Annotated in this window: 52 protein-coding genes and 1 tRNA gene (2 of these 53 cut by a window edge); 20 read left to right on the forward strand and 33 right to left on the reverse strand. The window is 67.7% G+C overall.

Going from position 1 to position 56217, the window contains the following annotated elements; all coding sequences use genetic code 11:
- Positions 1–182: the 3' portion of a molybdopterin-dependent oxidoreductase gene (locus VYJ16_RS05340; protein WP_336349268.1), read on the forward strand. 892 nt of this gene lie to the left of the window's left edge; 182 of the gene's 1074 nt are visible here — the last part of the coding sequence; its start codon lies off the left edge, out of view; its stop codon occupies positions 180–182.
- On the opposite strand, the gene VYJ16_RS05345 is transcribed toward VYJ16_RS05340, so the two are convergent.
- On the reverse strand, positions 179–841 hold the full coding sequence (locus tag VYJ16_RS05345) for an HAD family hydrolase (protein WP_336349269.1): 663 nt from the start codon (positions 839–841) through the stop codon (positions 179–181). The two genes, VYJ16_RS05340 and VYJ16_RS05345, sit on opposite strands and share 4 nt — an antisense overlap.
- 94 nt (positions 842–935) lie before the next feature.
- Positions 936–1373 (reverse strand): MaoC family dehydratase, encoded by a 438-nt coding sequence (locus tag VYJ16_RS05350; protein WP_336349270.1) that lies wholly within the window; start codon positions 1371–1373, stop codon positions 936–938.
- Positions 1374–1755: 382 nt separating this feature from the next.
- Here VYJ16_RS05350 and VYJ16_RS05355 point away from each other — a divergent pair, with 382 nt between their 5' ends.
- The gene (locus tag VYJ16_RS05355; RefSeq protein ID WP_336349271.1) at positions 1756–2655 is read left to right on the forward strand and encodes a hypothetical protein; all 900 of its coding nucleotides are present in this window, start codon (positions 1756–1758) and stop codon (positions 2653–2655) included.
- 698 nt (positions 2656–3353) lie between these two features.
- Here VYJ16_RS05355 and VYJ16_RS05360 read toward each other — a convergent pair.
- Together VYJ16_RS05360 and VYJ16_RS05365 are read right to left on the reverse strand one after the other, a co-directional pair.
- Positions 3354–3428: transfer RNA gene (locus tag VYJ16_RS05360), tRNA-Arg, on the reverse strand.
- Positions 3429–3477: 49 nt separating this feature from the next.
- Positions 3478–3855: a YccF domain-containing protein gene (locus VYJ16_RS05365; protein WP_336349272.1), complete on the reverse strand. Its 378-nt coding sequence runs from the start codon at positions 3853–3855 to the stop codon at positions 3478–3480.
- A 129-nt stretch (positions 3856–3984) separates the two neighbouring features.
- Between VYJ16_RS05365 and VYJ16_RS05370 the strand changes: the two genes are divergently transcribed.
- From VYJ16_RS05370 to VYJ16_RS05380, 3 genes are all read left to right on the forward strand, one after another.
- Positions 3985–4557: a nucleoside monophosphate kinase gene (locus VYJ16_RS05370; RefSeq protein ID WP_336349273.1), complete on the forward strand. Its 573-nt coding sequence runs from the start codon at positions 3985–3987 to the stop codon at positions 4555–4557.
- Positions 4554–4988, forward strand: a complete 435-nt coding sequence (locus VYJ16_RS05375) for an RNA-binding domain-containing protein (protein WP_336349274.1) — start codon at positions 4554–4556, stop codon at positions 4986–4988. The genes VYJ16_RS05370 and VYJ16_RS05375 overlap by 4 nt, the downstream gene beginning before the upstream one ends.
- A gap of 170 nt (positions 4989–5158) precedes the next feature.
- Positions 5159–7567 carry an outer membrane protein assembly factor BamB family protein gene (locus VYJ16_RS05380; protein WP_336349275.1) on the forward strand — a complete coding sequence of 803 codons (2409 nt, stop codon included), beginning with the start codon at positions 5159–5161 and terminating at the stop codon, positions 7565–7567.
- Between the two features lie 90 nt (positions 7568–7657).
- Here the strand turns inward: VYJ16_RS05380 and VYJ16_RS05385 are convergent, their stop codons facing one another.
- The 5 genes from VYJ16_RS05385 to VYJ16_RS05405 form a co-directional block, all read right to left on the reverse strand.
- The gene (locus VYJ16_RS05385) at positions 7658–8755 is read right to left on the reverse strand and encodes an aminopeptidase (RefSeq protein WP_336349276.1); all 1098 of its coding nucleotides are present in this window, start codon (positions 8753–8755) and stop codon (positions 7658–7660) included.
- An 86-nt stretch (positions 8756–8841) separates the two neighbouring features.
- Positions 8842–9171: a transcriptional regulator gene (locus VYJ16_RS05390; RefSeq protein WP_336349277.1), complete on the reverse strand. Its 330-nt coding sequence runs from the start codon at positions 9169–9171 to the stop codon at positions 8842–8844.
- Positions 9172–9484: 313 nt separating this feature from the next.
- A complete protein-coding gene (locus tag VYJ16_RS05395) occupies positions 9485–11449 on the reverse strand; it encodes a phenylalanine--tRNA ligase subunit beta (protein ID WP_336349278.1) in 1965 nt (654 codons plus the stop codon).
- Complete coding sequence (gene pheS / locus VYJ16_RS05400; protein WP_336349279.1) at positions 11449–12951, reverse strand: phenylalanine--tRNA ligase subunit alpha; 1503 nt, start codon at positions 12949–12951, stop codon at positions 11449–11451. The genes VYJ16_RS05395 and pheS overlap by 1 nt, the downstream gene beginning before the upstream one ends.
- Before the next feature lie 342 nt (positions 12952–13293).
- On the reverse strand, positions 13294–13725 hold the full coding sequence (locus VYJ16_RS05405) for a hypothetical protein (RefSeq protein WP_336349280.1): 432 nt from the start codon (positions 13723–13725) through the stop codon (positions 13294–13296).
- 200 nt (positions 13726–13925) lie between these two features.
- On the opposite strand from VYJ16_RS05405, the gene VYJ16_RS05410 reads away from it, so the two are divergent.
- Positions 13926–14582, forward strand: coding sequence for a class I SAM-dependent methyltransferase (locus tag VYJ16_RS05410; protein ID WP_336349281.1), 657 nt, complete (start codon positions 13926–13928; stop codon positions 14580–14582).
- Between the two features lie 59 nt (positions 14583–14641).
- Here VYJ16_RS05410 and VYJ16_RS05415 read toward each other — a convergent pair whose 3' ends face one another.
- Together VYJ16_RS05415 and VYJ16_RS05420 are read right to left on the reverse strand one after the other, a co-directional pair.
- Complete coding sequence (locus VYJ16_RS05415; RefSeq protein WP_336349282.1) at positions 14642–16270, reverse strand: hypothetical protein; 1629 nt, start codon at positions 16268–16270, stop codon at positions 14642–14644.
- 137 nt (positions 16271–16407) lie between these two features.
- The gene (locus tag VYJ16_RS05420) at positions 16408–18006 is read right to left on the reverse strand and encodes a tryptophan--tRNA ligase (RefSeq protein ID WP_336349283.1); all 1599 of its coding nucleotides are present in this window, start codon (positions 18004–18006) and stop codon (positions 16408–16410) included.
- A 114-nt stretch (positions 18007–18120) separates the two neighbouring features.
- On the opposite strand from VYJ16_RS05420, the gene VYJ16_RS05425 reads away from it, so the two are divergent.
- Positions 18121–18300 carry a hypothetical protein gene (locus VYJ16_RS05425; protein ID WP_336349284.1) on the forward strand — a complete coding sequence of 60 codons (180 nt, stop codon included), beginning with the start codon at positions 18121–18123 and terminating at the stop codon, positions 18298–18300.
- Positions 18301–18321: 21 nt separating this feature from the next.
- Here the strand turns inward: VYJ16_RS05425 and VYJ16_RS05430 are convergent, their stop codons facing one another.
- The gene (locus VYJ16_RS05430; protein ID WP_379761826.1) at positions 18322–19368 is read right to left on the reverse strand and encodes a tRNA-intron lyase; all 1047 of its coding nucleotides are present in this window, start codon (positions 19366–19368) and stop codon (positions 18322–18324) included.
- A 283-nt stretch (positions 19369–19651) separates the two neighbouring features.
- A complete protein-coding gene (locus tag VYJ16_RS05435; RefSeq protein ID WP_336349285.1) occupies positions 19652–20416 on the reverse strand; it encodes a DUF91 domain-containing protein in 765 nt (254 codons plus the stop codon).
- Positions 20417–20564: 148 nt separating this feature from the next.
- Between VYJ16_RS05435 and VYJ16_RS05440 the strand changes: the two genes are divergently transcribed.
- Positions 20565–21581 carry a threonine aldolase family protein gene (locus VYJ16_RS05440; protein ID WP_336349286.1) on the forward strand — a complete coding sequence of 339 codons (1017 nt, stop codon included), beginning with the start codon at positions 20565–20567 and terminating at the stop codon, positions 21579–21581.
- A gap of 36 nt (positions 21582–21617) precedes the next feature.
- On the opposite strand, the gene VYJ16_RS05445 is transcribed toward VYJ16_RS05440, so the two are convergent.
- Complete coding sequence (locus VYJ16_RS05445) at positions 21618–21761, reverse strand: DUF7859 family protein (RefSeq protein WP_227133913.1); 144 nt, start codon at positions 21759–21761, stop codon at positions 21618–21620.
- Between the two features lie 286 nt (positions 21762–22047).
- On the opposite strand from VYJ16_RS05445, the gene VYJ16_RS05450 reads away from it, so the two are divergent.
- Complete coding sequence (locus VYJ16_RS05450) at positions 22048–22725, forward strand: ArsR/SmtB family transcription factor (protein ID WP_336349287.1); 678 nt, start codon at positions 22048–22050, stop codon at positions 22723–22725.
- A 427-nt stretch (positions 22726–23152) separates the two neighbouring features.
- Here VYJ16_RS05450 and VYJ16_RS05455 read toward each other — a convergent pair whose 3' ends face one another.
- Positions 23153–23683, reverse strand: a complete 531-nt coding sequence (locus tag VYJ16_RS05455; protein ID WP_336349288.1) for a metallophosphoesterase — start codon at positions 23681–23683, stop codon at positions 23153–23155.
- 147 nt (positions 23684–23830) lie between these two features.
- Here VYJ16_RS05455 and VYJ16_RS05460 point away from each other — a divergent pair, with 147 nt between their 5' ends.
- Positions 23831–24427: a hypothetical protein gene (locus tag VYJ16_RS05460; protein ID WP_336349289.1), complete on the forward strand. Its 597-nt coding sequence runs from the start codon at positions 23831–23833 to the stop codon at positions 24425–24427.
- A gap of 99 nt (positions 24428–24526) precedes the next feature.
- Positions 24527–25507 (forward strand): cation diffusion facilitator family transporter, encoded by a 981-nt coding sequence (locus VYJ16_RS05465; protein ID WP_336349290.1) that lies wholly within the window; start codon positions 24527–24529, stop codon positions 25505–25507.
- Between the two features lie 33 nt (positions 25508–25540).
- Here the strand turns inward: VYJ16_RS05465 and VYJ16_RS05470 are convergent, their stop codons facing one another.
- From VYJ16_RS05470 to VYJ16_RS05480, 3 genes are all read right to left on the reverse strand, one after another.
- Positions 25541–25711 (reverse strand): DUF8027 family protein, encoded by a 171-nt coding sequence (locus tag VYJ16_RS05470; RefSeq protein ID WP_336349291.1) that lies wholly within the window; start codon positions 25709–25711, stop codon positions 25541–25543.
- Positions 25712–25814: 103 nt separating this feature from the next.
- The gene (locus tag VYJ16_RS05475) at positions 25815–27026 is read right to left on the reverse strand and encodes an ABC transporter permease (protein WP_379762012.1); all 1212 of its coding nucleotides are present in this window, start codon (positions 27024–27026) and stop codon (positions 25815–25817) included.
- A 20-nt stretch (positions 27027–27046) separates the two neighbouring features.
- Entirely contained in the window at positions 27047–27820 is a 774-nt protein-coding gene (locus tag VYJ16_RS05480; RefSeq protein ID WP_336349667.1) for an ABC transporter ATP-binding protein, read from the reverse strand.
- Positions 27821–28060: 240 nt separating this feature from the next.
- Between VYJ16_RS05480 and rpiA the strand changes: the two genes are divergently transcribed.
- Positions 28061–28795, forward strand: a complete 735-nt coding sequence (rpiA, locus tag VYJ16_RS05485; RefSeq protein ID WP_336349293.1) for a ribose-5-phosphate isomerase RpiA — start codon at positions 28061–28063, stop codon at positions 28793–28795.
- 210 nt (positions 28796–29005) lie between these two features.
- Here the strand turns inward: rpiA and VYJ16_RS05490 are convergent, their stop codons facing one another.
- Positions 29006–29173 carry a DUF1931 family protein gene (locus VYJ16_RS05490; RefSeq protein WP_166039076.1) on the reverse strand — a complete coding sequence of 56 codons (168 nt, stop codon included), beginning with the start codon at positions 29171–29173 and terminating at the stop codon, positions 29006–29008.
- A 344-nt stretch (positions 29174–29517) separates the two neighbouring features.
- Between VYJ16_RS05490 and larB the strand changes: the two genes are divergently transcribed.
- The 5 genes from larB (at position 29518) to VYJ16_RS05510 (ending at position 33299) form a co-directional block, all read left to right on the forward strand.
- Positions 29518–30291, forward strand: coding sequence for a nickel pincer cofactor biosynthesis protein LarB (larB, locus tag VYJ16_RS05495; protein ID WP_336349294.1), 774 nt, complete (start codon positions 29518–29520; stop codon positions 30289–30291).
- Positions 30292–30426: 135 nt separating this feature from the next.
- Positions 30427–30579 carry a DUF7563 family protein gene (locus tag VYJ16_RS22155; RefSeq protein ID WP_418934291.1) on the forward strand — a complete coding sequence of 51 codons (153 nt, stop codon included), beginning with the start codon at positions 30427–30429 and terminating at the stop codon, positions 30577–30579.
- Positions 30580–30635: 56 nt separating this feature from the next.
- Entirely contained in the window at positions 30636–30923 is a 288-nt protein-coding gene (locus VYJ16_RS05500) for a GIY-YIG nuclease family protein (protein ID WP_336349295.1), read from the forward strand.
- Between the two features lie 59 nt (positions 30924–30982).
- The gene (locus VYJ16_RS05505; protein ID WP_336349296.1) at positions 30983–31228 is read left to right on the forward strand and encodes a ferredoxin; all 246 of its coding nucleotides are present in this window, start codon (positions 30983–30985) and stop codon (positions 31226–31228) included.
- A 97-nt stretch (positions 31229–31325) separates the two neighbouring features.
- Positions 31326–33299, forward strand: coding sequence for a bacterio-opsin activator domain-containing protein (locus tag VYJ16_RS05510; protein WP_336349297.1), 1974 nt, complete (start codon positions 31326–31328; stop codon positions 33297–33299).
- A 335-nt stretch (positions 33300–33634) separates the two neighbouring features.
- On the opposite strand, the gene mdh is transcribed toward VYJ16_RS05510, so the two are convergent.
- The 3 genes from mdh to VYJ16_RS05525 all read right to left on the reverse strand — a co-directional run bounded on the left by mdh (position 33635) and on the right by VYJ16_RS05525 (position 38995).
- Positions 33635–34549 carry a malate dehydrogenase gene (gene mdh, locus VYJ16_RS05515; RefSeq protein ID WP_336349298.1) on the reverse strand — a complete coding sequence of 305 codons (915 nt, stop codon included), beginning with the start codon at positions 34547–34549 and terminating at the stop codon, positions 33635–33637.
- Between the two features lie 249 nt (positions 34550–34798).
- Positions 34799–35593: a cohesin domain-containing protein gene (locus VYJ16_RS05520; protein ID WP_336349299.1), complete on the reverse strand. Its 795-nt coding sequence runs from the start codon at positions 35591–35593 to the stop codon at positions 34799–34801.
- Between the two features lie 84 nt (positions 35594–35677).
- Positions 35678–38995, reverse strand: a complete 3318-nt coding sequence (locus VYJ16_RS05525) for a S8 family serine peptidase (protein ID WP_336349300.1) — start codon at positions 38993–38995, stop codon at positions 35678–35680.
- Positions 38996–39301: 306 nt separating this feature from the next.
- Between VYJ16_RS05525 and VYJ16_RS05530 the strand changes: the two genes are divergently transcribed.
- Complete coding sequence (locus VYJ16_RS05530) at positions 39302–39946, forward strand: Sjogren's syndrome/scleroderma autoantigen 1 family protein (protein WP_336349301.1); 645 nt, start codon at positions 39302–39304, stop codon at positions 39944–39946.
- A 30-nt stretch (positions 39947–39976) separates the two neighbouring features.
- Here the strand turns inward: VYJ16_RS05530 and VYJ16_RS05535 are convergent, their stop codons facing one another.
- The 11 genes from VYJ16_RS05535 to VYJ16_RS05585 all read right to left on the reverse strand — a co-directional run bounded on the left by VYJ16_RS05535 (position 39977) and on the right by VYJ16_RS05585 (position 55113).
- On the reverse strand, positions 39977–42529 hold the full coding sequence (locus tag VYJ16_RS05535) for a DEAD/DEAH box helicase (RefSeq protein ID WP_336349302.1): 2553 nt from the start codon (positions 42527–42529) through the stop codon (positions 39977–39979).
- Positions 42530–42638: 109 nt separating this feature from the next.
- Positions 42639–43238: a dolichol kinase gene (locus tag VYJ16_RS05540; protein WP_336349668.1), complete on the reverse strand. Its 600-nt coding sequence runs from the start codon at positions 43236–43238 to the stop codon at positions 42639–42641.
- A 29-nt stretch (positions 43239–43267) separates the two neighbouring features.
- Positions 43268–45001: a glycine--tRNA ligase gene (gene glyS, locus VYJ16_RS05545; RefSeq protein WP_336349303.1), complete on the reverse strand. Its 1734-nt coding sequence runs from the start codon at positions 44999–45001 to the stop codon at positions 43268–43270.
- Positions 44994–45845: a CBS domain-containing protein gene (locus VYJ16_RS05550; RefSeq protein WP_336349304.1), complete on the reverse strand. Its 852-nt coding sequence runs from the start codon at positions 45843–45845 to the stop codon at positions 44994–44996. The genes glyS and VYJ16_RS05550 overlap by 8 nt, the downstream gene beginning before the upstream one ends.
- A gap of 121 nt (positions 45846–45966) precedes the next feature.
- Positions 45967–46599, reverse strand: coding sequence for a DUF7529 family protein (locus tag VYJ16_RS05555; RefSeq protein ID WP_336349305.1), 633 nt, complete (start codon positions 46597–46599; stop codon positions 45967–45969).
- 125 nt (positions 46600–46724) lie between these two features.
- Positions 46725–47183, reverse strand: a complete 459-nt coding sequence (locus VYJ16_RS05560) for a DUF7555 family protein (protein WP_336349306.1) — start codon at positions 47181–47183, stop codon at positions 46725–46727.
- 1 nt (position 47184) lies between these two features.
- Complete coding sequence (locus tag VYJ16_RS05565) at positions 47185–48831, reverse strand: ABC transporter ATP-binding protein (RefSeq protein WP_417448646.1); 1647 nt, start codon at positions 48829–48831, stop codon at positions 47185–47187.
- A gap of 11 nt (positions 48832–48842) precedes the next feature.
- A complete protein-coding gene (locus VYJ16_RS05570; RefSeq protein WP_336349308.1) occupies positions 48843–50234 on the reverse strand; it encodes an ABC transporter ATP-binding protein in 1392 nt (463 codons plus the stop codon).
- A complete protein-coding gene (locus tag VYJ16_RS05575) occupies positions 50234–51973 on the reverse strand; it encodes an ABC transporter permease (protein WP_336349309.1) in 1740 nt (579 codons plus the stop codon). Before VYJ16_RS05575 ends, VYJ16_RS05570 begins: the two co-directional genes overlap by 1 nt.
- A complete protein-coding gene (locus VYJ16_RS05580) occupies positions 51970–53040 on the reverse strand; it encodes an ABC transporter permease (protein WP_336349310.1) in 1071 nt (356 codons plus the stop codon). Before VYJ16_RS05580 ends, VYJ16_RS05575 begins: the two co-directional genes overlap by 4 nt.
- Before the next feature lie 156 nt (positions 53041–53196).
- The gene (locus VYJ16_RS05585) at positions 53197–55113 is read right to left on the reverse strand and encodes an ABC transporter substrate-binding protein (RefSeq protein ID WP_336349311.1); all 1917 of its coding nucleotides are present in this window, start codon (positions 55111–55113) and stop codon (positions 53197–53199) included.
- 402 nt (positions 55114–55515) lie between these two features.
- Here VYJ16_RS05585 and VYJ16_RS05590 point away from each other — a divergent pair, with 402 nt between their 5' ends.
- Both VYJ16_RS05590 and VYJ16_RS05595 read left to right on the forward strand, forming a co-directional pair.
- Positions 55516–55686 carry a DUF7556 family protein gene (locus tag VYJ16_RS05590; RefSeq protein WP_336349312.1) on the forward strand — a complete coding sequence of 57 codons (171 nt, stop codon included), beginning with the start codon at positions 55516–55518 and terminating at the stop codon, positions 55684–55686.
- 171 nt (positions 55687–55857) lie between these two features.
- Positions 55858–56217: the 5' portion of a PPC domain-containing DNA-binding protein gene (locus VYJ16_RS05595; protein ID WP_336349313.1), read on the forward strand. The gene runs 60 nt beyond the window's last position; the window shows 360 of its 420 coding nt (coding positions 1–360); it begins with the start codon at positions 55858–55860; its stop codon lies off the right edge, out of view.

Genomic DNA, 56217 nt, shown 5'->3' on the forward strand with positions numbered 1-56217 from the left:
GCGCGCTGCTCGCGACGCACGTCGACGACGACCGGCTCTCGCACGGCCACGGCTACCCGCTCCGCCTCGTCGCCCCCGGCAGGCGCGGCTTCCAGTGGGTGAAGTGGATAGAATCCGTCGAGGTCCGGGACCGCGCCGACCCCGCACAGTGGGTCGTCACGCTCGTCTCGGGGTTCGACTAGTCGAGTCGGTCGAGGAGGTCCTCGAACGACCGCAGTGGGTCGCTCGCAGGCGAGTCGCCGTCCGGCGCGTAGTGGATGCCGCGCCATCCGGCCTCGCGAGCGCCCTGGACGTCGGCCTCGTAGGAGTCCCCGACCAGCACGTACTCGTCGGCGGGCAGGCGGTCCGCGGCGAGCGCGAACGGCGCCGGGTCGGGCTTGTGCGCGCCCGCCTCGTAGGACACCACGCTCGCGTCGACGTATCCCTCGAGGTCGTGCCCGCGGAGCTTCGCGAGCTGGAACGCGGGGACGCCGTTCGTCAGCACGCCGACGCCGTCCCCGCGGTCGCGGAGCGCGTCGAGCGCGCGCTCGACGCCAGGCGACGGTGCGACGCCAGCGACCTCGCGCTCCCGGAGCGTCTCAACGAGCGCGTCCACCGACACCCCGGCGTCCGCGTAGTCGTGCTCCGCGAGCGCGTACTCGAACGCCCGCCGATACGGCGACTCGGCGTGGTCGCCGAGCAGCTCGAGGAACCGGTCGCTGTAGGTCACCTCGAACACCTCGTCGCCGCCGCCGAGATGGCGCTCGGTCACCTCCCGGAGCACCGTCGCGTACTCGGTCTCGAACGCGAGGAGCGTGTGGTCGAGGTCGAAGAACACCGCCCGCTCGAACGGATCACTCATACCGACCGCGACGCCCGCACCCCTCGAAAAACCACCGCTGCCCCGACAGACAACCACACGCACGCCGCGGCGGGCGTCGACCGACCGCACGCCCTCACTCGCGCTTCTCGTACAGTACCAGCCCGACGAACGAACACACCTCGCGGTCGTCCTGGTTCAACGTCCGCGTCTGCGACCGCACCAACCCCACCCCCGGCTGCCAGTCCTCCTTCGACAACGCCGTCGTCTCCACGCGAAGCGTATCCCCCGGGAACACCGGCTGCTTCCACCGCAACTCGTCCACGCCGATGGCCCCCATCGCCTTCGTGTCCTGTAACTCGTTCTCCACGAGCAACCGCATCGTCATCGCGCACGTATGCCACCCGCTCGCCACAAGGTCCCCGAACATCGACTCCTGGGCCGCCTCCGGGTCCGTGTGGAACGCCTGCGGGTCGTACCGCTCGCCGAACTCGATTATCTCGTCCTCGTCGACCTCGTACGACCCGAACGCGTGCTCCTCACCGACCTCGACGTCCTCGAAGTACCCGTCCATATCACGGCGTACACGAACCAAGAGCAAAACGTCTCGGGTGGCATACCGATCCCGGTCGCCCAAGTCGTGAGGGTGATACCTGTCTGCTCCCGGGCGAGGAGCAGTCGATTTTCAATGAAGTAATCCGGACAGATACGCGACCACAATTGTAGTAATAACAGCATCAACTCCTGTATTTGAGTAAAGGTATCGGCGGTGAAGTCTCTGACATGCGAGCGATAGGCACCACAGACGGACGGTTTCTATACAATCTTTGTCAGACTAGGTTGAGGCGCGTTGAGAACCACCATCTGGCAGATATAATAGAAATCCGACTAAAGATATTAGACAGTCGAACATGGCTAAATAAAAATATAAAATCGTTTTATTTATCAGTGTTCGTTTGGATTTCAAGCTGATGCCAGAAATCAATCGGCGACAGATGCTGAAGCACGCGGGAGCAGCGACCTCTGGGTTCGCCCTCGTCGGGTCTGCTCAGGGCAAAGCAACACAGGATTCCCTGGGTGGCGTTCTTATCAAAGTATGGCCGCAGAAGGAGTCAGATCATGCAAAGGCGGAGATCGTCGAGGACACCCTCGACGACTTCATCTCGCAACTGCAATCCGCTGATGCCATCGGATTCAGTGCTGTCAACAAAAGCACAAAATCGACGTTCAACGACGGTGATGTTACCGGAGTTGAGTTCAACGATTGTGGACCAACTAACGAAAGCTATCTAGATTTCCAAGGGGACTGCTACGATATCTACGAAGGCGACAACTACCAGAATTGGGACATTCACGTTCTGGTGTCCGATGAGACATCCTTCGCGGGTGCAGATACTGGCGGTCCCTTCCTCGATTTCAGCAATGGGATGACTAGCCTTGATCGACAAGGACTCGGCTTTGCTCACGTCGGGACTGCCGGAAACTATCCAGGAGCTAAATCGAACAGCGACCCCGTCGAGCGCATGAAGAACCTGTCCATCCAAGAAGTTGGACACACCCTCGTCGATCAACGGATCGTCGACGACGAAGATCACCATCTCGGACAGATACGAGCGCCTACCTACCCCGGTCACGGACCACTGGAGGGCCCTGTAACGCCGATGGCCACGTTCTACGAAAATAATGAAAGCGTCAGTCCGGGAGGCTGCGGGATGGCTGAAAACGCCGCCGACCAAGGCGAATGTGACTCTCTGGGAGGAGAAGTTGCCTGGGACGGCACTCACACCCAGGAGATAACCAACTGTACGATCGACGCAATCAGAACGACAAGTCAACAAACCGGCTACAACGAGTAGGTCACCGACGGGAAGAGAGCCGAACGCCGGACCGAGAGCGACCGGCTGAAGGTCGCGTCCGTTCTGACCCGCCCACCCATGCGGTTTCAGGAAGACCACGCGTCGCAGCGAACACACCCGCGACCTCGCTTCTCACTGCGACCTGGCGGCGCTCACGAACCTCCGTCACTCGAGGGAGACAGACGAACGCTCCATATCGACACGCTCACCTCTCAACAGCGGGGCTGGCAGGCCCCACGAGCGATACTGTGCGTCGTTTCTACGCCAACCGGCCGGACCCTCGTAGAACGGACTTCGTGTAATCCATTCGGCGAACGAGACCGAACCGCCGCTATCGAAATCCGCAAGCAACCGGAGGGACGGACGAGAATCCCACGAGCGAACCATAACCCACGAAAGACGAGTACGATGGGAGTCCCGCGAGCGAGCGGACCGCGGGGCGAGCGTCCCAAGCCCCGCGAAAGCGAACGACGACGCCGTGAGCAGGGAACGAGCACGAGGGGAGTCCAGCGAGCGACCGCAGGGAGCGAGGGGGACTACATCGTGCTCGTGAATCCGAGCGAAGCGAGGATGAACGAGCACGAGGGGATTCGAACCACGGTCGCACGACACCTCGCCGCGCTCGGTGCTGCGTGCTCCCTGATTCGAATCCGCTCGGTCCGCGATTCGCTCCTCGCCTTCGTTCGTCGCAGAATCGACGAGCACGAGGGGATTCGAACCCCTGACCATCGGATTAGAAGTCCGACGCTCTATCCTGGCTGAGCTACGTGCCCTCGTTGTCGTGTCGTCGGTGCGGGCAAAAAAGCGGTCCGGATTCGGATTTCAGGCGTCGAGCCGGTAGAGGCTCGTGACGTACGGTAGTTTCCCGAACATCCAGATGCCGAACGGGATGCCGATGACGGTGACGCAGAGGAACCAGGCGACGTTCGCCCAGATGAAGCTCGCCCACCACCCGACGAACACGAAGTAGACGGCGCGCACGAGGAGACTCGTCTGCGGGACGCCGTCCGGGTCGAACCCGGTGTCGCGGCGTTTGAGCGTGAGGAGGTACGGCACGCGGTTGATGATCTTGATGCCGAGCGGCAGGAGGATGATGGTGACGTTCAGGACCCACGCGACGTTGATCGCGAGGAGCGTGAGCCACCACCCGACGAGGAGGAACCACGCGATGCGGACGACGAGCGAGTGCTGGTTGGCCATACTCGAACACTCACCGCGAGCGCGTATGGGTCTTCTCACATGCCCCGGATTCGTCGAGGACGACGTCGAGGCGCGACGTGGCGCGCGAGAGCGGTGGGGTTAAGCCGCCGACTCGACTATTCGTCTCCAATGACTGTCATCGGTACCGTTGGCCTGCCCGGGAGCGGGAAAGGCGAGGCTGCAGCGGTCGCCCGCGACGCCGGCATCCCCGTGGTGACGATGGGGGACGTCATCCGCCAGGAGTGCCGGGACCGCGGGCTCGACCCCGCGACGCATCACGGCGAGATCGCGCAAGCGCTCCGCGAGGAGAACGGCCCCGACGCCATCGCGCAACGCTCGCTCCCCATCATCCGCGAGCACCTCGAGACGACCGACACCGTCCTCGTCGACGGCCTCCGCTCCGGCGTGGAAGCCGACCGGTTCGAGGAGGCGTTCGGCGACGACTGGATACTCGTCAGTATCGAAGCGCCGTTCGAGGTACGGAAGGACCGCATCACGGACCGCGGCCGCGACAAGACCGACGGCGACGTCGGCGAGACGCTCCGCGAGCGCGACGACCGCGAACGCGGGTTCGGGATGGACGACGCGATGGCGCGCGCCGACGTCACCATCGACAACACCGACACGCTCGAATCGTTCCGCGCTCGCATCACGGCCCTCCTCGAAGACGGCCCGGAAGCCGTCGCGGAGGTCGACGCATGATCTACTCCGTGGACGTCGAGATAACCGCGCCCGTGAACGACACCGAGGTCACGGACCGCGTCGTCGACGCCATCACGAACCTCTTCCCCGACGCCGACGTCACCGAACACCCCGGCGAGGTCATGGCGACCGCGCACCAACTCGAGCACTTCAGCGAGCGCCTGCACGCCCAGGAGATACTCGACACCGCCCGCGGCCAGTTCCAAGCGGGCCGGGACGGCGACACCTTCGAGTTCGCCCTGAAGAAGCAGGCGGCGTTCCAGGGCGTCGTGAACTTCGCCGTCGGGAACCCCGACGAACTCGGCGACATCCACGTCCGCGTCCGCGTCGAAGACCCCAGCGTCGACGAGTTCGTCGACTACGTCGCCCCACCCACCGAGGACGGGCGACCCGTCACGAGCGACGCGGAAGACCGCGGCCCCGGGAACTGACTCGCGGCAGTCCGCTCGAAACGCGACGTTTCTCCGAACCGCTACCGCGTCCAGTACCGTCGTTTACTCGTTCCTAACCGACTGCTCGGTTCGGGTAGGTTCCGCGTCCCGTTACCGGAAACCCCGAACTATCTCCCGCGCTTAACCCCGCGGTCGTCACCAGAGGAGGCATGGGCCACGCGGACGACGAACGACGGGGAATCGACCGACGGCTTCTGCTCCGGGCGCTCGGCGCTGGCGCGTTCGCGGGCGCGAGCGGCAACGCCGCCGGAAGCGGCGAGCGAGCGGGGCACGGGGCCAGCGAACGCCACCGCGAGCGCGGACGGTCGCGCTGCGTCGTCGACGACTTCCAGGACGGCGACCTCGACGAGTACGTCGCCAGGGACGGCCCGATGGCCAACTGGCGGGTCGCGTCGTTCCGCAACGGCCGCGTCCTCGAGTTCCAGGGCGGCGACGGCCCGGACCTTCAGTCCTACAGCGGGCTCGAGACGTACCCGCGTCGCGGCGACCAGTTCTCGTTCCTGTTCTACCCCTACGGGAACTGGGACGGGTACGCGATGTTCAGCTTCGCCATCGCCGACTCCGAGAACTTCCAGCGGCGGTACGAACTCGAGTTCGAACCCGCCGCCGACGAGGTCCGCCTCCAGTACAGTCGCGCTCCCGGCGACGAGGAGACCATCGCCAGCGCGTCCCGGTCGTTCGACGGCCGCGACCGACAGATCGTCGAGGTGGACTGGGCGGCGTCGAGCGACGACATCGTGGTGACCGTCACCGACCCGGACGACGACGGGACGACCCTCCGCGCGAGCGAACCCGGTGACGCGCCAACCGGCGGCGGCATCGGGTTCTACGCCAGCGGCGACGCCGGCTGGCTGTTCGACTACGTCACCATCCTCGACTGCGACGACCGCAGCGACGGCGACGATGGCGACGACCAGGACGGCCTCGTCGTCGACGATTTCGAGGACGGCGACCTCGACGAGTACGACGGGGGCGACCCACCGACGAACTGGACCGTCGTCTCGGAGCCGACCGCGGACGGCTCCGGAGCCCTCCAGTTCCAGGACGGAGGTGGGGAGGACATCCGTTCGTACCGCGGCCTACCCACGTACCCGCAGCGTGGCGATCGCATCCACCTGGACTTCGGAACCTTCGGCGACTGGAACAGCTACGCGATGTTCGGATTCGGAGTCCAGCCAGACGACTTCCAGCACCGCTACGAACTCGAGTTCGAACCAGCCGAGAGCGAGGTTCGACTCCAGTACAGTCGCGCTCCCCAGGACGAGACCACCATCGCGAGCGCGACCGCGGACTTCCAGCGCGAGCGCTTCTATCGCGTCGAGGTCGACTGGGCATCCTCGGGTACGGAACTCGTCGTCGACGTCGCCGAGCTCGCCACGCTCCGCGCGTCAGAGCCGAGCGGCGCACCCACCAGTGGCGGCATCGGGTTCTACGCCAGCGGCGACGCTGGCTGGGTGTTCGACAACGTCCGACGCGTCGGCCAGCACGACGACGGGCGGGTTCCGAGCGACCGCGACTGGCCGACCGTTCAGCACGACTTCGCGAACACCAGTTGGACGCGAGCGAGTCGCGGCCCCACCGACGGGGTCGAGGAAGCATGGTCGAAGCTCGTGAGTCTCGATCGAGCCAACGAAGCGGTCGTCGACGACGACGTCGTGTACGCCACCGGCACGGGGCGACGCGGCGGTCTCTACGCCCTCAGTGCGGACACTGGAACGGTGCGCTGGCGATACCCCATCCAAGGCGGGACGTATGCTCCGGCGTCGATCGTAGACGGTTCGGCGTACCTCATCGGCAACGACCGGTTCGGTCACGCGGTGGACGTCTCCACCGGCGAGCGCCGCTGGCGGACCGCCTTCGAGGACACCGGCGAGGTCGCCGCGGTCGTCGCCGGCGACACCGTCGTCTTCGGGGACTACTCGAGTCTGGTCACCGGTGTCGACGCTAGCGACGGGACGGTTCGCTTCAGTGCAAATCTCAGCGACGGCGTCCAGGGCGGCATGGCAGTCGTGGACGACGTGGTCTACGCTGCAGGAATCCCGTCAGGTGGATTGAACGCTATCGATCTCGGCACGGGCGAGTTCAGATGGCGGACCCTCGACTACGGAGAAGCCGGAATCACGCCGCCGAGTGTCGTCGACGATACCGTGTACGTCGGCGAGCAGAGTTCGGGATCGGTCTACGCGCTGTCGGTGACAGACGGTCGCGTCCGCTGGCGGTTCGACGTCGTGCCGAGTTCGTCGCTCGCAGTCGCCGATGGGTGCGTGTTCGCTCCGACGGGCGACGGAAGACTGTACGCGCTCGATGCCACTGACGGCTCCGTTCGCTGGCGGCGGACGCTCAACATTCAGACGGGCATCGGCGGCCCGAGCGTTGCGGACGACGTGGTCTACGTCGCCGACACCGAAGGGGGATTCTACGCACTCGACGCCGAAGACGGGTGCGAACGATGGGTCGAAGTCCTCGACTACACGATACGTGGTTCCCCGGCGGTCGTCGACGACACCATCTACGTCGGTGGGAGCGACGGCCGCGTTCACGCCCTTAGAGAACCCTGAGCGTGAACCGAGTCAGGCCTCGTCGTCGAACCCGACCACTCACGGCTCGCTTCGCTCGCCGTTCGTGGGTTCCGCGGCGCGAGCGCCGCGTTACTCCTCGAACCCGTCTTCGAACTTGAAGGTGCCGTCGCGCTGGACGACCTCGCCGTCGACCTCGATGCGCGAGTCCTCGCTCATGTCCACGATCATGTCGACGTGCACCGCGGAGTCGTTCTGTTCGTTGTCGTCGCCGACGGTGGCGTCGTACGCGCGCCCGACGGCCATGTGGACGGTGTCGCCCATCTTCTCGTCGAACAGCATGTTGTACGTGAACTCGGTGATGTCGCGGTTCATCCCGATGCCGAGTTCGCCGAGGTAGCGCGCGCCGTCGTCGGTGTCGAGCACGCCCGTCAGGACGTCCTCGTTCTTCTCCGCGCTGTGCTCGACGACCTTCCCGTCCTCGAAGACGAGGTGGACGCCCGTTATCTCGCGGCCCTGATGGTAGAGCGGTTTGTCGAAGAGGACCTCGCCCTCGACGGAATCCTTCACGGGTGCCGTGAACACCTCGCCGCCGGGGAGGTTCCGTTCCGCGGTGTCGTTCAGCGTCGAGTTCCCAGCGACGCTCATCGTCAGGTCCGTCTCCTCGCCGGAGACGATGCGGACCTCGTCGCCGTCGTTCAGGATGTCCACCATCTGCTGCTGGAACTCGCCCTGGGCCTCCCAGTCCTTGTTCACCGCGTCCCACACGAACCCCTCGTACGCCTCGGTGCTCATCTCCGCGAGCTGCGCGAACGAGTCCGTCGGGTACTGCGTGAGCACCCACGTCTTCCCCAGTCGCTCCTCGAGCAGCGGCCGTCGCGCCTTGTCGTACGCCATCTGCACGTCGCTGTCGACGTCGCTCGTCTGCGTGACGTTCGCGCCCGACCGGATCGCGACGTAGACGTCCATCTCCTCGAACAACGCCATCTCGTGACTCGGCAACTCGAAGTCCTCGGGGTCCGCGTTCCGGAGGTACGCACGCCGGAACCGGTCACCCATCCGCTGGTTGATCGACAGCGGGTTCGCGCCGACGTCCGCGCACTGCTCGAACAGCGCCGTCACCAGGTCGCCAGCCGTCCCGTGCGCGTCGACGACCACGTTGTCGCCCGCCTCGATACCGGCCGAATGAGTCGCGATGATCTGTGCGTGCTTACGTACTCGAGGATCCATACCTTGCAGTCCGACAGCGGCCCGCAGAAACCTTTCCCTTTCGCCGAACCCGGCCACGTGCCCGTCCCGTCGGTCGGTCCGGCGCGCTACAGCCAGTCGTCGGGGAGTTCGTCCTCGTGGTCGACGAGGAGCGCCAACAGCGGCCGTATCTCGTCGAAGTTCGGGCCCTTCGACACCTCGTTCGTCTCGCGGTCCCAGACGATGAACCCGTAATCCGCGAGCTTCGGGAGATGCACGTGCCGCATCTCGAGGAACCGCGTGAACTCCTCCTCGACCGATTCGTCCACGTCGATCACCGCCGGGTCGTCGTCCTGCGGGTTGTGTATCAGCAGCGCACGCAACAGCTTCCGGCGCTGCACGTGCCCGAACGCGTCGAGTATCTCGTCGAACGACCGGTTCCCCAACTTATGCTGCATGACCAATCAACGAGCTACAGACAGAAGGAGACGCCAGTTTTTCACCCCCACCCGCTGTGAGGAGTAATCGAGTTACAACCGACAGCCCCACCAGATTCACTCGCTAACGGACCCGAGTGCGGAACCCTCCTCGAGCGCCGCGAGGTCGAACTCGAACCCCACCGCCGGCACCTCGAGGTCCTGCCCCGACCTTCTTTTGTCGGGTCGCCTCGCTTCGACTCACGGGCTTCGCCCGTTCGTCATTCGAGACGACTCCGTCGTCTCGCTTCGCTCGCGACCCGCAAAACATGGGTGAAAAGGTGTCCGGCGCCCCTTACTCGAGCGCCGCGAGGTCGAACTCGAACCCCACCGCCGGCACCTCGAGGTCGTGCTCGACGAGCACGCTCGGGTGGAGTTCGCCGACGACGCCCGCGGGTTCGCCGTCGATGACGACGGTCGCGGTGCGCCCGTCGATGAACGACGGATGCTCTGTCGGCGGGGTCGCGAGGTCGACGTCGAAGTTCCGCGCGAGCGCCTGCAATCGGCTCTTGGCGTCCTCGTAGGAGGCGTCGGCGCGAGCCAGGACGGCGGCGACGTGGCGTTCCTCGCGGACGCCCGTGGGTTCGTCGGGGTCGACGTGCGCGACGAGCCCGATCTCCGCGAGGTCCTGGGGGTACGCACGGTGCGTGTTGTTCTCGAGGACCATCGCGAGGCTCGGGAGCGCCCACGACCGCAGCATCTCGTAGTCCTCGCTGTACGGCTCCGTGATGGTCACGGGCGGTTCGGCGCCGAGCGCGCTCGCGTCGGTCGCGCTGTCGGCGGGCGCGAGGTGCATGCGGTCGTAGTTGTCCTCGCGAGCGACCATGTGGAAGTTCAGGAGGTCCTGGAAGCCGAGGCCGACGAGCTGGCCGCGGACCGCGCGTTCGAGGCGCGAGCGCTCGTGACGGCCGCCGGTCGTGGAGACGTCCGGCGACTTCGGCTCCAGTTCGTTGAAGCCGTACGCGCGACCGAGGTCGTCGACGACGTCGAGCGCGTGCAGGACGTCGACGCGGTACGGCGGGATGGCGACGTCGTACACGAGGTCGCCCGCGACGGTCGGGCCGGCGTCGACGTCGTCCTGGTCGGCGCTCGCCGTCGTCGGCTGGTTCCCCTCGATGCTCCCGCGCGGGTCGTCCGGCAGGTCACTCCCGGCGCGCTCGCTCGCCTCGGGATGCTCGCCCGTGGCGGTGTCGATGGGTGCCGCGTCCAGCCCGGCGCGCTCCGCGAGGTCGACGACGTCGCTCGCGTCGAGCGTGACGCCGAGCACGCGCTCGATGCGCTCGTGGCTGACGCGCTTCTCGTCGACGTCGAGGTTCGGGCGGACGAGCGTCGCGCCCGGGTCGACGAGGTCGTCGTCGGCGTACACGCCCGAATCGGGGTACTCGACCTGGACCTCCTCGACGGTCGCCCCGCGCGCTTCGAGCGCGTAACAGACGACGTTCAGCATCTTGTCGATCGTCCACTGGTCGGTCCCCGTCATCTCCACGAACAGGTTCCGCGAATCGGTGGAGACCTCGGTCCGGCGACCGTTGATGACCGGCGGGAACGAGAACAACCCGAGGTCGTCGTAGATGGCGGGATACCGCTCGTAGCCGCTCACGAGGTCCGCGTACTCGCGGCCCGTCTGGTGGTCCGTGAGGACCTCGGCGGGCGTCATCTCGCGGTCGCTGTCGAGGGGTACGAACTCGTCCTCGTCCGGCTCGACGCCCACGTACGAGATGGACTTGTTCGTCTCCGAGACGCGGACGTCGTCGCCGACGTCAGCCGCGGTCTCGCCCGCGTCCGCGGCGTCGTCGTCGCGTTCGACCGCCGAGCCCTTCAGCATCGTGAGGTCGTGGATACCGATAGCGCCCTTCGCGCGCTTGCGGCCCATCGTCGCGTGCAGTTTCTCCTGCAGTTGGATGAGCGAATCCAGCGCGTCGTCGTCCAGGTTCACGTCCCGGATCACGGCGCCCGTGACGTACGGGCGCTCGTCCGGCACCGACTCGTCGACCTCGATCGTCCAGTCCGCGTCGTTCGTCTTCGGGACGTAGACGCCGCGGTCGTCGCCGTACTGATAACGGAGGCTGCGCGCGACGCCCTCGACGCTCAGCCGGTCGAGACGGTCGGGCGCGAACTCGAGTTCGAACGCGCCGTCCTCGGTCTCGCCCTCGAACTCGAGGCCGAGCGCGAACAGGTCGCTCTTGAGTTCCTCGTCTCCCTTCTCGTCGTGCCCGGTGAGCTCGCGGAGCTCGTCGGGGTGGACGTCGACGACGGGCATCAGTACACCACCTCCTCGTTCCGCAGGAAGTCGAGGTCGACGAGCGTCCCGTGCACGTCGCGGATGTCCTCGAACCCGTGCGTGAGCATCAGCAGTCGCTCCAGGGCGAGCCCCCACGCCATCACGTCGCACTCGACGCCGAGCGGCTCCAGGACCTCCTCGCGGAACAACCCGGAGTTCCCGATCTCGACCACTTCACCGGTCTCGGGATGCTCGCCGAACAGCTCGAAGCTCGGCTCCGTGTACGGATTGTAGTGGGGCTTGAACTCGATGTCGGTGATACCGAACTGCGCGTAGAACTCCTCGAACGTCCCCATCAGGTCGCGGACGGAGAGGTCCTCGGCCATCACCCAGCCCTCGATCTGGAAGAACTCCAAGAGGTGCGTGGCGTCCAGGGTGTCGTTCCGGTACACCTTCTCGACGCTGAAGTACCGCTCCGGGGGTTCCAGGTCGCCGACCTGCTCGCCCGAGAGATACCGCATGGAGAGCGAGGTCGTGTGCCCGCGGAGGTCGACGCCGCGCGCCATCTCCTCGCCCCACGGCGAGTGATAGCCGTCGCCGTCCTCGCCGACGCCCTCGCGGTGCGCGTGCTCCACGCGGTCCATGAGGTCCTCGGGGAGGTCCTGCATCGGCGGGACGTCGAGCGCGAACTGGTCCCAGTGCGTCCTGGCGGGGTGGTCCTGGGGCATGAACAGGCAGTCGTTGATCCAGAACTCCGCGTCCGCGTGCGGGCCGTCCATCTCCTGGAACCCCATCCCGACGAGGACGTCCTTCACGCGCTCCGCGGTCTGCCGGAGCACGTGCTCCTTGCCGGCGTGCTCGACGTCAGCGTCCGCCTCGACGTCGTAGTCGGCGAACTCCGCGTCGCGCCACTCGCCGGAGGAAAGCATCTCGGGCGTGACCTGGCCGACCGCGTCCGTCGCCTCCACGCCCTCCATGAGCGCGGTGACGCCGTCCTCCGTCAGTTCCACGAACCGGACCGTGCGCTCGTCGACGACGACGAGGTTCCGACGTTCGAGGTCGGAGCGCACGTCCTCGTCGATCGCATCGCCTGCGGCGACCGCGTCGAGCGCCGCCGCCTCGGCGTCCGCGTCCGGGTCCGCGTCCGGGTCCGCGGTGACCTCGCCGCTGTCGACGACCCCGTACCCCTTCCGCGCGTAGTTCGCCAAGGCGATGTCGACCGCGTCACCGAGGTCGCTCGCCCCGATGACCTCGCCCATCGGGACCGCCTCGGCGTCGGTCGCACCGACGTCTCGCGCCGCCCGATACAGGCGGACCTCCGGCAGGCCCGCGTCTCGATACGATTCACCCTCCGCTGTCAGTTCGACGGTCTCCTCGACGCGCTCCGTGACGTCGACGAGCCCGCGCTCCGCGAGGTCGAACGCCGCACCCGCGACCGACTCCGGGGGCTCCCCCGTGTCGTCCGCGAGCGCGTCGACCGACCGCGCCTCGGTCGCATCCGCGGCCTCCAAGACCGCGACGTGTGTCGCTTTCAGTTCCATCAATCTTGTATGCGTATCCGCAACTCGGTCAGTTATCTGTTCCGACAACGCGACGACCGCGGTTTCGCGACCACCACACGCCGGCACGCGACTGCTCGCGTCCCAGACCGCGGCGGCCGTCCACCGCGCTCACGCCGCCGCAAAGAAGAAGCCGACTCCGTGGACGCGAGCGTGCTCGTCGACGCTACCACCGGAGCCGGGTACGGCTACCATGCTACGACGTACGCGTCCCTCGCCGGTTAAACGTTCCGTCGACACCGCGTCCACCAGACGGTCGCCCACGCCACCGCGTCCACCAGACGGTCGCCCACGCCACCACGTCCACCCGTCCCACCGGCGTCGCTACCAGTCGACGTCGAGGTCCCAGTCCGGCGTCGGGTCGTCGACGTCGGCCCACTCGAAGCGCGTGTTCGCCGGCGGGACCGCGTACAGCGTGTTCGCGAGGAACGCCGCCGCGTTCTCGTAGGGAATGGAGTCGACCTCGGTGTTCGCCGCGACCTCCTCGAAGTCCGCGCGGTCGCGAGCGAGCCCACCGGCGTCGCACCCGGAATGGTCGTCGTCGGTGTCGCTCGCCGCGTCGGTCGGCGCGTCGACGACCGCTGCGAGTTCCGCGAGCGCGTCGTCGAGCACCGGGAGCACGGCTTCGTCGTCGTCGGTCTCGTCCGCGACCGTGTAGACGTCGACGTCTTCGAGCTCGGTGAGCACCTCGTCGACGTCGCCGGCCGGGGTGTACGGGACGGACGGCACTTCATCTGGGCTGGACGTGGTTGCCATTAAATCAGGTATCGGGACGATATTATTTAATAGTTGTAATCGTTTCACGTGGTAGGCGCCACCGACCGAGACGTAGCCGGTTCCAACTTGGGCGTAGGCATCGTTTACGGGCGCGTCGAGCGCGAACGCGCTCCACGACCCTGAAGCCGCGACCGGTCGCGCTCCACAACCCTGAAGCCGCGACCGGTCGGACCACCGGTATGGGGTTCTCGTGGGAGTCGTACTACGACGGCGGTGACTGGGACCGCGGCGCGTACGTCGGCGGCGACGACATGGCCGCGCACCTGGACGCGTTCCTCGAGGTCGTCGGCGACGTCGACGCGGTCGCGAGCATCGGGTGCGGGCCCGCCGCGGCCGAGTTCGACGTCGCCGCGGGCCGCCCGGACGTCTCGTTCGCGTGCTACGACGCCGCGCCCGCGGTCGTCGACGCGAACCGCGAGAAAGCCGACCGCGAGGGCGTCGAGAACGTCGCGTTCGACGTCGCGACGCTCCCCGACACCGGCATCGACCGCGCGTTCGACGTCGTCTACTGCATGGCGGTCCTGTACTTCGTCCGCGACGCCGAGGCCGCGCTCCGCGAGCTCTGGCGGCTCACCGCACCCGGTGGCGCGCTCGCGTTCACGTACCCGAACCGGAACATGCAGGCGTGGGCGCAGGGGCTCACCGACGACGACCACGACAAACGCGAGGCGTTCAGTCTCGTCGCCGACGGCGAGAACCTCCTCACGTACGACCGCATCCACGACGTCCTCGGCCACCACCCCAGGAACTACTGGACCGCGGTGGACGCCGACCCCGACGCCGACTACGTCCAGCGAAGCGGCTCGCCGGCGGTCTACGTCCGGAAGCCGGCGTGAGCGCGTTCCGGAAGCCAGCGTGAGCGCGTCGCCAGCCGAGCAGCGTCCCACTGGGCGTATCAGTCGCTCGCGCTCGTCCGGTCCTCGCCGACCCCCGAGGACTCGTTCACCCAGACGAACCCGTCGTCGGTCTCGCGTTCGTCCGCCGGATTGGCGGTCGGGTCGAACTCGTCCTCGAACGTGAGCCTGGTCTCCGCGGGCTCCGCACGTGGGATCTCGGGGAGGAACTCGTCGTCGTCGAGCAGCCCGCGACACGAGATACCGGCGGGTGCGGCGATTGCAGCGCCGACCGCCGCGAACCGGTCGTCCTCGGTCTGCTCGCCGGCGTCCACGCCGAAGGAGTCGCCGCCGACGCGACTCGTCTTCGCGCCCGCGTCGAACGACGACACCGCGTCCGCCGAGAAGAACCCGTCGTCGCCATCGCCGTCGTTCTCGGCGTCGCCGTCGCTCTCGCCGTCCGCTGCGTCGACGCCGTCGTCGGCACGCGCATCGGCGTCCACGACGGTCCCCGCGTCGCCGTCGTTCGCGTCGTCGCCCCACGTGAATCCCGACGTCGACAGGTCGCTCGACGACGACCCGTCGTCGACCGGGTCCGCGGAGCGAGTGGTCGCGTCGACCGACCCACCGATGGACCACCCGTCGAGGTCGTCGTCGTCCGCGTTCGACCCCGTCTCCGCACTCGGGACGCCATCCGTCTCCGCGTCGCGGACGACCGGTGCGTCGGCATCGCGGACGACCGTCGACCCCGCTCGCGTCGACGTGCTCGCGTCGCTCGCACCGTCGTCCGACCCGGCATCCACCGACTCGTCGTCGGAACCGTCGACGAACTCGATAGCGGCCGCGGCGTCGGCCGCGTCCGCCTCCTCGCGGTCGCTCGCGGACGCAGACTCGTCGTTCGCGAGGTGATCGAGACCGCCGACGTGGTCCGCGTCGAACGCGTCCGCCGTCAGTCGACGGCCGCGCCACGAGCGCTCGCGGGACTCGCTCGCCCACGCCGGCACCGGCACGCCGCCAGCGTCTTCGACCACATCCGCGTCGGCGTCCGGGACGTACGCCGCCGGCTGGTCCGCGGCGAGCAACGGCCGGTCGAACGCCGTGATGCGCTCGCCGAACCGCTCGACGAGCCGGTCGAGTTCGTCGGTCTCGACGAGCGCGAACCGCCAGCGATCCGTGCCGTCCGACAACTGCACGAACCGACAGTCCAGGCCGAACAGGAGCTCGCGGTTGACGGCGTCCACGAGCGCCGGATAGTTGTCGTCGCCCAGCGGCGAGTCCGGGAACGAGAACTCGGTCGAGCGCGTCCGCCCGTCGGCGTCCTCGACGCGCAACCGGTACGGTTGGGCGTCGTCCACCGAGAGCGACCGGCCGTTCGCGCTCTTCACGTCGAACGTCCAGTCGATCGCCGCGAACACGTCCCCGAGCTGGGTCTCCGGCGCCGTCGTCCAGAACCGCGCGGGCGAATCCACGCCCCGGGGTGCCGCCGCGACCGTCCGTCGAACGAACGCCGTCGGATGCTCGGGGTCCGCGAGCGCCCGCTGGATGGCGGTCTCCAGGTCCTCGCGCGGGTCGACGGTCGTCGCGTCCGCGACGTGCTCTCTGACGTGCGCACTCGACACGCCGAACCCGCCGAGGACGTCCGCGCACGCGAGCGCGTCCTCTCGCTCGAACCCCGAGGTACCCTGGCGCATGACTCCGCGTGACTTCGTGCTTCGTCGGACGAACGTATATATTTTCGTCAGACGAGCAGGCGAGAAAACCTGTCAGCGGAGGATACGGAGCGGCTGTGCGAGGTCTGCGCCCTCGGCCGTTCTCCGTTCTCGACGGTCTACCGCTTCCGCGAGGACTCCAGTTCGATGTCGAGGTCGTCGAGCAACGCCTCGGCCTCCGCGCGCTTCTCCTGGTGGTCCTCCAGGAACTCGCGCATCAGGGTCGCGGCCTGCTCCTTGCAGTCCCCGCAGAGGCGCTCGCCGCCGACGCACTCCTCGTACACCTCGGTCGCGAAGTCGTCGTCGTCGTTCGCGAGCAGATAGGCATAGAGCTCGTACACCGGGCACTCGTCCGCCTTCCCGCCCTTCTCGCGTTGCTCCTCGGCGGACTGGCGACCGCCCGTGGTCGCGGACTTCACCTTGTCGTAGCCGTCCTCCGGGTCGTCGAGCAGACTGATGTGGCTCGCCGGAACCGACGACGACATCTTCCCGCCCGTCAGCCCCGTCATGAACCGATGGTAGATCGAGGAGGGCGCGACGAACCCGTACCCGCCGTGGTCGAGTTCGACCTGCCGGGCGAGCTCCTCGGCCTCGCCGCGGTCGAGGTCGAACGCGTCCACGTGCCCCTCGTACACGCGCTTCTCGCCGTCGACGGCGTCGATGAGTGCCTCGAACGCGTCGTCGGTCGCCTGCCGGTCGAAGAACCGCGTGCGCGGTCGAACGGGCTCCATCCCGGCCTCGTCGAGCTTCGCCGCGACGGACTCGCGCGCGCCGGTCGGCTCGGGTGCGTGCTCGCGCAGCCAGTCCGCCGCGTCCTCGCACCGCACCATCTCGTCCTCGTCCAGGTCGTCAGCGAGCGCCGCGTACGCCGCCGCGACGAGCTCGCGCTCGGCGTCGTCGCACTCGAAGCTCGCGTACGCCTTCGAGACCTTGAAGAACCGCATCCGCGTCGCGAGGTCCCGCGCCAGCCGGACGTGCGGGTCCTGGTCGGGCCCGACGGGGATGACGGTCGGCTTCGGTTCCTCGAGCTGGGGGTAGAGGATGTCCGCCATCTGCGTGACGACGCTCTGCATGTGACTCACGTCGGTCTCGCCGTCGAACCCGTAGATCGCCTGGAACTCCGAGAAGTTCGCCTCCGCACCCAGCTCGAACGCGAGGTCCTGGAGCTCGCGGTTCTCGCTCTGCCGGTACAGCGTGCCGTCCTCGGGGTCGAATCCGAGCGCGATGAGGGAGAGGAGGTAGTCCCGCGAGTGCTCGTCGATCTCGTCCCAGGTGAGGCCACGCGCAGCGTGGGCTTCGAGGTCCGCGATGAGGCCGTACGCGTCACCGCCCTGCTGTTGGTGCCAGATTATCTCGTCGAACACGAGCTTGTGCCCGATGTGCGGGTCCCCGGTCGGCATGAACCCCGACAGCGCCGCGAACGGCTCGCCCTCTCGCATCGCCTTCGCGACCGGCTCGTAGTCCCGATGCCCGAAGATGACGCCCCGGCGCATCAGGTAGTGCGGGTTCGGCACGCCCTCCAGCAGTTCGTCGAACTCCTCGATGCCGAACTCCTCGAACAGTTTCCGGTAATCGGCCACCGTGGACGAACCCCACGGGTCGAGCGTCACGTCGTCAGCACCCGCCGCGGCGGTCTCCCCGCCGTCGGCGCGAAGCCCGTCCACGCGGTCGCCGGACCCAACCGGCTGGTCTCGCGCGTCCGCGTCGTCGTCTGTCATACTCCGCACTCGCCGCGGAACGCGCAAAAAGCGTTCGCTCTCGACACCACCTCGCGAGTCGGGAGCGGCGGGACACCACAAGGCGTTTTGCGTCCCCGGTCCGGACCTCGACCCGTGCAGCCAGTCGCACGCGTGCTCGACGGACTCGACCACGGGGCTACCGGGTATGCGCTCGCCACGCTCGCGTTCGTGGCCGCGACGAACCCAGGAGGGCACGCGCTCCCGGAGCGGGTCGCGTTCGCCGTTACACTCGCGATACTCGGGTACGCGCTCGTCTGGCTGTTGCAGCGATAGTCGTCGGTCGCGGTCGCGAGTTCAGGGCGTGAGTCGCTGGATGGCGAGCCAGTCGACGCTCGCCGCACCGTCGCCGTTCGCGTCGACGACGGCGTACGTCATCGTCTTCTTGACGCCGTTGGCGAGGCGGACGTCGAGCGCGAGGTCGCGTGGCGCGAACGCGTGCCCGCTGGGGAGGACGCGCACGAGGCGTTCGCTGTGCCCGACGTTCTCAGGGTTCTGGAAGTCGGCGTACGTCCGGAAGTCGGCGCCGAACTTGAACCCGGTCTTGGGGGCGACCCCCGCGGCGCGGAGGTCGCGGTACGCGGCGAGTCGGCGGTCGAACCGCTCGCCTTCGACGTCCCGTCCTCTGGCGACCGCCGCGGCGGGGTCGACGTCGAGCGCGTCCTCCGCGGCGAGATACGCGGCTTCGACGAGCGACAGCACGACCGCGTCCCGGCCGGTGTCGCGCCCCGAGAGCGGCGTGCCGTAGAACCCCGTCTCGTAGAGCGACTCTCCACTCGCGCCCCAGACGGTGACGCGGTCCGCGAGCAGGTCAGCGTCCGCGCCCCCCGGGAGGCCCGCGTCGACGTCGCCGGCGACGTCGGGCCGAGACGTGTCGAGGTACGTGATCTCCGATTCCTCGTCGACGACCGCGAGCACGCAGTCCCCGAGCGCGCGAGCGGGGACCTCGGTGCGTTCGCCGGTGACGCGTACCCTGTAGGCGAGTTCGCCGTCGCCCGGGCCGCTCCCGCGGGGGTAGACGACGAGGTCATCTCCGTCCCGCGCGAACTCGGTCCAGTCCGGGTGCGAGGGCGCGCTGTAGAACCCGCGCTCGCGGAGGTCCGCGTACACGAGATAGCGGACGGGGAGGGTCGGGTCGTCGCTCGCGCGGAGGAACGCGCGGAAGTCCATGCCGTCGACCGCCGCGAGGTCGTCCCTGGCGAGCAGGTGCGCGGCCTCGACGGGCGCGAGCGCGACGTCGTTCCCCTCCAGGGGATAGCCGTACCCGCGCGAGTCGTGGAACCGCTGGCGAGCGTCGTGCCCCACGTGCACGACGTCGCCGTCGACGTGACCCTCGATGTTCATGTTCGCAGGGACTCGGTGGTCGCCGAAAGCGGTGTCGGTACGCACTGGTCGCACCAGCATACGGCGTCCGCCAGGACGCCGTTTCCCGTCTCCCTGCCCGCACCAGCATCCGACGACCGCCACGTCGTCGGTTCCTACGGTGTTGCGTCCGCCACGTCGTCCGTTCCTACGGTGTTGCGTCCGCCACGTCGTCCGTTCCTACGGTGTTGCGTCCGCCACGTCGTCCGTTCCTGCGCGCTGGCGTCCGCCACGTCGTCGGTTCTCGCGGTACTGCGTCGTTCTGTCAGGTCGCCTCGCAGGTGGCGTCGAGGCAGCGACGGCCGTTGGCGACGGCGAACGCGGGGAGCCCGCAGTCGCAGGTGCCGTCGTGGATCCCGCTGGGGACGTAGAACGCGGTGTCGCAGTCGGGGCGGTGTTCGCAGGCGAGGTAGAGGCCGCGTTCGCGTTGGACGACGAGGTCGCCGTCGCAGTCCGTGCAGTCGAAGGCGCGGTCGAGGTGGTCGCGGACGCGGTCGTCGAGGGGCTCGCAGTTGCGGTCGACGCAGCAGTCGATGGCGGCGCCGCGTTCGACGCGCATCCGTGGGAGCCCACAATCGCAGCGGGCGCCGTGGAGGACGGCGTCGTCGGGATAGCCGTGCACCTCGTCGCAGTGGATGCACGCGACGGCGCCGCCGGTGTCGACGAGCGCGCCGTCGCAGTCCGGGCAATCGCCGACGGGGTCACCGGCAACTGACACCGGATAGCGGCCGGAGAGCGCGGGGCGGCCGTCGGCGTCGCCGCCGGCGTCGTGGCCGGTGACGCGCAGCCAGTCGTCGGCACGTTCGTCGTGCGCGGTCACGCGCACCGCGTCCTCGTCGTCGGTGACGGTGACGGCGTCGGCGCGCGTCAGCCACGCGACCGGCTGGTAGCCCGACTCGTCGTGCACGAGGACGGTCCCGTCAGGTTTCGCGAGCACGACGACGCGCCCGCGGTACTCGCGGCGGTCGGTGGCGTCCTCGACGACGGTCGCGTCCCCGGCGTACAGCGTCGCGGTTGCTGTCTGCGGCATGCCGCTCGTGGCCGCGGGTTCGTACTTGAACCCTCGGCCGCGCCGCAGCGGGACGGCCACCGGTCACCGTAGCGTCGCTGGGGGTCGCGGTCGGGGTCGCGGTTCCGCGTGGGGCAGGTTTTTGCTCGCACCGCGGGTACGTCCGGGCATGATAGACCTCAGGAGCGATACGGTGACGACACCGAGCGAGGAGATGCGGGCGGCGATGGCCGACGCCGACGTCGGCGACGACGTCTACGGCGAGGACCCGACGCTCAACGAGTTGGAGGCGCGCGCCGCGGAGCGACTCGGGATGGAGGCGGCGCTGTTCGTTCCCAGTGGAACGATGGGGAACCAGATCGCGGCGCGCGTCCACACCGACCGCGGCCAGGAGGCCGTCGTGGACGTCCAGAGTCACGTCTACAAGTGGGAACTCGCGGGGTTCGCGCAGCACGCCGAGTTACAGGTGCGGACGTTCGACGCGCACCGCGGCGTGCCCGCCCCCGAGCAGGTCGAGGCCGCGCTCCTCGAGGAGGACCTGCATCGGCCCGGCACGGGCTTGCTCTGTCTGGAGAACACGCACAACTCGCGCGGCGGGCTCGCGATACCGCCGAGCGAACTCGGGGACGCCGCGGCGGTCGCTCGCAACGCCGGCGTGCCAGTGCATCTCGACGGTGCGCGACTGTTCAACGCCGCGGTGGCGCTCGACGAACCCGCGAGCGCGTTCGCCGCGCACGTCGACTCCGTGATGTTCTGTCTCTCGAAGGGCCTGGGTGCCCCCGTCGGGTCGATGCTCGTCGGGAGCGAGGACTTCATTTCGGAGGCGCGACGCGTCCGGAAGCTCTTCGGTGGCGGGATGCGGCAAGCGGGCGTCCTCGGCGCCGCCGGCCTGTACGCGCTCGAGAACGTCGACCGGCTCGCGACCGACCACGAGCACGCACAGCTCCTCGCCGCCGGGCTCGACGACGTCTCGGGGGTCACCGTCGAGCAACCGGAGACGAACATCGTCGTCGCCGACGTCACCGGGACGGGGATGACCGAGGACGAGTTCGCGGACGCGTGCAGCGACGCGGGCGTGCAGTGCTCCGGGTTCGGTGATGGTCGCGTCCGCCTCTGCACGCACCTCGACGTCACGCGCGAGGACGTGGACGACGCTGTCGACGTCGTCGCGGACGTCGTCGACTAACTCGCCGTCGACGCTCGAGGGTCGTCGTCGAACCGGCTAGTTCTGGCCTTTCCGCATGCCCTCGCTGAATTCCGTGACGGTCTTGCGGAGCATGAGGTACACGAAGAAGATGAGGCCGAGGACCAGGAGGACGAACACGAGCGCGACTGGGTCCTCCGGGATGAAGCCTAACCACGCCATTGTTGCGTGGACGTTCCGGTAGCGGCGCTATAGGCCTTTCGCAGCGTGCGTCGCTTGCTCGCACCCAGAGCCACGCCTCGTGCTATCGTGCCCCATGAGTAATGCTACCAGAACTACTGGTGATTTCCATACCTCGCACCAGTTTTCTGTGAGACGTGAAGCGGATACGCCGGATTCTTTCACGGACGACCAACCATCAGCGACGTTCGTTCGACGGTTCGGTGCCGCGTTTTTCCCGGGGAGAAATATACAAACATTCATGGGAACCGATGACTAGCCGTAGCACATGGCTGACTTGCTGCCCTCCACCCCCGACACGTCGGCCGTCGAGGACGCGGAACCCCGCGTCATCGGGCTCGACAGCGAGGACGCCGACGACCTCATCGGGGCGCTCTCCTCGGGCACTGCCAGGGAACTGCTGACGGCACTCCACGAGGACCCAGCGACACCGTCGAAGCTCGCCGACCGCGTCGACACCTCCCTCCAGAACACCCAGTACCACCTGGAGAAACTCGAGGACGCGGACGTCATCGAGGTCATCGACACCGCGTACTCCGCGAAGGGCCGCGAGATGAAGGTGTACGCGCCCGCGAACCAGCCGCTGGTCGTGTTCGCTGGCGGCGAGGAGAAGTCCACGGGACTGAAAGCCGCGCTCACGCGCCTCCTCGGCGCGTTCGCGCTCCTCGCCGGGCTGTCCGTGCTCGTGCAGGCGCTCGCCGGCGACCTCGGCGCGCTGTTCGGCGGCGACGCCGGCGTCGGTCGCCCCGCACCGGGCCCGGGCGAGGCACCGGTCGCGGGGAACGCGAACAACTCGACCGTCGAGACGACGACCGCCGCCACGGACGCCGCGACGAGCGCGGCCGACGCCGCGCTGAACGCGGTTCCGCCGGGCGTCGCGTTCTTCCTCGGTGGCGCACTCGTCCTCGCCGCCGGGTTCGCGTACTGGTACACCACGAGCGCCTGAACGACCGCCAGCGCACCTCTCGACCCCCGACGCGGACGAACCGGTGGCCGTCGAGTCGACGATTCAAGGCTAGGTAAAACTCCGCTTTGAGTATTCGGTATGCCTTTTGATACATACGCTGTACGTACAGGTGCGTCCCGGGCGTCACGCTGACGCCCACCCTCCACCCCCCACCCACCCACGTGGCGTGCGACGACGCGTCGCACGCCGTCCCGCTGACGCCATCCCCCACCCATCCCCGTTGACGCAGCGGCCCCCCTGACCGAACGCCCACCTCCACCAACCCCTACCCTTCCTGCGGTCCGTCTCTGTGTTCGGCGACCGATTACGCTCCGCCACGGCCGTGGAGCGACGCGGGTGCGACTCCCATGCGCCCGACCTACTGCACGCCCAACCTCCTGCGCGCCCGACCTTCTGCACGCCCAGCCTACCGCGCGTCCCCACGTTCGTCCGTGGGAACGTGGAAGGTCTCCGCGACGGTTCCGTCCGGCGACACGAGTCGACCCTCGAGCCCGCCATCGGTCGGTTCGAGTTCCGCGTGCCCGGGTCGGTTCCCGCGCGGGTCCGCGTGACTCCCCGGGTTCAGGAGCGTCAGGCCGTCCGCGTCCGCGACCCGGGGTCGGTGCGTGTGCCCGGAGACGACGAGGTCCGCGTCGCGCTCCCGTCCGAACAGCGCCAGACCCATCCCGCCGCCGCGCTGGCGGTGCGTCATCGCGACCGATACGTCCGCGTACGAGAACGACCGCGCGGTCGGCAAGCGCTCTTTCACCGCGGGCCGGTCGGCGTTCCCGTGCACGGCGTGCAGTCGCGAGGCGGCGTCATGGAACGCGTCCAGGGCGTCCTCGGTGACGAAGTCCCCGGCGTGCGCGACCACGTCCGCCTCGCGGACGGCGTCGAGCGTCCGCCCCTCCAGTCCGGTACCGGTCTCGCGGTGCGAGTCCGAGACGACGACGAGCATACGCGTCGTTCGAACCGGCGGGGGTCGTGTCTTTCGGCACGCCCCGACGCAGTGGCACCCGACCGGGCCGACCGACGGTCGGTCTCGAGCCGACGCGGTGGCGTCGAGTGGGAAAGGACCATGTGGGCGCGTCACTAACTCGGGCGCATGTCCCAGGAGCGCGAACGCGACGACGCGACGACACCCGCCGGCGACGACCACCCGGAGCGGCCGGCGGTCGTCGACCGCGACGCGGTGTCGGCCGCGTTCGTCGACGCCGCACCACGCACGCTCCCCGAGGTCGTCGACGAGACCGGCGTCGAGCGAGAGCGCGCGGCGGACGCGCTCGACGCGCTCGTCGCCGACGGCGACCTCGCGACGAAACAACTGCAGTCCGGCGCGGCGACATTACGCGTCTGGTACCTGCCCGCGACCGCGCACGTCGAACGGCTCGCGTCCGGCACGCCGGACGCCGACCGGACCGACGCGGTCGAGGACGCCATCGCCGACCTCGACGTCCCCGGCGTGAGCGAGATGATGCAGGACTGGCGTCGCGACGCTATCCGGAACGCGTGGGAGTACCTCGCCGAGCACGGCGCGGCGACCGACGCCGGCATCATCGACGCCGTCTACGGCCCGCACAGCGCCGGCTACGACGACCGCCAGAAGTGGTGGGAGTGCGTGCGACCACGCCTCCGCACGCTCCCCGGCGTCACCGCGCCGACCGACGGCGACGACGACGTCTGGACGTACGTGCCCGCCTGAACGGGCCGCCGCGGCGTCGGCTGGGAGGCGGGTAGCGGGCCGCCGCGGCGATACGGAAACTACTTTTGCACCCGAGAGTGCGTGAAAGAACGATAACAGATGGCCTCCAGTACCAGCGTCGTCCTCGCGGCCCTCATCGCGAACGGAGCCATCGCGGTCATGAAGTTCGTCGGCTACCTGCTGACGGGCAGTCCCGCGATGCTCTCGGAAGTGTATCACTCGATATCCGACACCGGGAATCAGGTGTTCCTCCTCGTCGGCATCAAGTACGGCGGGAAGGACGCCTCCCGTAGTCACCCCTTCGGGTACGGGAAGGCGCAGTTCTTCTACGCGTTCCTCGTCTCCGTGATGCTGTTCGGTATCGCCGGCTGGGAGTCCGCGAAGCACGGCTGGCACGCCATCAACCACCCCGAGCCCGTGGACGCGTCCTCGGTCCTTCTCCCCGTGGTCGAGGTGTCGATCCCGAGCGTGTGGGTGAACTACACCGTCCTCATCGGTGCGGTCATCTTCGAAGCGTGGGCGTTCGCGAAGGCGTACAAGGCCATCAGGAAGCAGATGGAGCGCAACGGGTGGACGTCCGTCCGCGAGGCGTTCCGGAAGTCCAGCGACATCACGACGCTCACCGCGCTCACGGAGGACACCATCGCGGGCGCCGGCGCCGGTATCGCGCTGCTGGGCGTCTACCTCTCCCGGACGACCGGGAACCCGATCTACGACGCGTCGTCCGCGTTCATCATCGGCCTCCTCCTCATGGGGTTCGCGATACTGCTGGCGTGGGAGAACAAGCGCCTCATCCTCGGGGAGAGTCTGCCGGAGGACGCCGAGAGCCCGCTGCGTGACGTCGTCGCGGAGTGGGAGGGCGTGGAGAACGTCGCGGACTTCCGGACGGTGTTCTTCGGCCCGCAGAAGCTCGTCGTCACCGCGGACGTCGCGTTCCGGAGCGACATGGACACCGAGGCGATCGACGACGCCATCACCGACATCGAGTCGAAGCTGAAGACGATGGAGTCGTCGGTGAAGACGGTGTACATCGAGCCGCGCGTCCTCGGTGGCACCGAGGGCCAGGCGGCGGACGACTGACGGCCCGGTACCGAGTCGGGCGGGCGCTCGCGGTCAGGCTGTGACGCGGTCGAGGTCGTCGTCGTCGAGGACGTCGAGCAGGCTCTCGCCGGCGTCGAGTCGCGCGCGGTCCTCGTCGTCGAGGACGTCGTCGAGCTTCTTCTCGTCGATGCGTTCGCGGAGGTTCTCGTCGAGGTCGTCGAGGTCGTAACCAGGGATGACCATGGTAGAAGGTAGCACGCGAGTCGTCTTATCTCTAGGCCCGGGACCGGCAGCGTCGCGGCGACGAACCAGACCGGGGATGGGCCGCTGCTCGGTCGCCCTGGGCTCACTCGTACCGGAGCGCGTCTATCGGGTCGGTCTTCGAGGCGTTGTACGCCGGGTAGAGGCCGGCGAGGACGCCGACGGCGATGCCGACGACGACCGCGATGGCGCCCCACTCCCAGGGGACGACGAGTTCCTCGAACCCGACGAGTTCCGCGACGCCGAACCCGGCGACGAGCCCGAGCGCGAGCCCGAGGATGGCGCCGACGACGCCGAGCACCATCGCTTCGACGATGAACAACTGGAGGATGTCCCGGCGCTGCGCGCCGACCGCTTTCATGATGCCGATCTCGCGGGTGCGTTCGGTGACGGAGACGAGCATGATGTTCGCGATGCCGATGGAGCCGACGAGCAGCGAGATGGCGGCGACGCCGACGACGAAGTTCTGGAGGACGCTGAACAGCTCCTGGAACTGGTCGAGGAGTTCGAGGCTCGTCTGGAAGTTGTACACGAGGTCCTCGTCGCCGAACCCGGAGGCGTCGCTCTCGGAGCTGTTCAGGTACGCGAGCGCCTGGCTCCGGGCGTCGTCGACGCTCCCGCGGTCCGTCGCCTCGACGACGACGAGCGAGAACCGCGTCCGGTCGGCTTGCGTCACGTCGGTCACGTACGGGTCCGTCGGGAGGTACACGCGCGGTTCCGGATTGAATCCCTCGAACGGACTCCGGGACTCGGCGTCTTCGGTGATGCCGACGACGGTCGCGTTCACGCTCCCGACGACAGGTACCTGTATCTCGATGCGGTCGCCGACCGTGAGGTTCTCCTCGAACAACGCCGCTGCGGCGGGATTGATGACGGCTTCGCGTTCACCCATCCGGAACTGGCGGCCCTCCGCGACGTCCTCGCGGTCGACGTACGCCGGCCCGGTCGCGTACACGCCGCTCCCGCGCGGCACCGTCTCGTTCCCGGACGAGATGGTCTGCGTCGGTATCGGCTGGAAGCCATAGGCTGCCCGGACCGCGGGCTCGCTCTCTATCTGCGCGAGGTCGCGGGGCGTGAACACGGGCTGTGCGCCCGCACCCGGCCCGCCGTTCGTGTCCGGCGGCGACGCCCACCCGTAGACGTTCTCGCGGTCGTCCGGACTCACGTCGCCGATGACGCCCGCCTGCAGGCTCGCGCCGAGGATGACGAACGTCAGGACCGCGGCGACGCCGATGACCACACCCAGGGTCGTCAGCGTCGACCGGAGCTTGTGCGCGCGGATGGCGCGCCACGCCATCGTTACCGTCGTCCCCGCCTTCACGACCCATCACCGCCGACGTCGGCGTCGCGACCGCCCGCACCGCCGTCGCCGCGAGCGCCCTCGCGTTCGCTCGCCGCCGACTCGTCGTCGTGCTGGCGGCCTTCGAGGTCACCGACCGCTTCGATTCGCTCGATCTTGCCGTCGAGCAGGTGGATGATGCGGTCGGCGCGCTCGGCGACGTCGCGCTCGTGAGTCACCATGACGAGCGTGTTCCCCTCCGCTTTGAGTTCGTCGAACAGGTCGAGGATGTTCGCGCCCGTCTCCGAGTCGAGGTTCCCCGTCGGCTCGTCCGCGAGCAACAGCGCCGGGTCGTTCACGAGCGCGCGAGCGATCGCGACGCGCTGGCGTTGCCCGCCCGAGAGCTCGTTCGGTGCGTGCTCGAGACGGTCGCCGAGGCCGACGCGCTCGAGGATGCTCGCCGCGCGCTCGTGGCGTTCGTCCTTCGAGACGCCACGGAAGACGAGCGGGAGGGCGACGTTCTCCACGGCCGTCAGCCGCGGCATGAGGTTGAACGTCTGGAACACGAACCCGACCTTCTCGCCGCGGACGCGCGTTCGCTCCCGGTCGTTCATCGCGCCGACGTCCGCCCCGTCGACGAACACCGACCCGGACGTCGGCGTGTCCAGGCACCCGACGAGGTTCATGAGCGTCGACTTCCCGGACCCCGACGGCCCCATGACGGCCGTGTACGAGCCACGTGGGACGTCGACGGACACGCCGTCGAGTGCGTGCACGGGCTCGCCGAGCTGGTACGTCTTCCGGGCGTCCACGAGTTCGACCGCGGCGTCGTCACCGCGCTCGCCGCCGTCGTCTGCGTCGGTGGTCGAGGACGCAACGGCGTCCTCTCCACCTGGAGGTCCTCCAGTCACGACTCGAACGAGGGCGTCCGGACGTATCAATACCGCACCCGACGAAGCCCTCTCGGCACGCGCTAGGCCCCATCGGCGCGCGCCGGGACGGCCAGCGAGCGACCGAAGCGCCTACCTGCCGGGGCCGCGAGCGTCTCGGGCATGAAGCAGTCCGGCGGAAGCGAGGACCAGAAGCGTCGAGCCGGCGAGCGCGCCGCCGCGCGAGTCGATGACGGCGCGGTCGTCGGGCTCGGAACCGGGTCGACCGCCGCGCACGCCATCCGGGAACTCGGCGAGCGCGTCGACGCCGGCCTGGACGTCGTCGGCGTCCCGACGTCGTTCGCGTCGCGCGAACTCGCCCGCGAGGTCGGCGTCCCGCTCGCGGACCTGGACGCGGTCGACGGCGTCGACGTCGCCATCGACGGCGCCGACCAGGTCGTCGGCGTCCACAGCGACGACGAGACGGGAGCCGCCTCCAGCGTCCTCGTCAAGGGCGGCGGGGCGGCGCACGCCCGCGAGAAGCTCGTGGACGCGGCCGCGGACGCGTTCCACGTCGTCGCCGACCCGTCGAAGCTCGCCGCCTCCGTGTCCGTGCCGGTCCCGGTGGAGGTCCTGCCGGCCGCGCGCACCGTCGTCGCCGACGCCGTCCGCGACCGCGGCGGCGACCCCAGCCTCCGGCGCGCCGACCGCAAGGACGGCCCGGTCGTCACCGACAACGGGAACCTCGTCCTCGACTGCACGTTCGACGCCGTCGACGACCCGCGCGCGCTCGCGACCGCGCTCTCGACGACCCCGGGCGTCGTCGAACACGGCCTGTTCGTCGACCTCGCCGACACCGTCCACGTCGGCACCGACGACGGCGTCGACGTCCACGACCTCGCGAGCGAGCGCTCGTAGCGCACGGCACGCGCTCGCTCGACCGCGTCGACCGACCCGACCGAACCGACCGAGCGCTGCCGCTGGTCACCTCTCGATGCGAATCGACCGAGCGCTGTGGCTGTTCGCTGTTCGAACGCAGCGACCGACCGAGCGCTGTGGCTGGTCGGTCGTGGAAGAAGCGGCGACCACCGCGGTCACCGCCGGTTCAGAAGTCGGTTGGGACCGGGTTTAGAGGTCGCGCGGCTGGACCGTCTTTCGGTCGTTTGCCTCGGCGCGACGGGCGGCGTCCTCGAGGAGCTCCTCGACTTCCTCGTCGAGTGCGTCGTAGAAGTCGGACGCAACGTTCTTACCCTCGAGCTGTTCCTTCACGGCTGCCTTGACGATGAGGTCTGCCATACAAGCGGCCATTCCCATGCCCCCTTTATAATAGTTTCCAGTTAGAGCCGTCAGACGGGCGCGAGAGCGCGTCTACAGGGGTGACAGCACCCACCACGAACCGAAAGGTACTCATTCGTGCGTCGGTTCGGGCCGCGGAACCGTCGTCGACGGTCGCTCGCAGCGGGCGTTCGCAGTGGCGCGCGCGCCGATTCTCGGGCGAACGCGGACCACCCACGTGCGCGTCAGCGATCGAGACACCGACCGCTACGTGATGCATCTGCTACCGATGCGTCGACGGATACGAGTGCGTCACCGACCGATGCGTCGACGGATACGAGTGCGTCCGCGACTGAGGGGCGAGCATGCGCGACGTACTGGAGCGGGTGGCCGACGGCGACCTGTCGCCGGCGGCCGCCGAAGCGGAACTGCGCGGGTACGCGACGACCGACGACGGCCGATTCGACGCGGCCCGCGAGCAGCGCCGTGGCGTCCCCGAGGCCGTGCTCGCCGACGAGAAGACGCCCGAGGAGGTCGCGACGCTCGCGGCCGCGGCCGTGGAGACCACTGGGCGTGCGCTGGTCACACGGGCGAGCGACGCCGCCGCGACGGCTGTCCGCGAGCGTCTCGCCGCCGACCACCCCGAAGCCGACGTCACCGTCCACGACCGCTCGGGGTTCGTCGTCGCGCACGCACCCGGGTTCGACGCCCCGGACGTCCCGGCGACCGTCGCGGTCGTCTCCGGTGGTACCGGTGACGCCGCGGCCGCCGAGGAGGCCGCCGTGGTCGCTCGCGAGATGGGCGCGACCGTCGACACCGTCCACGACGTCGGCGTGGCGAGCATCGCTCGCGTCCTCGACGCTCGCGAGACGCTCGACGACGCGGACGCGCTCGTCGTCGCCGCCGGCCGCGAGGGCGCGCTGCCGACGGTCGTCGCCGGCCTCGTCTCCGCGCCGGTCGTCGGCCTCCCGGTCTCGACCGGCTACGGACACGGCGGCGAGGGCGAGGCGGCGCTTTCGGGAATGCTGCAGTCCTGCACCGTCCTGTCGGTCGTGAACGTCGACGCCGGGTTCGTCGCGGGCGCCCAGGCGGCGCTCGTCGCCAGGCGCGTCGGCGCCGCACGCGACGGGAACACGTGAGACCCCGTACCATATCACGGCTTTAGACAAGAATCTTTTCCCGATTCCCAACGTCGTCTTGCGATTCCAGCTGTATTTATACGTATATCGCCAACGGGGAGGTACCGGCACCCGAATCACGCCGGTCCCCCCACCATGCCAGACTGTGACAACTGCGGCGCCCACGTCTCGGAACGATTCGCACGCGTGTTCGCGGACGAACACGGGCGAATCCTGGCGTGCGTGAACTGTTCGGCGAACGCAGGAATCGCCGAGGAGTCCCGGCGCCGCGCGAGGCCAGATTCCTGACCGCGTGCGAACCACCACGCGAAGCCTCTTTCAGCGACCACCGAGTACCGCCCTCCGTGAGCGACCACTACGTGTACGTCCTCGAGTGCGCGGACGGGACGTACTACACGGGCTACACCACCGACGTCGAGCGACGCGTCGACGAGCACGACGCCGGCGACGGCGCGAAGTACACGCGCGGCCGAACGCCGGTGTCGCTCGTCCACGTGGAGACGTACGACTCGCGGTCGGCCGCGATGTCCCGCGAACACGAGGTGAAGACGTTCTCGCGAGCGCGCAAGGAGCGCCTCGTCGCGAGCGACCGCGGCGACGCGCCCTCGGACGCGACCGCGGACGCGGAGTGACTCCAGCGGTGGACGCGCGGGCGTCAGGGTTTTCCCCGCCGTCCCCGAACCAGCGGCGTATGCGCGTCGAGTACGACTACGACACCTGCATCGGGATGTTCCAGTGCGTCGCCGAGTGGGACGCCTTCGAGCGCGACGAGGACGCCGGGAAGGCCGTACTCGCCGACGCCGAGGAACGCGAGGACGGCGTGTTCGTCCGCGAGGTCCCCGCCGACGCCGAGCTGGACGCGAAGTTCGCGGCACGCGCCTGTCCCGTCGAGGCCATCACCGTCTACGACGACGACGGCGACCAGCTCGTCCCCTGACAACGTCGAGCCACCACCGGCCGTATTTACGCAACGCACCTAACAGGTGAGGGTTCGGAGGCCGTACTTCTATACCACTGGAGTCGTAGCCTATGGTATGACGACACGTTCCCGGGTGCTCGTCGTGGACGCGGACGCGACTCGAGCCACCGAGACCGCGGACGCGCTCGCGACCCCCGAGCGCGAGACCCGGACCCTCGACGCCGCGGACGCCGCACTGACGGCGCTCGGCGACGACCCGATCGACTGCGTGGTCTGCGAACGCGACCTCGACGACAGCAGCGCGCTGGAGCTCCTCACGCACGTCCGCGACGTCCACGGCGACGTCCCGTTCGTGCTCCTGACAGCCGACGGCGACGAGGCGCTCGCCGAACGCGCCGTCGCGCACGACGTCTCCGCGTACGTCCGCCGCGTCGACGACTGGCGCGACCGCCTCCGGACCGCGGTCGCTCGCGCCATCGACGCGGACCGCGACCCGACCGGCCTCCTCAAGGAACGCGCGCTCGACGAGGCGCCCGTCGGCATCACCATCGCCGACGCCCGCGACCCCGAACTCCCGCTCATCTACGCGAACGACGCGTTCGAGGAACTCACCGGCTACGACCGCGAGTACGCGATGGGCCGGAACTGTCGGTTCCTCCAGGGCGACGACTCCGACCCCGAATCCATCGGCGAGATGCGCGCCGCCATCAACGCCGAGACGAGCGTGACGACCGAGCTCGCGAACTACACGAAAGACGGCGAGAAGTTCTGGAACCGCGTCGACATCGCGCCCGTCCGCGACGCGACCGGCGACGTCACGCACTTCGTCGGGTTCCAGACCGACATCACCGAGCGCGTGAACGCCGAACGCGTCGCGGAACGCCGCGCCGCCGAACTCGCCGCCGAACGCGAGAACCTCCAGCACGTCCTCGAACGCATCGACGGCCTCCTCAAGGACGCCGGACAGGCGCTCGTCGAGGCGACCACTCGCGAGAGCGTCGAGACCGCGATGTGCGACCTCGTCGTCGACAACGAGCCCTACACGTGTGCGTGGGTCGGCGAATCCGACCTCGCGGACAAGTCCATCGCGCCGAGCGCCATCGCGGGCGGCATCGCCGACGGCGACCCACTGGACCTCCTCGGCGGCGACGGCCCCGTGAACGAGGCGATCGCGTCCGGGGAGACGCAGGTCGTCGACGTCGCGGACCTCCCGGACCGCGAGTGGCACGAAGCGCTCGTCGACGACGCGTTCGCGACCGTCGCCATCGTCCCGCTCTCGCATCGCGACGCGAAGTACGGCGTGTTCTGCGCGTACGTCGACGACGCCACCGCGCTCGACGAGCGCGAGGTCGCCATCCTGAACGCGCTCGGACGGATGGCCGGCACCGCCATCTCCGCGGTGGAGACGCGACGGACGCTCACCGCCGACGACATCGTCTCGCTGTCGTTCGCGGTCCGGAACCGCGACGCGTTCTTCGTGCGCGTCGCCGAGACCGCCGGCGTCTCCCTGACCTACGCCGGGTCGATGCATCGCGACGACGACCGCCTCGGGTTGTTCTTCACGGCCGAGACGGACGACCCGGACGCGCTCGAAGCGGCGGCCGCGGACGTCGACGGCGTCGTCGACGTCACCGTCATCACCGCGAACGACGGCGCCTGTCTCGTCGAGTTCGAGGTCGAGAACGCCGGCCTGCTGTCGACGCTCGCGGACTACGGGGCGGACATCCGCGAGATAACCGCGTCGCCGACGAACGCGACCGTCGAGGTGGAGCTGCCGCGGGACGCGAACGCGCGGTCGCTCGTCGACCACGTCGAAGCCGAGTACGACGACGTCGAACTGACCGCGTACCGCGAGCGCGAACGCAGCGCCTCCACGAAACAGGAGTTCATCGCGAGCCTCGAATCCCAGCTCACGGACCGCCAGCTCACTGCCCTTCGCCGTGCGTACTTCGGCGAGTTCTTCGAGTGGCCGCGCCCGACGAGCGGCGACGACCTCGCGGAATCGATGGGTATCGCGCGGTCGACGTACCACCAGCACCTCCGCGCCGCCGAACGCAAACTCGTCGGCGAGTTCTTCGACCGACCCTGACGACGACACCAGCACGTCGAGTGGACAACCAGCCGACACGTCTGGAAGCGGCGTAAGAGTTAATCTCTCCGGCGTACACGGTACCTACCGACATGGGAGGAACAGAGCGACGCACTCACATCGAGGAATGGGCACGACTCCTCGACGCGTCCGTCCCCGACGCGCTCGTGGACGACCGCAGCACCGACCACGACCACCGCGAGTGGTGACGAACGAACCCATCACCCGACCGACGCCAGTCCCCGGACTGGCGCGTAGCCGTCGAGGAAGCAGCCACCAGGGACCGTTCGACCGAACCGACCGCGGACCGAAACCGCCCGAACCGAAAGAACTGCTTACGCTATCTCGTCGTACTGCTCGCTGAGCTTGTCGACCGCCTCACCGAGCTGCTCGCGCTCGTACGCCGACAGATCCCACTCCACGACCTCTTCGACGCCGTTCGCACCGAGCTTCACCGGAACGCCGAGCGCGACGTCGTCGTGCCCGAACTCGCCCTGGAGCTTCACGCTCGCGGGCAGGACCTCGCCGGTGTCGTTCAGGATGGCCTCGACCATGTGTGCGACGCCCGTCGCGGGCCCCCACTCGGTCGCGCCCTTCCGCTCGATGACGTTCATCGCGGACTGCTTCAGGTCGTCGAGGATCTCCTCCTTCTCGTCCCCACCGAAACTCGGGTCGCGGCCGTCGACGCGGACCTTCGAGAACACGGGGACCTGCGCGTCGCCGTGCTCGCCGAGGATCGTCGCGTCGACGTTCTGGACCTGCGTGTCGAAGCGCTCGCTCAGGACGTACCGGAAGCGCGCCGAATCGAGACGGCCACCGAACCCGATGACCTGGTTGCGGTCGCGGTCACCGGCCTCGTAGAGGTGCCGGTTCAGGAGGTCGACGGGGTTCGACGTCGTCACCGACACGTAGTCGTCGTTGTGCTCGTCGAGACTCGACTGGATGTCCTCCATGATGGGCGCGTTGTCGCCCGCCAGGTCGATACGCGTCTGCCCGGGCTGACGCGGGATACCGGCCGTGATGACGACGACGTCCGAACCTGCCGTATCCGCGTACGTGCCCTGTCGGACGGTCGTGTTCGAGTCGTACGCGACGCCGTGGTTGGCGTCCGCAGCCTGCCCGATCGTGACGTCCTCCTGGTCCGGGATGTCCACGAACACGAGGTCGTCCACGACGTCTCGAAGTGCGAGATTGTACCCTGCTGCGGCACCGACCGTGCCGGCCGCGCCGACAACGCTGACTTTCGTCATAACACCCGGAACTGCCCGCGGAGGGGAGTTAATCGTGTCGAAGTCCGCAGAAACTGGATACCGGCACTCGCCACCACCAGTGGCGTCCACGCGCCGCTTCCTCGGCGCCACCGCCGCCCACGCGCTCACCCCCCGCCGTCACCGCCGCCCACGCGCTCACCCCCCGCCGTCACCGCCGCCCACGCGCTCACCCCCCGCCGTCACTGCCGCCCACGCGCTCACTCCCCGCCGTCACCGCCGCCCACGCGCTCACTCCCCGCTGTCACCGCCGCCACCGCCGCGCTGTCCGAGGAAGTAGCCGACGCCGAGGACGCCACTCGCACCGAGGAGACCGGCGACGAGGAGCAGCGGCGACGGCCCGCCATCGTCGCCGTCCGCGTCAACACCCTGCGAGGTCGTCGTCCCGTCGTCGCCATCGGTCGTCGCCGCGACGGTCGTCGCCGAGTCACCGGTCGCCGTTCCCCGACTCGTCGTCCCGTCCGTCGTCGTCGCGACCGAATCCTCCGAGACCGTCGCGGACTCGCCGACCGCGACCGCGCCCGACTCGAGCGCCGTCTCCAGCTGCGCGGACTCGTTGTTCACCGACGAGTCCCGAGCGACGAACGAGAGCGCCGCCTCGTCGCCCGCGTCGCCCACGACGGTGAAGGTGACCGTCGCGACCGTCGGCGAATCCACGCCGTCGGACTGGGACTGCGTCATGAACACCCAGCCAGGGCCGCCGTTGGTCACGGGCTTCGAGAAATCCGCGCCAGACACCGACTCGAGACGCAGGACGGACTCGTCCCACGTCAAGTTCGCCTGATAGCCCGCGATGCCAGTACCGTCGACCGCTATCGGGACCGTCACCGTCTCACCGGCCGGCGCACTCGCACTCCCGACCGAGAGCGTCGCTTCGGCGTCGGTCTCCCCGGTCGCGCCCACACCGGCGTCGACTCCGGCTCCGGCAGCGCCGGTCGTCGCGACCGCAACCGGCGCGACCGCACCGGCGAGCGCGAGCCCGACCACGAACAAGACGGCTGCGTGACGTGTCACGTTCGATGACATCCGTACACGTGGTTTCGTCTCAAACGAGATAAACGTATCCGTCTACCGTCTCGAAAAAAGAAACCGGGTTGTCGTTCCGTCGACTCAGGCCGCGACGAACGGCATCGGCGAAGCGACGTCCGAGACAGCGACGACCGAGGGCGTCCCCGAATCGTCGTCCTCACCGACGATCTCCTCGAGGATGAGGGTCACGTCGGCCGACGTCACGTCACCGTCACCGTTCATGTCGGCGCACGACGGGACGAAGTTCGCGGGCTCCTGCCCGACGATGTACTGCTGGACGAGCGTCGCGTCCTGCACCGTCACGGACCCGTCCTGGTTCACGTCACCGGGCGCGCACGGCGGCGTCTCGACGCCACCGTTCGAGAAGTCCACCGACGGCGCGTTCCCACCGGAGTCCGAGACGAGCGACTCCTCGACCGCCCACTCGACGGTCGCGGACTCGTTGTAATCGTCCATCAGCACGTCGAACTCGACCTCGACGAGCGACGGCGAGTTCACGCCACTGGCCTGCGCCTGGGCCATGTAGACGACACCGTCCTCGTTGTCGACACGCACGACCGGGTCAGCGAAGTCGACACCGGAGACGTTCGCAACCTCGAGCTTCTGCGGGTCGAACGTCAACTTCGCCTGGTAGCCAGCGACGTCCTCGACGCCGCTCGCGTTCACCGTCACGGTCGCGTCCGTACCGGGGTCGACGACCTGCTCGTTCACGTCGAGCGTCCCCGCGGACGAATCGACGCCCTCACCGGCCGCCCACTGGACGGCGTTCGCGAGGATCTGGTCCGCAGCCTGCGTGAACTGCGGGTCCTCGACGTACGTCTCGCGACCGAGCGTGGACGCGAGCACGTCGCGACGCGACTCGTCGACCGCCAGGCCGACGCCCTTCACGCCAGCGTCAGCCGTCTCGAGGTCCGCGAGCACCGTCGCATCGGTCCCGTTGAACCACGAGTGGTCGTTGAACCCCGTCGCCGTATGCACCTGGACGTTCTCGCCGGGCGTCGCAACGCCAGCGAGGATCGGGTGCGTCTCCGTCACCGCGTACGAGACGTTCCCGTCACCGTACGCGAAGTCCGTGTTCGCGGGGTCACCGAGCGCGCTCGAACGCGCCGGAATCCCGTTGGCCTCGCCACCCCAGTTGTCGAGGTAGACGACACCGGTCGAATCGTTCGCAGTCGCCGCCGTGAACGCGTCCGCGTTCCCGGAGGCGAGGTTCTGCACGACGAACGCGTCGAACGCGTCCGCGTACTGCGTCGCCGTCTCGCTGTCCAGGACCGTCGTCCGGTACGACGCCGGCAGCATCTCGTCGAGCGTCGACTGCACCGCCTCGCCCTGCGAGCCGGCGTCCTCGACGACACCGACCTCGGTCACTTCCTCGAACACCGCGGTCGGACCAGTCGTGACCTGCACGCTCTCGCCGAGTCCACCGAACGTGTGCACGACGGAGACGTTCCCGCTCGTCCCCGGCGCCGTCTGGATGGTCAGCGTCGCGGTACCGGAGGTGGGCTCACCGAAGTCGAGCTCCTCGCCCCACTGGATCTGCGTGCCCTCGAGGTACAGCGTCGCGTCGTCCGTGCTGTACCCGTCAGCGAGCTCCGCCGTGTACGTCTGGAGGTTCGCAGCGTCGACGGTGACGGTGACGTTCTCGCCACCTTCAGCGATGGTACGCTGCCCGTCGACGAGCGACACGTCGAGCGTCGGCGACAGCGACACGTCCTTCGTGACGTAGTCGCCGTCGACCGTCACCGTGGTCGTCGTCGACTCGTAGCCGAACGCGTTCACGGTGAGGTCGTACGTGCCGTTCTGCGCGACGATACTGTACGCCCCGCTGGCGTTCGTCGTCGCACTCCCGGCACCCGAGAGCGACACCGTCGCACCCTCGATGGGCGTCCCGTTCGGGCCCGTGACGGTCCCCTCGACGCCCTGTTCGAGGACGGCGAAGTCGACCGCTGCCTTCGCGTCGACGATACCCTCGCCGTAGCGGACGTCCTTCTGGTCGGGGGCGTCAGCCGGCTTCCAGGCGCTCTCGCGGAGCGCCGTCCGGATCTCGTCGTTCGACAGTTCGTCTTCGCCCGCAACGGACTCCATGAGCGCGACGATACCCGCGACGTGCGGGGCTGCCATCGACGTGCCGGAGTACTCCGAGTAGGAGTCGCCGGGGACCGAACTCTTCACCGCCACGCCGGGCGCGGAGACGTCCGGCACGACGTACTCGCTCGGCCAGTGCTCGGGTGCGGCCGAGCCCCAGGCCTCGGTCGTGTTCACGACCATCCCGCTGGAGAACGACGCGATGTCGTAGTTCACGTCGGACGCACCGATCGAGACCGCGTCGTAGACGTTCCCGGGCGAGCTACTGAAGCCCTGCCCGTCGTTGCCCGCGGACGCGATGACGATGGTGCCGGCCGCTTCCGCGTTCTGAATCGGTTCGATGGTCGCTTCCGTGTAGCACGCGGTCTCGCCGACGATGCAGCCGAGACTCATGCTCATGACGTCAGCGTCCTCCTCGACGGCCCACTGCATGCCACCGAGGATGGCGGCGAACGTCCCGCCGTTCTCGGTCAGGACGCCGCCGTGGATGAGCGTCGCGCCGGGCGCAACGCCAATGTGCTCGCCGCTGGCGTCACCGCCTGCGACGGTCCCGGACGTGTGCGTGCCGTGTCCGTTGGAGTCGTACGGCTCGCTCCCGGGGATGACGGCACCGCTACCGTTGAACTCGGCCCACCCACCGGGGTACGTCGGGTCCGAGGCGTTCTCGGTGTAGAGGTCGATGTCCTGGTGGCTGGCGTCGACGCCAGTGTCGAGGACTGCGACCTTCACGCCCTCACCTTGCGTGTCGTACGCGTCCCAGACCTCGGTCGCGTTGACGTGGTCGAGACCGTACGTGGTGTTGTAGTCGTTGGTCGTGCTCGCGCTGGCCGTCGACGCGCCGCGACGCGGGTCGGGGCGCTGGACCTCGAAGTTCGCGTGCAGCTCGCTGACGCCGCTCATGCGAGCGATCTCGCCGAGGGCGACGGAGTCGGTGTCGACCTCGAGCAGGACGGCGTTCGTGATCCAGAACGTGTTCTCGACGGTGACGCCCTCGCGCTGGGCGGCGAACTGGACGAGCGAGTCCTGCGTGCTCGCGGCCTGTCGCTTGAGCGTGGAGACCACTTCGGTCCCGCTCTGGCTCGCGGCGACCTCGGCGTCGTCGAGGCGCACGATGACCTGTTTCGTTCCCTCGGCGTCTTGGAGGGAGGGATGTATCTTGTCTACCGGTTCGGCTGTGTCGACGGTTCCGAGCTCGGGGTTCGCGGCATCTGTCGCGACCGTGGCCGAACCCGCCGAGACGACGGGTGCGACCATGGATAGCGACATGATGCAGACGAACAGTACCGAGAGGAACCGCGTACGGTTGCTTGTCATGAGTCGTATCGTTCCCGCACCGAGTTCGTCAGTGCGTACTATTGTTTCTTGTAAGTTCAACTTAAATATTTGGTAAGTAAGTCACTGCTTTAATATTTGGAAAGTATGTATTGAGTTGGTGTAATGGGTCGGAACTGCAGGACAGCGCCGGTACAGACGGAAGAAACACCGTCCCATACCACGCGAACCTGAGAAGTGAAACTTTCCAAAGACGAACCTCGAAGCGAACCCCGGCAACCTCCAGCGAACCGCCCGACCTGTAGCCCGAACGCCACGCTTTTCGCCGCCGACCGCGTCCCAACGCACATGAGCGACTTCGACAAGGAAGCCGAACGTCAGCGCCTCAAGGAGAAGTACGAGGCCGAACGAGAGGACCGCGAGGCGACCCAACACATGAGCGAGTTGCTCCTCAAGGGCGCCACGATGACGAACGCCCACTGCGGCACCTGCGGCGACCCGATCTTCCGGTACGACGGCCAGGAGTTCTGCCCCACGTGCAGCAACCAGGTACAGGACGACGCCGCCACGACAGCGAACGCGAGCACGGGACAACAGGACGACACGGCCACGACAGCGAACGCGAGCACGGGCCAACAGGACGACACGGCCACGACAGCGAACGCGCAACCCCAGGACGCGAACGCGCAACCTCAAGACGGGACCCGAACCAACGTTGACGCCGACCCGACGACCACGGCCGCCCCACAGTCAGCCACCGCTCCCGGCGCAGAACCACGAGCAGGAGACGACTCCGCACGGCGTCGCGACACCACACCGCCCACCGACGCCGCACCGACCGACGAGAACGCAGTCGCGAACGTCCAAGCGACCGTCGAACGGTTCGCGGCCGCCGCCGCCGACACCGACGACCCCGAGCGCGCTCGCGAGTACCTCGCCGTCGTCCGCGACGCCACCGACACGCTCCGCACGCTCCGCGGCGACGCACACTGACCGCGGACGCGACCGCAGTCGAGACCCCCCTCAGTCGCGGCCCGGGTCGTACTCGCTCCCGACGACCTCTCGGACGCGTTCGGCCGTCACCGCACCGACGCCCGCGACCTCCTCCAGGTCCTCTTGGCGAGCCGTCATCACTGCCTCCACGGTCGAGAAGTGCTCCAACAGTGACCGCGCCGTCACCGGCCCGACGTCCGCGATCGAGGAGACGACGTACTCCTGTTGCTCGGTGAGCGTCTTCGACGCCTTCTCGCCGTGCACGCTCACCTCGCGACCGTCGACCTCCTGTTCGCGTTCCGCGATCACCGACAGGAGTTCCATCGTATCCGCCTCGCTCTGCGTCCGCAGGACGCTCACGCCGAAGTCGACCGCGAGCGACGCGAGCGCACCCCGGATCGCGTTCGGGTGCACCTGCCGTCGCCCGTACAGGCTCCCCTCGCCCTCGACGACGACCACGGGCCGCGAGTAGTGCCTGGTCGCGTCACCGAGCTGCTCGAACATCGACCGGTCGCCGCCCGTGAGCGTGTCCAGGAAGTCGTCCACTGACTTGCGTTCGACGACCACGCGGTCCGAGAGCACGTAGTCGCCGACCGACAGCGTCTCCAGGCGAGTCGTGACGCCGTCGCGCTTCGAGAGTTCGCGCGGGATCGTCGAATCCATCTCGCGCTGGTCGACCACCACCTCGACCGTGCCGTCCGCGTCCGGTTGCGCGCGCTCGACCGGTTCGCTCCCCGCGTCGGCAGCGACCGCTGCCTCGTCGCCACTGTCGGCGGCGTCGTCCACGCCGTCGTCCGCGGCTTCGTCGGCTCCGTCGTCCATCTCCTCGCTGTCGCCGCCGGCGTCCGCGTCGCTGCCGGCGAAGTCCTGGAGGCCAGGTTGCCCGTCGCCGTCACCGCCAGCGGTGCCGCTCGAACCGCCGTCGCTCGCGGCCGGTTCGCTCGTCGGCCCGTCGCTCGCCGACTGATCGCCCTGGTCGGTACCGTCCTCGAACGCGTCCAGAGAGGCCTGCGAGTCGTCGAGTTCCTCCGCGAGGTCGTCCACGCTCGCCTTCAACTCGCGGAGTTCGCTCTCCATCTCGCGCTCTCGTCGCTTGCTGATCCAGAAGTACGCTTCGTCGCGCGTGTCCTCCGCCATCAACACCACGACGCGACCCTCAGCCTGCCGGCCAGTGCGGCCCTTCCGCTGGATGGAGCGGATCGCGGTCGGCACCGGCTCGTAGAACAACACGAGGTCGACCTCCGGCACGTCCAAGCCCTCCTCCGCAACGCTCGTCGAGACGAGGACCTCGAACTCGCCGGCGCGGAAGTCGTCCAGCACCTCCTGCTGTTCGTTCTGCGTCATCCCGTCGGACCCCTCCTTGTCGCCCTGCCCGACGAACCGCCGGACGTCGAACCCGTCCGACAGGAAGTCCGTGAGCGCCTCCGCAGTGTCCCGGGACTCCGTGAAGACGATGACGCGCTCCCCGCCCTCCAAGCCGAGCGTCTCCGCCAGCAGCCGCCTGGCTTGCGCGTACTTCGGGTGGAGGTCGTCGTACTCGCGGGCGCGCCGCATCGCCTCCTGGACCTTCGCCTCGCTTATCATCCGCTGACTCGCCTTCGACGCCCCCGAGGACCGCGCCGCGTTCTCCTGGCGCTCGAAGTACCGCCGCAGGCTCTCCACGCTCTGCGTTTCGACGTACGTGACCGCCGTCCGGAGCTTCCGGATCTCCGCGAGGAAACTCATCCCCTGATACCCCTCGCTCTGGTCGTTGTCCATCAGCTTCCGTAACTCCGCACTCATGCGATTGACGACCTTCTCCGAGAGGTCCGGCTGCGTCGTGTTCACCACGCCGAGCTCCTTCAACTCCTCGAGTCGGTCGCTGATGACGTCGTTCAGCGCGTCACGGATCTCGAGGATCTCCTCGGGCAGCGTGACCTCCACCCATTCGACGTCCGTGTCGTGCGTGTACTCCTCGACGTCCGCGTCCTCCTCCGTCATCACCTCCACCTGCCTGATGCCGAGGTTCGCGCAGACGTCCGCGATCTCCTCTTCGTTCCCACCCGGGGACGCACTCATCCCCGTCACGAGCGGGTCGTTGGCGTCCTCGTGGTAGCGCTCCGCGATGTACGTGTACGCGTAGTCGCCGGTCGCGCGGTGGCACTCGTCGAACGTCACGTGCGTCACGTCCGCGAGCGATATCCGCGAGCCGACGAGGTCGTTCTCGACGACCTGCGGCGTCGCGATCACCACGGTCGCCTCGCCCCAGAGCTCGGCGCGGTCCTCGGGCTTGACCTCGCCCGTGAACACCACGACGTCGTCGTCGGGTATCGAGAGCGCCTCCCGGTAGAACTCCGCGTGCTGGTTCACGAGCGGTTTCGTCGGCGCGAGCAACAGCGAGGTGCCGCCGACCTCGTCGAGTCGACGCGCCGTCACGAGCAGACTCACCGTCGTCTTCCCCAGGCCCGTCGGGAGGCAGACGAGCGTGTGCGCGTCCGCGGCCGCACCCGCGAGCTGGAGCTGGTAGAGCCGGCGCTCGATGAACCCGGGATTCAGCAGGGCGTGTTCGACGTACGCGACGTCGCCGTCGTCAGTCGTCGCCATCTACCTCGTCGTTGAGCGGCCTCGCGGTTAAGCGTTCGCCGAGCACGGTGAAAGTGAAAGCACGGCGTGGGAAGCGGCGCCGACAGCGGCAGCGCCCACACCACCGGCGCTACAGCGACAACGGCCCGAGGACGGGCGGCAGGTACCGCAGGCCGACCCAGGCTGCGCCCGCGACCGCGAGCGGGATGGAGAGGTTGTCGTCGACCACCACGCCGCGGAACCGCGGCTTCACGCCGTCGGCGACCGTCGCCCCCACAGCTCCCAGGAACGCCGCGGACAAGGGGAGGAACGACCACGCCAGCACGAACGACGTCCCGAACATCGCGGCGAGGACGCGCGGGCGCTTCACCGTCCGCAACTCCCCGTCCGAGAGCAGGCCGCTCACGGGGTCGCCGAGCATCAACGCGAGCATCGCCGGCACCGCGATCGCGGGCTCGAACGCGAGCGCGACCGCGGTCGCGCTCCACGTGTAGAGCGCGTACCCGGCCGGATTGTCCTGCTCGTACTCGCGCGTCAGCGTGTCGAACACCACCCAGTCGAGGCCGACGAACAGCCGGAGCGTCTCCAGGACGGTGACCGCGACCGCGAACACCACGAAGAACGCCCGGACGTGCCACCATTCGACACCGACGCCACGACCGAACACCCACGCGAGCGGGACGACCGCACCGCTCGCGTGCACGAGTCGACGCGCCACCTCGTCGCGCAGCCCGACGAGTTCCTGCGGCTCGGACTCGCTCACGCGTCCGCGAGTTCCTCGAAGTCGAGTTCGCCCGCGCGAAGCTCCGCGAACGTCCCGACGAGGTCGTCGACGTCCACGCGAACCTGCTCGGTCGAATCGCGTTCGCGGATCGTCGCCGTCCCCTCGGGGTCCGCGTCGAGCGTCACGCAGTACGGCGTCCCGACCTCGTCCTGGCGTCGGTAGCGACGACCGATACTCCCCGAGTCGTCGTACGTCACGTCGAACCCGGCCGCGCGGAGCGTCGACGCGACGTCGCGCGCTTTCTCCGGCAGGCCGTCCTGGTCCGTGAGCGGGAACACGCCGACGAACGTCGGCGCCACCGCCGCGGGGAGTCGCAGGACGTCGCGCTCCTCGCCCTCGACCTCGTCGGTCTCGTGAGCGTGCGCGAGCACCGAGTAGACGACGCGCCCGACGCCGAACGCCGGCTCGACGACGTGCGGCGTGATGTGCTCGCCGTGCTCCGTGACCTCCTCGACCGCGAACCCCGTCCGCTCGGTCGGCACCGCGTACGTCTCGCCGTCGACCTCGACGGTCACCTCGTCGTCGTCGAACGCCGACCGGTCGCGGTCCGCGAGCGCCTGCAGCGCCTCGGCGACGTCGCCAGCAGCGCCGCCGAACTCCGGCCCGAGGTAGCTCATGTCCGGGTCGACGGTCGCGCGCTCGGTCGACACCGGCTCGTCGTACTCCTTGAACAACGTAAAGGAGTCGTCGCCGTACTTCGCGTGCTTGCTCAGGTCGTAGTCGCTACGTGCCGCGATACCCTCGATCTCGACCCAGTCGCCGTCGACGAGCGCCTCCGCGTCCCAGCAATCGCTCGCGTAGTGCGCGAGCTCGCCCGGGAGATGCTGGCGGAGTCGATACTGCTCCATGTCGATACCGACGCGCTCGAACCACGCCGTCGACCGCGCCAGGAAGTACGCCAGCCACTCGCCCGCGACGACGCCCTCCTCGACCGCCTCCTGCGGCGTCAACTCGAGGTACTCCTCGCCCGCTGCCTCCTGCGCGTCGGCGGGATACAGCGGGAGCGTGACGTCCGCGACCGCGTCCAGATTCGGTTCGTCCTCCTCCGGGTCTATGAACATCTCCAGTTCCGCCATCGTGAACTCGCGAGCGCGCAACAGCGCGTTCCGCGGCGAGATCTCGTTCCGGTAGCCCGCGCCGATCTGGGCGACACCGAACGGCGTCTGGTTGCGCGCGTACTCCTTCAATCGCGGGAACTCCACGAACATCCCCTGCGCGGTCTCCGGCCGCAGATACCCGGCCTGGTCACCGCCCGGCCCGATGCTCGTCTCGAACATCAAGTTGAACGTCTCCACGGGCTGGCCCGCGAGCGCCTCACCGCACTCCGGACACGCCAGGTCGTGCTCCGCGATGAGCGCCTCGACCTCGTCGGTCGGCAGGCTCTCCGCGTCCTCCAGGTCCGTCGCATCCTCGACGACGTGGTCCGCGCGATGACTCTCGCCACAGCCAGGGCACTCGACGAGCATGTCGTCGAACCCATCGAGGTGCCCCGACGCCTCGAACACCGCCTCCGGCGTCACCGTCGGCGCGTCGATCTCGAGGTTCCCCTCCTTCGTCACGAACCGGTCGCGCCACGCGTCCTCCACGTTCCGCTTCAACGCCGCACCCTCCGGCCCGTACGTGTAGAACCCCGCAACGCCACCGTACGCCTCGTTCGACTGGAAGAAGAACCCGCGGCGGCGCGCGAGCTCGCTCAGGTCACTACTCATACAGCGCCTCCAGGACGCCCACGTCCCGAACCACGCCGACGAGACGGTCACCGGACACCACCGGCACCTGCTCGATGTCGTGCGTGATCATCTCCTGCGCCGCCTCCTGCACGGACTTTCGTCCCGAGATCGTCACCAGGTCAGCCGTCATGAACTCGCTGACGGGCTCCGCCGGAATCTCGACGTTCCGCGTCGGCACGTACCGGCCACCGACCGCCTTGATTCCCTCCCACATCCACTCGTCGTCATCGCTCGCGATGGAGTTCCCCGTCTCGTCCTCACCCTCGACGATACGCGCCACCTCGATGATGTCGACCTCCGTCAACATCCCCGCCAGGTCCGCCTCGTCGTCCAACACGACCGCGTACGGGACGTTCGCGTAGAACAGCTCGCGTTCCGCGACCGGGAGCGGCGTGCCCGCGTACGTCGCGTTCACGTCCCGCGTCGCCACCGACTCCACGGTCGCGTCCGTCGCCGCGTCCCCGCGAGCGACCGCGTGCACGACGTCCGTCATCGTCACGATACCCTCGAGTTCACCGTCGACGACCGGCATCCGGCGCGCACCATCCTCGACCATCTGCCGCGCGACCACCGTCAGGTCCGCGTCCGCCGTCGTCGTCGGCACGTCCTCCATCAGGATCGCGAGCTGGTCCTCGTCGGGCTGCTCGATGAGCGCGTCGCGAGACACGAGCCCGCGATACTCCTCTCCAGCCTCGGTCCGCTTCACCACGGGCACCGACGAGAACCCGTGCTCCTGGAGGTACTCGAGCACGTCGTCGCGCGTCCCGGGCAACTCGACCGTAACCAACTCCGAGCGCGTCGTCATAGCGTCGGCAACGTTCATACACGCACCCTACAGTCAAAACGGAAATAAAGCCCCTGTTTCTGCCGGCGCGCGCGCACCGCACCCGTCGACGCCGCGAACGACCGCTCAGGCGCCCTCGGTCGACGCCGCGAACGACCGCTCAGGCGTCCTCGACCGACCCGTCCTCGACGTCTTCGGCCTCGACGTCGTCGAGCTTCTTCGCGACCTCCTGGGGGTCCATCGAGTCCATCCGGTAATCCTCGATACGCTCGATCTCCGGGACGAACTTGTCGACGCTATCGTGCTCGAACGCGCCGACGCGCGTCCCGTCGATGAGTTGCGCGTACGTGTACATCTCGCCCTCGCGACGCGCCGCCTTCACCATCCCCGGCGCGAACCGGAGCTCGTACTGGCCCGCGACGAAGATGACCGTCTCCGTCTCCGGGTCGATGTACTCGACGACCACGTACGCGCGACCCTCGTCCTCCGCACGATACACCTCGTACTTCGGGAACTCGCGACCCTCGTACGCTTCCTCGAACTCCTCGGCCATGTTGTTCGGGAGCACGAACACGAGACCGAAGTCGTCGCGGTCACCGGCGTCCGGGTTCGTCGGCGCCGTATCGACCGCCATACACGAGACGGCTGTCCACCCCTCCTCGCGGCGAGCCGCAGCCATCGCCTCCATGTCCTCCAGGGTGGCCTCCCAGGCCTCCCGGATAGCGTCCGCGTTCGCCGCGATTCGGTCCGCCTGCGTGAAGTCCTCCTCGTCGATATCGGGGGCTTCGGGCATGGTTCGCACGACGCACCCGAGTCGGTTAAGGGTGTCTCTACGCGCCGACAGCCACCACGCACGACCGTACCACTACCCGTCTCGAACCCGCGAGAACGACAGGACGAACAGTCCGTGTCACGGACTCACGCACCGAGTCCGATACCGAACACGAACTCCATCGCCATCGACGCCGCGACGACCGCAACCCCACCGACGAACCGCTTCACGTTCGGCGAGAACCGCTCACCGACCGACAACTCCGTCCACCGGGCCGGCGGCACCGCCGCCGCCAGCCGCTGCACGACCGACACCTCGACGTTCCCGACCGTCGGATGATTCGCGCCCGCATCCACCGACGCCGCACGCTTCTTCGGCGAATCCGGCCGGAGCTTCAGGCTCGCGTACGCCGCCAGCCCCACCCCGACGAGGAACGTCACCCACTTCGTGAACACCAACCCACCGAACACCACCTGCTCGAACACCGACAGCGGCGCGAACACGAGCACCAACAAGACCACCACGTACGTCGCCAAGTCCACGACCTTCAACGCGAACGCCTCGACGGCATCCGGCGACACGCCCTTCGAAGACGACGCCGCCATCCTAGAGGCGCTTGAAGACCGACTGACTGTCCTCGAACTCGTCGATGTGACGGTGACAGAAACTCGTCCGGAGGTCCGTCACCGAGTGATGCCGCGGCTTCTCCTTGTCACAGACGCTCCCGAACTCCTCGAAGAGGTAGTTCCGAGCCTGATTGTCGTTCCCAGCGTCGACGTAACTCGACGCCTCGCGGATGTGCTGGCGCGCATCGTCCGGCAGTTTGTCCTGCACGTCACCGAACAACTCGTCCGTGATCTCGGCGATGTCAGAGAACCGCGTCTCCTTCCCGAGGAACTCGCGGACCCGATCCGAGAACGACCGGTCGGCGCGCGTCCGCTCGCGGATGACCTCCCGGAACACCTCGATGCGCTCCCACGCCTCGTCGTCCATCCCGCGGTACGCCTCCGGCCGGATCTTCGCCGGACACCGCGTACTGAACGGACACCCAGCAGGCGGGTCGCGCGGACTCGGCGGCGTCCCCCGCAACGTCACGCGGTCCTTCTCCGCGTTCGGGTCCGGCTCCGGGATCGCCGACAGCAACGAGTGCGTGTAGGGATTCGCCGGCGCCTCGAACAACTCCTCGGTGTCACCGATCTCCATGATGTGCCCGAGGTACATCACCGCCACCCGGTCACAGATGTGCTTGACGACCGAGAGGTCGTGCGCGATGAACAGGTACGTCAACCCGAACTCCGTCTGGAGGTCCTCCAGGAGGTTCAGGATCTTCGCCTGCACGGACACGTCCAGCGCCGACACCGGCTCGTCGAGCACCAGGAAGTCCGGCTCCAACGCGAGCGCTCGTGCAATGCCGATGCGCTGACGCTGCCCGCCACTGAACTGGTGGGGATACCGGAAGTAGTGCTCCGGGCGAAGCCCGACCGTCTCCAGGAGTTCGCGCACGCGCTCGCGGCGCTCGCGCTTCGTCCCCCAACTGTGAACGTCGAGGGGCTCACGAACGATCTCACCGACCGTCATCCGGTCGTTCAGGCTCGACTCGGGGTCCTGGAAGACGATACCCAGTTGCTTCCCGCGAAGCTTCTTCAACGCGTAATCCGGCGCCGACGTCACGTCGATGTACCCGGCGTCGACCTGCACGCCGTCACCGCTCTTCGACCCGGACTCCACGAACACGAAGTCCTTCTCGTCGTACAACCCGAGACGCTCACCGAACCCTTCGTCGACGATGGATTCGACCGTCACGTTCCCCTCCGTGACGAGCGTCTTCGCGTTCGCCTCGTCCGCACTGATCGTCGCGAACTTCGGCGTGTCAGTGATGAGCTGGGGTTTCACGCCGTCGTTCAGGAGCTGCTGGACGAGCTCGACCGCGTCGTGACGCTCGTAGACGTCCGGCAGGAACACCGTCCGTCGTCGATTCCCGTTCGCGAACGTCTGCACGACCTCCGGCTTCGAGAACCGACTGACGCCAGCCGTCGCGTCCTCCAACTGCACGAGCGTCCGACCGAGCGTCGACTTCCCACACCCGGACTCGCCGACGAGACCCAGCGTCTCACCGCTCCGGATGTCGAAGTTCACCCCGTCGACCGCCTTCACGGGGTTACTCGAAACCAGCCCGCCACCCTCGTAGTACGTCTTCAGGTTACGGACCTCGATCATCGCGTGCTCCTCGTCTGTCTCCTGCGCCGTAGACATCGCTTGTTTGCTCATTCGTCACGCCCTCCTTTCGCCTTGTGGAGTTTGATCGCCTCTGCTTGCGTCGCGTCCTCCGGATACAGGAGGCACGCCGCGATATGGTCGTCGGCATCGTTGGCGACGCCGACGCGCTCGGGATGCACCGCCTCGCAGTCCTCGAACGCCTCCGGACACCGCGGTGCGAACCGACAGTACGTCGGGTCCTCGTTCGGCGTCGGCACGTCCCCTTCGATCGTCAGCAAGCGATCACCGTCCTGCTGGCCAGGGATGGACTTCAACAGCCCCTGCGTGTACGGGTGCTTCGGGTCGTGGAAGACGTCCTCCACGTCCGCCGTCTCGACGACCTCGCCAGCGTACATCACGTTCACGCGGTCGGAGATGTCCGCGATGACACCCATGTCGTGCGTGATGAACATGATGGACAGGCCGCGTTCCTCCTGGAGGTCCTCCAGGAGCTCCAGGATCTGCGCCTGGATGGTGACGTCGAGCGCGGTCGTCGGCTCGTCACAGATCAGGACCTCGGGGTCGCACGCCAGCGCCATCGCGATGACCGCACGCTGACGCATCCCACCACTGAACTGGTGGGGGTACTCGCGGACGCGCCGCCGCGAGTCCGGAATCCCGACCGCTTCGAGCAGGTTGATCGCCTCCTCGGTCGCCTCCGCACCACGCAGCCCGCGATGCAAGCGAAGCGCCTCCTTGATCTGGTTCCCGACCGTGTACACGGGATTCAGGGACGTCAGCGGGTCCTGGAACACCATCGCGATGTTCCCACCGCGGAGCTTCCGGAGCCCGCGGTCGTGCGCTCGCGTCACGTCGATGTATCCCGCGTCGACGGTCGTCCCACCGGAGGAGACGTCGCCGCGTTCGACGAACACGAAGTCGTTCCCGTCGATGAGACCGAGGTCGTCGGCGTACCCGGACGTGATGAAGTCGTCCCAGTGAACCGCACCGTCGGCAACCATCTGCTGTGGGTTCACCTGCTCGGCGGGCTTGTCCGCGTACTTCTCGTGGTTCGTTACCTCGCTCGGCTTCGCGCCGAGTTGCGTGAACGCGTCGTCGAGTGCCGTCGCCAGATCGTTCTTCTCCGAGAGCTTCTGGAGGTCGACGGTCGACCCACGGAACGTGTTCGCGAACCGCTCGACCGCACGCGGCGCACGGAACTGGACGCTGCTCCCGCGGAGCACGCGCCCCGGGCTCTCGACGAGCCCCATGATCGAGCGCGCCGTCACGGACTTCCCGGACCCGGACTCGCCGACGATACCGACCGTCTCGGACTCGTGGATGTCGAAACTGATCCCGTCGACGGCGCGGATCGTCTCCTTGTCCGTGAAGAACGACGTCTGCAGGTTCTTCACGCTGAGCACGGCATCGTCCGTCCCGATCTGCTCGGGCGTGGACATCATCCACCACCCCCTGCGGCCGCGGCCTCGTCAGTCGACGCCCCGTCGGACTGCGGGTCGATGGCGTCACGGATGCCGTCACCGAACGCGTTGAATCCCGTGACGACGAGCACGACCATGATACCGGGAACGGTCGCGATGTGCCACGAGAACGACGCGACGTACGGCTGCCCGGAGTTCACCATCCGCCCCCACTCCGGGACCGGTGGCGTGATCCCGAGCCCGAGGAACGACAGCGCCGCGACGCTGATGATGATACCGCCGAGGTTCAGCGACGCGTACACGAGCAGGTAGCCGAGGATGTACGGCGCCATGTGCTTCTTCATCGTCGTGGTCGGCCGCTGCCCGTAGCTCTTGGCAGCGTCGATCCACTCCTGCTCGGAGACCTGGAGCGCGGGCCCACGCAACGCACGCCACAGGCCAGCCCACCCGATCGCGATGAAGATGAGCACGAGCACGAGCGCGCCGTTGTACACCTGCGATATCGGATGCCCGGCGAGCACCGTATTCAACAGGATGAGCACGAGCAACGCCGGCATCGCCTGGATACCGTCGGAGAGGACGACGACCGCGAGGTCAGTCAGTCCCTTGTAGTACGCCGTCACGAGCGCGAGCGACGCCGCGATGAACCCGCTCCCGACGATGGCGAGCAGCCCGATGAACAGGCTGACGCGCGACCCCATCGTCATGAACGTCCACAAGTCCTTGCCGTTCGTCGTCGTCCCGATCGGGTGGAACCGACCGAAGTCGTCGTACTGGAGGACGCCGACGTTCCGGTCACCGCCCTGCGAGAGCGACCCGGCGTTCGCGCCACCGTGCGAGATGTTCTTCACCGTTCCGTTCTCCGTATAATTCACTTGGTAACTGTACGGTTCCTGGATGTTCTCCTGGGCGGTCACCGGCCCGAGCGGCGGTGCGAAGATCGCCATCGTCAGGAACATCGCGACGACGACGAACCCGAACTGCCCCCAGCGGTGCGTGGAGAACCGGTCGATCATGTCGTCCCGCGGCGTCCAGTCAGCGTACCGGTAGTGCCGACGGAACGTCTTGTACCCGAACCACGCCCAGCCGATCCATAGGAACGCGTACAGATACACGAGCAGGACTCGGAACGCCCACACGACCGCCGGCTCCAGCCCGAGGAACGTCCCGTGGTACGGGCCGAGCGCCCCGGTCGGATACTGGTCGGTCGCCCCCGCGGGCGGCTGGAAGCCCTGGTTCGGCATCACGTCCCGCGAGAGCAGCGTCCACTGGTCCGTGAACACGCTCGCGAAATCGGCGAGCAGCGCAAACAGGGACTGGAGCGCGCTGCCGAGCGGCGAGAACACGAGCAGGACGCCAATCACGCCGATGACCGAACCGACGATTGTCCGCTCGAGGAGGTCGGCGCTCACCGGCAGGTCCTCCCACCCGAACGTCTCCACGATGGAGAACGGGATGAAGAACGCCTTCACGAGCACCGTCACGATGGATACCAAGACGAGTCCACCGACCGCGATCATGAAGTAGCCGCCGGCGGTGCCGAGCGTCCCGATCATCGTATCGACGTACCAGCTCATGATCTCGAGCGACCCCGTGGTGAACGGGTTCACCATGTCGCCCCAGAGCACGAGCGTCTCGAAGAACGCACTCGTCTGCGGGAGGAACAGCAAGAACGCGCCCGCGAGCCAGATCATCGCCGGCTCGGGGTGCGCGAGTATTCGCTCCCGAATCGTCGAGTTGTCAGGTGATTCACTCATTTGTCATACCCCACTCGCGGATCGATGATCGTGTACAGGAAGTCCTGCAGGATGTTGAGGAACACGATAATCAGGATGAAGATGTACATCAGCGACCCTGCAAGCGGCAGGTCCGCGTTGGTGACTGCTTGGAAGAACAGCCACCCGAGGCCGTTGATTCCGAAGATGGTTTCGAGGATGACCGAGCCACCGATGAGGAGGAACGCCTCGTTCAGGATGATGGGCACGAGCGGAATGAGCGCGTTCCGGAAGACGTGCTTCCAGACGATCTTTCCGTTCGACAGCCCTTTCGCCCGCGCGGTCTCGACGTAGTTCGAGTTCACCGTCTCGAGGACCGCGGTGCGGCCGAGACGCATCTCGTTCCCCATCGACGCCGACCCGAGGACGACCGCGGGCGGCAGGATTCGCTTGATCGCTTCGAGGAACGTCTCGAACTTGAACTTGAACGGCAGTCGGAACAACGTCGACCCGCCGACCTTGATCCGCGTGACGCCTTCGACGTTATAGAAGTCGAGTGGCGGTGCACCGATGACGCCGGTGTCGACGATGAACGTCTTCCAGTTGAACCCCAGGAGGACGTTGTCCTGACTGAGTCCCGCGAGGAGGATCACGCCCAACCAGAAGTTCGGCATGGACCGCCAGACGATCCCCCCGAGGGACGCGAGGTAGTCCGACCACGTGTTCGGATTCAGGCCTGCGTAGAAACCGAGCGGGATACCGACGAACAGCGGGAGGAGCACCGACCAGAAGCCCAGCCAGAGCGTCCGCGGTGCGAAACTCCCGATGAGCTCCATCGCCTTCGTATCAGGTTGGATGACCCACGACTCGCCGAGGTTGAACATCGCGAGGTCCACCAGGAAGTCGATGTACTGCCCGAATAAGGGCTTGTTGAGCCCGAGTTGCGCCTCGATCTGCTCGTAGGCCTGGGTGGGACCTTGCGGTCCGACGATGGCTGACACTGGGTCTATCGGACCCAGGTAGATGATCATGAACGTGAGTGTCGTCCCGAAGAGCACGACCGGGACAGCCAATATCAGTCGGCGCGCGAAGTACGACCACCGACTCATTTTTCGGCCCTCCGGTGAGCCACTTCCATCACCATTGTTCTACTGATAGTGTATTTCGCACCCATGGTTATGTCTTGCGTTCCTTAGTTGAGCATAACCGGCTCGTAGCCGGCGCTACGGCCGCGAAAAACGGAAAACGCGTCGGTTGCCGAGACGTTACTTGTCGCGTTGGCTGATGACGAACTTCCAGCGCTTCTGCCGGGAACCACCGCCACCGCCGAAGCGCGGTGCGTCGACCCAATTGTACCACATGCGCTCGTCCGTCCGGTGGTACATCGGGAGGAGGACCATGTCTTCCCACATGGCTTCCTCCATCTGCACGTACGCCTCGTCACGCGCGCTCTGCGCGGAGTCCGTCGGCTCGGGGTTGTTCTGGATGGTCTCCCAGGCGCTCTGGGCCTGCTGTGCGGCGTCGCTCATGCCGCCGTCGTCGCCGTCCCAGTCCAGGTAGAAGCCCTGCGCACCGCCTTCCTGGTCGGTGTTGGTGAGTTCGGGGACGGCCTGCCCGAGGAAGTTGTTCGGGCGCGGCCAGTCCATGATCCAACCCAGGGAGTACGCTTCGAGGTTCCCGTTCCGACCACGCTGGAGGAGCGTCGAGAACGGCGCTTCCTCGAGCTGCATGTTGACGTGCGCGGACGCGAGCTTGTCGCGGAGGATCTTCCCGAGACCCTGCCACGTCGGCGACTGGTACGTCGTGAACGTGACTTCGTACTTGTTGTCGGGGCCGTAGCCGGCCTCCTCCATGACGTTCTTCGCCTTGTTGAGCTGCGTCGTGTTGTACCCGTAGGGGTAGTTGTTCTCCGCGTGGCTCGTGTACTCGTTCGCGCCACCGGGGTAGATGTTCGGCGGCGTCAGGTGGTAGGCCGGTGCACCGCGGCCCTTGAACACCTGCTCGACGCCCTCCTGCTGGTTCATCGCGTACGCGATGGCCTGGCGGACGGGCTTCTCGACGTTCTCGCAGTTGAAGCCGATGTAGAACGAGTTGATCGTCGCGACTTCGAGGTAGTTCGCGGTGACGCCGTTGTCCATCGGGCCGTAGGAACCGTACCTGCGCCCGAGGTCGTCCGTCCCTTCGACCTGCACCTTGCCGGGGTCGTACTTCGACGTCGGCATCGAGATGAGGTCGGAGTTCTTGTTCTGGGAGTACTGGTAGGCTGTCTCCGCCTTCGGAATGACCTTCCAGTAGACGCCGCCGTTGAGGACCTCGCCGCCGTGGTAGTTGTCGTTACGGACGACTTCGGCTTCCTGGCTGGTCTCCCAGTGGTCGAACTCGTAGGGGCCCGCGCCGATGGGGTTGTTGGTCGCGAACTCCTTGTGCTCCATCATCGGCTCGCCGAGTTCTTCGGTCTCGTCGGAGTCGAGGCCGCCCGAGGGGACGACGTCGATGTCGCCGACGATGTTCTTCGGAATGACCGAGAACGAGGTGTAGGCGAGCATCTCGAGTGCCGGAGCGAACGGCTTCGCGAGACGCATCTGGAACTCGTAGTCGCCGGTCGCTGCCATCTGGAGCGAACCGGGGACGTACGCGTCCTCGCTGTCGGTCTCGTGTGCGATGTTGAGTGCGTACGCGAGGATGAAGTACGTCCGTCGGGAGTTCGAGGATGCCGCGAGGCGCTCGAAGGAGTACACGACGTCCTCGGCGGTGACTTCGCCGTTGTCGCCGTGGTACTCGACGCCTTCCTTGAGTTTGAAGGTGTACGTCTTGAAGTCGTCGGAGACGGAGACCTCCTCCGCGAGGAGGTTCTCGACGGCGACTTCGCCGTTCGGGTAGTTCATCAGGGCGTCGAACACCTGCTGGATGATGATGCCGGACGCGGTGTCCGTCGCCTTGATGGGGTCGATCGTCGTGATGGTGGAGTTGATCAGCTGGAGGGTGCGGTCGTTGCCCTCGCTGCCGCCGTCGCCACCATCTTCGCCGTCGCCACCGTCGCCACCGTCGCCACCAGTGGTGGTTTCGGGTTCAGTTTCTGTCGAATCGCCGCCACCGAGACAGCCCGCGAGGGCTGCTGCGGTTGCTGCGCCACCGGTCGCCTGTAGGAAACGGCGACGGGGAACGCTGTTATTGTCTGTCATCCCACGCAGTGCTTTGGCGACGGTTCGGTTAAAATTACCGTTATGGTCTGTCCCGGTTTTACATACCCAAACGTTCTTATGTCTGTATTTGGAATCGGCAGAGGGCTCGACCCGACCACGAGCGCGAATTGTTGCCGGTATCGTGACGGCATTATATACGAATATGGATAGGTTGCCGGTTCCCCGGTCTCCGCCGCGCCGACGGTCGGCACGGACCCGTCGCATCCGGTACGTCACCCCGAAGCGAACCATGGTAACCCCACCCGTGACAACCAGAAACGCGGCATTATTCGCCAGTCGGAGCGCTCATCTCGACCGAATCGGGCCCTCGGCGCTCGAGGAGATGATAAACCGCTCTGTCTTTTCGGAGCGTTTATACCCCTCCATGAGACAGGTACGCACATGGCCGCATCCGAGTCAGGACCCACCGACGCGAACAGTGGGTGCGATGTGGTATCGTCTGTCGACGGCGAGGGCTCCAGTAAGGAGTACGTAATCGCCGACATCACAGCAGACGGTGCGTGGCTCGCGATGCAGGCGGACGACGCCCCGGACCTCCCGGACTGGCGGTAACCACCTCCCGGCCCGTACACCGGGCGACACCCTCCTGCGAGTTCTGTTCTCGAACGTCCCGTTAGCGACGTCGATAGCGCCCGATACTCGGGTGCGACCGGCGCCGGATCGTCGTCGTCGCCAGCGGCGGCGTTGGTCAGTTTTTTGCCCACCCGTGCCGTGGACGCCAGTATGAACTACCGGGAGGTCGAGACCGTCGGGGAGTACCTCGTTCGGCTCGAGAACGGGCGGGACTGGCGAGCCCAGGTGGAGGAACTCGCGGACGAGGCGAACATCACCGCGGGCTGGTTCGTCGGACTCGGTGCGGTCCAGGACGCGACCGTCTGGTACTATCACCAGGACGCGGGCGAGTACGAGCCGGTCGAGTTCGACGAGCACCTCGAGGTCGCGTCCTGCGTCGGGAACCTCAGCGAGTTGGACGGCGAGCCGTTCGCGCACACGCACGCCGTGCTCTCCCGACCGGACGGGGAGTCGGTCGCGGGCCACCTCGACGAAGCGACCGTGTTCGCCGGCGAGGTGTACGTCAAAGCG

The organism is Halorubellus litoreus, assembly GCF_037081675.1.
Lineage (GTDB): Archaea > Halobacteriota > Halobacteria > Halobacteriales > Natrialbaceae > Halorubellus > Halorubellus litoreus.

What these genes read in the sequence shown, in the direction of transcription:
- VYJ16_RS05410 (WP_336349281.1), top strand. Translation starts at nt 13,926, where the DNA reads ATGGGGTTCTCGTGGGAGTCGTACTACGACGGCGGTGACTGGGACCGC.
- VYJ16_RS05465 (WP_336349290.1), top strand. Translation starts at nt 24,527, where the DNA reads ATGGCCTCCAGTACCAGCGTCGTCCTCGCGGCCCTCATCGCGAACGGA.
- VYJ16_RS05575 (WP_336349309.1), bottom strand. Translation starts at nt 51,973, where the DNA reads ATGAGTGAATCACCTGACAACTCGACGATTCGGGAGCGAATACTCGCG.
- rpiA (WP_336349293.1), top strand. Translation starts at nt 28,061, where the DNA reads ATGAAGCAGTCCGGCGGAAGCGAGGACCAGAAGCGTCGAGCCGGCGAG.
- VYJ16_RS05550 (WP_336349304.1), bottom strand. Translation starts at nt 45,845, where the DNA reads ATGAACGTTGCCGACGCTATGACGACGCGCTCGGAGTTGGTTACGGTC.
- VYJ16_RS05350 (WP_336349270.1), bottom strand. Translation starts at nt 1,373, where the DNA reads ATGGACGGGTACTTCGAGGACGTCGAGGTCGGTGAGGAGCACGCGTTC.
- pheS (WP_336349279.1), bottom strand. Translation starts at nt 12,951, where the DNA reads ATGGAACTGAAAGCGACACACGTCGCGGTCTTGGAGGCCGCGGATGCG.
- VYJ16_RS05490 (WP_166039076.1), bottom strand. Translation starts at nt 29,173, where the DNA reads ATGGCAGACCTCATCGTCAAGGCAGCCGTGAAGGAACAGCTCGAGGGT.
- VYJ16_RS05580 (WP_336349310.1), bottom strand. Translation starts at nt 53,040, where the DNA reads ATGAGTCGGTGGTCGTACTTCGCGCGCCGACTGATATTGGCTGTCCCG.
- VYJ16_RS05520 (WP_336349299.1), bottom strand. Translation starts at nt 35,593, where the DNA reads ATGTCATCGAACGTGACACGTCACGCAGCCGTCTTGTTCGTGGTCGGG.
- VYJ16_RS05445 (WP_227133913.1), bottom strand. Translation starts at nt 21,761, where the DNA reads ATGGCGTGGTTAGGCTTCATCCCGGAGGACCCAGTCGCGCTCGTGTTC.
- VYJ16_RS05385 (WP_336349276.1), bottom strand. Translation starts at nt 8,755, where the DNA reads ATGGATCCTCGAGTACGTAAGCACGCACAGATCATCGCGACTCATTCG.
- VYJ16_RS05345 (WP_336349269.1), bottom strand. Translation starts at nt 841, where the DNA reads ATGAGTGATCCGTTCGAGCGGGCGGTGTTCTTCGACCTCGACCACACG.
- VYJ16_RS05415 (WP_336349282.1), bottom strand. Translation starts at nt 16,270, where the DNA reads ATGCGCCAGGGTACCTCGGGGTTCGAGCGAGAGGACGCGCTCGCGTGC.
- VYJ16_RS05565 (WP_417448646.1), bottom strand. Translation starts at nt 48,831, where the DNA reads ATGTCTACGGCGCAGGAGACAGACGAGGAGCACGCGATGATCGAGGTC.
- VYJ16_RS05460 (WP_336349289.1), top strand. Translation starts at nt 23,831, where the DNA reads ATGTCCCAGGAGCGCGAACGCGACGACGCGACGACACCCGCCGGCGAC.
- VYJ16_RS05590 (WP_336349312.1), top strand. Translation starts at nt 55,516, where the DNA reads ATGGCCGCATCCGAGTCAGGACCCACCGACGCGAACAGTGGGTGCGAT.
- VYJ16_RS05570 (WP_336349308.1), bottom strand. Translation starts at nt 50,234, where the DNA reads ATGTCCACGCCCGAGCAGATCGGGACGGACGATGCCGTGCTCAGCGTG.
- VYJ16_RS05525 (WP_336349300.1), bottom strand. Translation starts at nt 38,995, where the DNA reads ATGACAAGCAACCGTACGCGGTTCCTCTCGGTACTGTTCGTCTGCATC.
- VYJ16_RS05380 (WP_336349275.1), top strand. Translation starts at nt 5,159, where the DNA reads ATGGGCCACGCGGACGACGAACGACGGGGAATCGACCGACGGCTTCTG.
- VYJ16_RS05555 (WP_336349305.1), bottom strand. Translation starts at nt 46,599, where the DNA reads ATGCCCGAAGCCCCCGATATCGACGAGGAGGACTTCACGCAGGCGGAC.
- VYJ16_RS05430 (WP_379761826.1), bottom strand. Translation starts at nt 19,368, where the DNA reads ATGAACATCGAGGGTCACGTCGACGGCGACGTCGTGCACGTGGGGCAC.
- VYJ16_RS05405 (WP_336349280.1), bottom strand. Translation starts at nt 13,725, where the DNA reads ATGGCAACCACGTCCAGCCCAGATGAAGTGCCGTCCGTCCCGTACACC.
- VYJ16_RS05530 (WP_336349301.1), top strand. Translation starts at nt 39,302, where the DNA reads ATGAGCGACTTCGACAAGGAAGCCGAACGTCAGCGCCTCAAGGAGAAG.
- VYJ16_RS05560 (WP_336349306.1), bottom strand. Translation starts at nt 47,183, where the DNA reads ATGGCGGCGTCGTCTTCGAAGGGCGTGTCGCCGGATGCCGTCGAGGCG.
- VYJ16_RS05455 (WP_336349288.1), bottom strand. Translation starts at nt 23,683, where the DNA reads ATGCTCGTCGTCGTCTCGGACTCGCACCGCGAGACCGGTACCGGACTG.
- VYJ16_RS05505 (WP_336349296.1), top strand. Translation starts at nt 30,983, where the DNA reads ATGCGCGTCGAGTACGACTACGACACCTGCATCGGGATGTTCCAGTGC.
- VYJ16_RS05375 (WP_336349274.1), top strand. Translation starts at nt 4,554, where the DNA reads ATGATCTACTCCGTGGACGTCGAGATAACCGCGCCCGTGAACGACACC.
- VYJ16_RS05390 (WP_336349277.1), bottom strand. Translation starts at nt 9,171, where the DNA reads ATGCAGCATAAGTTGGGGAACCGGTCGTTCGACGAGATACTCGACGCG.
- VYJ16_RS05470 (WP_336349291.1), bottom strand. Translation starts at nt 25,711, where the DNA reads ATGGTCATCCCTGGTTACGACCTCGACGACCTCGACGAGAACCTCCGC.
- VYJ16_RS05435 (WP_336349285.1), bottom strand. Translation starts at nt 20,416, where the DNA reads ATGCCGCAGACAGCAACCGCGACGCTGTACGCCGGGGACGCGACCGTC.
- larB (WP_336349294.1), top strand. Translation starts at nt 29,518, where the DNA reads ATGCGCGACGTACTGGAGCGGGTGGCCGACGGCGACCTGTCGCCGGCG.
- VYJ16_RS05370 (WP_336349273.1), top strand. Translation starts at nt 3,985, where the DNA reads ATGACTGTCATCGGTACCGTTGGCCTGCCCGGGAGCGGGAAAGGCGAG.
- VYJ16_RS22155 (WP_418934291.1), top strand. Translation starts at nt 30,427, where the DNA reads ATGCCAGACTGTGACAACTGCGGCGCCCACGTCTCGGAACGATTCGCA.
- VYJ16_RS05420 (WP_336349283.1), bottom strand. Translation starts at nt 18,006, where the DNA reads ATGACAGACGACGACGCGGACGCGCGAGACCAGCCGGTTGGGTCCGGC.
- VYJ16_RS05585 (WP_336349311.1), bottom strand. Translation starts at nt 55,113, where the DNA reads ATGACAGACAATAACAGCGTTCCCCGTCGCCGTTTCCTACAGGCGACC.
- mdh (WP_336349298.1), bottom strand. Translation starts at nt 34,549, where the DNA reads ATGACGAAAGTCAGCGTTGTCGGCGCGGCCGGCACGGTCGGTGCCGCA.
- VYJ16_RS05535 (WP_336349302.1), bottom strand. Translation starts at nt 42,529, where the DNA reads ATGGCGACGACTGACGACGGCGACGTCGCGTACGTCGAACACGCCCTG.
- VYJ16_RS05510 (WP_336349297.1), top strand. Translation starts at nt 31,326, where the DNA reads ATGACGACACGTTCCCGGGTGCTCGTCGTGGACGCGGACGCGACTCGA.
- VYJ16_RS05395 (WP_336349278.1), bottom strand. Translation starts at nt 11,449, where the DNA reads ATGCCCGTCGTCGACGTCCACCCCGACGAGCTCCGCGAGCTCACCGGG.
- glyS (WP_336349303.1), bottom strand. Translation starts at nt 45,001, where the DNA reads ATGAGTAGTGACCTGAGCGAGCTCGCGCGCCGCCGCGGGTTCTTCTTC.
- VYJ16_RS05440 (WP_336349286.1), top strand. Translation starts at nt 20,565, where the DNA reads ATGATAGACCTCAGGAGCGATACGGTGACGACACCGAGCGAGGAGATG.
- VYJ16_RS05365 (WP_336349272.1), bottom strand. Translation starts at nt 3,855, where the DNA reads ATGGCCAACCAGCACTCGCTCGTCGTCCGCATCGCGTGGTTCCTCCTC.
- VYJ16_RS05475 (WP_379762012.1), bottom strand. Translation starts at nt 27,026, where the DNA reads ATGGCGTGGCGCGCCATCCGCGCGCACAAGCTCCGGTCGACGCTGACG.
- VYJ16_RS05450 (WP_336349287.1), top strand. Translation starts at nt 22,048, where the DNA reads ATGGCTGACTTGCTGCCCTCCACCCCCGACACGTCGGCCGTCGAGGAC.